At 51.8% G+C, this 57,671-nt stretch carries 52 protein-coding genes and 2 tRNA genes (1 of these 54 running past the window's edge); 28 read left to right on the top strand and 26 right to left on the bottom strand.

Features of this window, described 5'->3' with window-relative positions; all coding sequences use genetic code 11:
* A protein-coding gene (locus RDU59_08545) for a hypothetical protein (GenBank protein MDQ7838527.1) crosses the window boundary here: on the top strand, positions 1–691 show its 3' portion. It extends 182 nt beyond the left edge of the window; the window shows 691 of its 873 coding nt (coding positions 183–873); its start codon lies beyond the left edge, outside the window; the stop codon is at positions 689–691.
* A gap of 128 nt (positions 692–819) precedes the next feature.
* Here RDU59_08545 and RDU59_08540 read toward each other — a convergent pair whose 3' ends face one another.
* The 6 genes from RDU59_08540 to RDU59_08515 form a co-directional block, all read right to left on the bottom strand.
* Complete coding sequence (locus RDU59_08540) at positions 820–1,152, bottom strand: PilZ domain-containing protein (protein MDQ7838526.1); 333 nt, start codon at positions 1,150–1,152, stop codon at positions 820–822.
* Between the two features lie 412 nt (positions 1,153–1,564).
* On the bottom strand, positions 1,565–3,115 hold the full coding sequence (cobA, locus tag RDU59_08535; GenBank protein MDQ7838525.1) for a uroporphyrinogen-III C-methyltransferase: 1,551 nt from the start codon (positions 3,113–3,115) through the stop codon (positions 1,565–1,567).
* A gap of 199 nt (positions 3,116–3,314) precedes the next feature.
* Positions 3,315–4,259, bottom strand: a complete 945-nt coding sequence (gene hemC / locus RDU59_08530) for a hydroxymethylbilane synthase (protein MDQ7838524.1) — start codon at positions 4,257–4,259, stop codon at positions 3,315–3,317.
* Between the two features lie 85 nt (positions 4,260–4,344).
* Positions 4,345–4,563, bottom strand: a complete 219-nt coding sequence (locus RDU59_08525; GenBank protein MDQ7838523.1) for a zinc ribbon domain-containing protein — start codon at positions 4,561–4,563, stop codon at positions 4,345–4,347.
* 167 nt (positions 4,564–4,730) lie between these two features.
* Positions 4,731–5,684, bottom strand: a complete 954-nt coding sequence (locus RDU59_08520; GenBank protein ID MDQ7838522.1) for a hypothetical protein — start codon at positions 5,682–5,684, stop codon at positions 4,731–4,733.
* A 190-nt stretch (positions 5,685–5,874) separates the two neighbouring features.
* The gene (locus RDU59_08515) at positions 5,875–6,447 is read right to left on the bottom strand and encodes a D-sedoheptulose 7-phosphate isomerase (protein MDQ7838521.1); all 573 of its coding nucleotides are present in this window, start codon (positions 6,445–6,447) and stop codon (positions 5,875–5,877) included.
* Positions 6,448–6,798: 351 nt separating this feature from the next.
* Here RDU59_08515 and RDU59_08510 point away from each other — a divergent pair, with 351 nt between their 5' ends.
* The 14 genes from RDU59_08510 (at position 6,799) to RDU59_08445 (ending at position 21,954) form a co-directional block, all read left to right on the top strand.
* Positions 6,799–7,071, top strand: a complete 273-nt coding sequence (locus tag RDU59_08510; protein ID MDQ7838520.1) for an HU family DNA-binding protein — start codon at positions 6,799–6,801, stop codon at positions 7,069–7,071.
* A 113-nt stretch (positions 7,072–7,184) separates the two neighbouring features.
* Entirely contained in the window at positions 7,185–7,916 is a 732-nt protein-coding gene (gene rnc / locus RDU59_08505; GenBank protein MDQ7838519.1) for a ribonuclease III, read from the top strand.
* A complete protein-coding gene (locus RDU59_08500; GenBank protein MDQ7838518.1) occupies positions 7,913–8,926 on the top strand; it encodes a radical SAM protein in 1,014 nt (337 codons plus the stop codon). The genes rnc and RDU59_08500 overlap by 4 nt, the downstream gene beginning before the upstream one ends.
* The gene (era, locus tag RDU59_08495) at positions 8,910–9,812 is read left to right on the top strand and encodes a GTPase Era (GenBank protein MDQ7838517.1); all 903 of its coding nucleotides are present in this window, start codon (positions 8,910–8,912) and stop codon (positions 9,810–9,812) included. Before RDU59_08500 ends, era begins: the two co-directional genes overlap by 17 nt.
* Positions 9,813–9,823: 11 nt before the next feature.
* A complete protein-coding gene (locus RDU59_08490) occupies positions 9,824–10,393 on the top strand; it encodes a molybdenum cofactor guanylyltransferase (GenBank protein MDQ7838516.1) in 570 nt (189 codons plus the stop codon).
* A 236-nt stretch (positions 10,394–10,629) separates the two neighbouring features.
* On the top strand, positions 10,630–11,556 hold the full coding sequence (lpxC, locus tag RDU59_08485; GenBank protein ID MDQ7838515.1) for a UDP-3-O-acyl-N-acetylglucosamine deacetylase: 927 nt from the start codon (positions 10,630–10,632) through the stop codon (positions 11,554–11,556).
* 308 nt (positions 11,557–11,864) lie between these two features.
* Positions 11,865–12,242 carry a phosphoribosyl-AMP cyclohydrolase gene (hisI, locus tag RDU59_08480; protein ID MDQ7838514.1) on the top strand — a complete coding sequence of 126 codons (378 nt, stop codon included), beginning with the start codon at positions 11,865–11,867 and terminating at the stop codon, positions 12,240–12,242.
* Positions 12,239–13,111 (top strand): ATP phosphoribosyltransferase, encoded by an 873-nt coding sequence (hisG, locus tag RDU59_08475; protein ID MDQ7838513.1) that lies wholly within the window; start codon positions 12,239–12,241, stop codon positions 13,109–13,111. Before hisI ends, hisG begins: the two co-directional genes overlap by 4 nt.
* Positions 13,111–13,878: a tetratricopeptide repeat protein gene (locus tag RDU59_08470; GenBank protein ID MDQ7838512.1), complete on the top strand. Its 768-nt coding sequence runs from the start codon at positions 13,111–13,113 to the stop codon at positions 13,876–13,878. The genes hisG and RDU59_08470 overlap by 1 nt, the downstream gene beginning before the upstream one ends.
* 46 nt (positions 13,879–13,924) lie before the next feature.
* On the top strand, positions 13,925–14,524 hold the full coding sequence (gene yihA, locus RDU59_08465; protein ID MDQ7838511.1) for a ribosome biogenesis GTP-binding protein YihA/YsxC: 600 nt from the start codon (positions 13,925–13,927) through the stop codon (positions 14,522–14,524).
* Positions 14,525–14,728: 204 nt separating this feature from the next.
* Positions 14,729–17,713 (top strand): DEAD/DEAH box helicase family protein, encoded by a 2,985-nt coding sequence (locus tag RDU59_08460; protein ID MDQ7838510.1) that lies wholly within the window; start codon positions 14,729–14,731, stop codon positions 17,711–17,713.
* A complete protein-coding gene (locus RDU59_08455) occupies positions 17,710–18,546 on the top strand; it encodes a three-Cys-motif partner protein TcmP (protein MDQ7838509.1) in 837 nt (278 codons plus the stop codon). The genes RDU59_08460 and RDU59_08455 overlap by 4 nt, the downstream gene beginning before the upstream one ends.
* Positions 18,546–19,286: a phage Gp37/Gp68 family protein gene (locus RDU59_08450; protein ID MDQ7838508.1), complete on the top strand. Its 741-nt coding sequence runs from the start codon at positions 18,546–18,548 to the stop codon at positions 19,284–19,286. Before RDU59_08455 ends, RDU59_08450 begins: the two co-directional genes overlap by 1 nt.
* 13 nt (positions 19,287–19,299) lie before the next feature.
* A complete protein-coding gene (locus RDU59_08445) occupies positions 19,300–21,954 on the top strand; it encodes a site-specific DNA-methyltransferase (GenBank protein ID MDQ7838507.1) in 2,655 nt (884 codons plus the stop codon).
* Between the two features lie 29 nt (positions 21,955–21,983).
* Here RDU59_08445 and RDU59_08440 read toward each other — a convergent pair whose 3' ends face one another.
* From RDU59_08440 to RDU59_08390, 11 genes are all read right to left on the bottom strand, one after another.
* Entirely contained in the window at positions 21,984–22,205 is a 222-nt protein-coding gene (locus RDU59_08440) for a DUF2188 domain-containing protein (protein MDQ7838506.1), read from the bottom strand.
* A 31-nt stretch (positions 22,206–22,236) separates the two neighbouring features.
* Positions 22,237–22,869 carry an ImmA/IrrE family metallo-endopeptidase gene (locus RDU59_08435; protein ID MDQ7838505.1) on the bottom strand — a complete coding sequence of 211 codons (633 nt, stop codon included), beginning with the start codon at positions 22,867–22,869 and terminating at the stop codon, positions 22,237–22,239.
* Positions 22,870–22,872: 3 nt separating this feature from the next.
* Positions 22,873–23,235: a helix-turn-helix domain-containing protein gene (locus tag RDU59_08430; protein MDQ7838504.1), complete on the bottom strand. Its 363-nt coding sequence runs from the start codon at positions 23,233–23,235 to the stop codon at positions 22,873–22,875.
* 300 nt (positions 23,236–23,535) lie between these two features.
* Positions 23,536–23,844, bottom strand: a complete 309-nt coding sequence (locus tag RDU59_08425) for a hypothetical protein (GenBank protein ID MDQ7838503.1) — start codon at positions 23,842–23,844, stop codon at positions 23,536–23,538.
* 365 nt (positions 23,845–24,209) lie between these two features.
* Entirely contained in the window at positions 24,210–24,578 is a 369-nt protein-coding gene (locus RDU59_08420) for a hypothetical protein (protein ID MDQ7838502.1), read from the bottom strand.
* A gap of 486 nt (positions 24,579–25,064) precedes the next feature.
* Positions 25,065–25,784 carry an HAD-IA family hydrolase gene (locus RDU59_08415; GenBank protein ID MDQ7838501.1) on the bottom strand — a complete coding sequence of 240 codons (720 nt, stop codon included), beginning with the start codon at positions 25,782–25,784 and terminating at the stop codon, positions 25,065–25,067.
* 123 nt (positions 25,785–25,907) lie between these two features.
* A complete protein-coding gene (locus RDU59_08410; GenBank protein ID MDQ7838500.1) occupies positions 25,908–27,146 on the bottom strand; it encodes an MFS transporter in 1,239 nt (412 codons plus the stop codon).
* A gap of 50 nt (positions 27,147–27,196) precedes the next feature.
* A complete protein-coding gene (locus RDU59_08405) occupies positions 27,197–27,454 on the bottom strand; it encodes a zinc ribbon domain-containing protein (GenBank protein ID MDQ7838499.1) in 258 nt (85 codons plus the stop codon).
* Between the two features lie 5 nt (positions 27,455–27,459).
* On the bottom strand, positions 27,460–27,993 hold the full coding sequence (locus RDU59_08400) for a hypothetical protein (protein MDQ7838498.1): 534 nt from the start codon (positions 27,991–27,993) through the stop codon (positions 27,460–27,462).
* A gap of 174 nt (positions 27,994–28,167) precedes the next feature.
* On the bottom strand, positions 28,168–29,352 hold the full coding sequence (pheA, locus tag RDU59_08395) for a prephenate dehydratase (protein MDQ7838497.1): 1,185 nt from the start codon (positions 29,350–29,352) through the stop codon (positions 28,168–28,170).
* A tRNA-Leu gene (locus tag RDU59_08390) sits at positions 29,309–29,395 on the bottom strand. The genes pheA and RDU59_08390 overlap by 44 nt, the downstream gene beginning before the upstream one ends.
* A 90-nt stretch (positions 29,396–29,485) precedes the next feature.
* Here RDU59_08390 and RDU59_08385 point away from each other — a divergent pair.
* Positions 29,486–30,439, top strand: a complete 954-nt coding sequence (locus RDU59_08385; protein ID MDQ7838496.1) for a bifunctional riboflavin kinase/FAD synthetase — start codon at positions 29,486–29,488, stop codon at positions 30,437–30,439.
* 187 nt (positions 30,440–30,626) lie between these two features.
* Here RDU59_08385 and RDU59_08380 read toward each other — a convergent pair whose 3' ends face one another.
* The 7 genes from RDU59_08380 to RDU59_08350 all read right to left on the bottom strand — a co-directional run bounded on the left by RDU59_08380 (position 30,627) and on the right by RDU59_08350 (position 33,972).
* Entirely contained in the window at positions 30,627–31,112 is a 486-nt protein-coding gene (locus tag RDU59_08380) for a type I restriction enzyme HsdR N-terminal domain-containing protein (protein ID MDQ7838495.1), read from the bottom strand.
* Positions 31,113–31,222: 110 nt separating this feature from the next.
* Positions 31,223–31,501, bottom strand: coding sequence for a type II toxin-antitoxin system RelE/ParE family toxin (locus RDU59_08375; protein MDQ7838494.1), 279 nt, complete (start codon positions 31,499–31,501; stop codon positions 31,223–31,225).
* Between the two features lies 1 nt (position 31,502).
* Complete coding sequence (locus tag RDU59_08370; GenBank protein ID MDQ7838493.1) at positions 31,503–31,727, bottom strand: ribbon-helix-helix protein, CopG family; 225 nt, start codon at positions 31,725–31,727, stop codon at positions 31,503–31,505.
* Between the two features lie 346 nt (positions 31,728–32,073).
* Positions 32,074–32,328: a type II toxin-antitoxin system RelE/ParE family toxin gene (locus tag RDU59_08365; GenBank protein MDQ7838492.1), complete on the bottom strand. Its 255-nt coding sequence runs from the start codon at positions 32,326–32,328 to the stop codon at positions 32,074–32,076.
* Positions 32,325–32,525, bottom strand: a complete 201-nt coding sequence (locus tag RDU59_08360) for a hypothetical protein (GenBank protein ID MDQ7838491.1) — start codon at positions 32,523–32,525, stop codon at positions 32,325–32,327. Before RDU59_08360 ends, RDU59_08365 begins: the two co-directional genes overlap by 4 nt.
* Before the next feature lie 287 nt (positions 32,526–32,812).
* A complete protein-coding gene (locus tag RDU59_08355) occupies positions 32,813–33,808 on the bottom strand; it encodes a methyltransferase (GenBank protein MDQ7838490.1) in 996 nt (331 codons plus the stop codon).
* Positions 33,809–33,896: 88 nt separating this feature from the next.
* Positions 33,897–33,972, bottom strand: a tRNA-Arg gene (locus RDU59_08350).
* 606 nt (positions 33,973–34,578) lie between these two features.
* Between RDU59_08350 and RDU59_08345 the strand changes: the two genes are divergently transcribed.
* Together RDU59_08345 and RDU59_08340 are read left to right on the top strand one after the other, a co-directional pair.
* On the top strand, positions 34,579–34,917 hold the full coding sequence (locus RDU59_08345) for a hypothetical protein (GenBank protein ID MDQ7838489.1): 339 nt from the start codon (positions 34,579–34,581) through the stop codon (positions 34,915–34,917).
* On the top strand, positions 34,918–35,556 hold the full coding sequence (locus RDU59_08340) for an endonuclease III domain-containing protein (GenBank protein ID MDQ7838488.1): 639 nt from the start codon (positions 34,918–34,920) through the stop codon (positions 35,554–35,556).
* Here RDU59_08340 and RDU59_08335 read toward each other — a convergent pair.
* Entirely contained in the window at positions 35,529–36,830 is a 1,302-nt protein-coding gene (locus tag RDU59_08335) for an adenylosuccinate synthase (protein MDQ7838487.1), read from the bottom strand. The genes RDU59_08340 and RDU59_08335 overlap by 28 nt on opposite strands.
* Positions 36,831–37,013: 183 nt before the next feature.
* Between RDU59_08335 and tolQ the strand changes: the two genes are divergently transcribed.
* The 10 genes from tolQ (at position 37,014) to RDU59_08285 (ending at position 48,602) form a co-directional block, all read left to right on the top strand.
* Positions 37,014–37,769 (top strand): protein TolQ, encoded by a 756-nt coding sequence (gene tolQ, locus RDU59_08330; protein ID MDQ7838486.1) that lies wholly within the window; start codon positions 37,014–37,016, stop codon positions 37,767–37,769.
* Between the two features lie 4 nt (positions 37,770–37,773).
* Positions 37,774–38,187: a protein TolR gene (gene tolR, locus RDU59_08325; GenBank protein MDQ7838485.1), complete on the top strand. Its 414-nt coding sequence runs from the start codon at positions 37,774–37,776 to the stop codon at positions 38,185–38,187.
* Positions 38,184–39,005 (top strand): TonB family protein, encoded by an 822-nt coding sequence (locus tag RDU59_08320; protein MDQ7838484.1) that lies wholly within the window; start codon positions 38,184–38,186, stop codon positions 39,003–39,005. The genes tolR and RDU59_08320 overlap by 4 nt, the downstream gene beginning before the upstream one ends.
* Positions 39,006–39,010: 5 nt before the next feature.
* The gene (gene tolB / locus RDU59_08315; protein MDQ7838483.1) at positions 39,011–40,318 is read left to right on the top strand and encodes a Tol-Pal system beta propeller repeat protein TolB; all 1,308 of its coding nucleotides are present in this window, start codon (positions 39,011–39,013) and stop codon (positions 40,316–40,318) included.
* Positions 40,319–40,333: 15 nt separating this feature from the next.
* Entirely contained in the window at positions 40,334–41,236 is a 903-nt protein-coding gene (gene ybgF / locus RDU59_08310) for a tol-pal system protein YbgF (protein MDQ7838482.1), read from the top strand.
* Positions 41,237–41,398: 162 nt separating this feature from the next.
* The gene (gene dnaJ / locus RDU59_08305) at positions 41,399–42,487 is read left to right on the top strand and encodes a molecular chaperone DnaJ (GenBank protein ID MDQ7838481.1); all 1,089 of its coding nucleotides are present in this window, start codon (positions 41,399–41,401) and stop codon (positions 42,485–42,487) included.
* 3 nt (positions 42,488–42,490) lie between these two features.
* Positions 42,491–42,871 carry a MerR family transcriptional regulator gene (locus RDU59_08300; protein MDQ7838480.1) on the top strand — a complete coding sequence of 127 codons (381 nt, stop codon included), beginning with the start codon at positions 42,491–42,493 and terminating at the stop codon, positions 42,869–42,871.
* Entirely contained in the window at positions 42,868–45,348 is a 2,481-nt protein-coding gene (locus RDU59_08295; protein ID MDQ7838479.1) for a DNA internalization-related competence protein ComEC/Rec2, read from the top strand. Before RDU59_08300 ends, RDU59_08295 begins: the two co-directional genes overlap by 4 nt.
* A gap of 836 nt (positions 45,349–46,184) precedes the next feature.
* Positions 46,185–47,105 carry a hydrogenase small subunit gene (locus tag RDU59_08290; protein MDQ7838478.1) on the top strand — a complete coding sequence of 307 codons (921 nt, stop codon included), beginning with the start codon at positions 46,185–46,187 and terminating at the stop codon, positions 47,103–47,105.
* A gap of 15 nt (positions 47,106–47,120) precedes the next feature.
* A complete protein-coding gene (locus RDU59_08285) occupies positions 47,121–48,602 on the top strand; it encodes a nickel-dependent hydrogenase large subunit (protein ID MDQ7838477.1) in 1,482 nt (493 codons plus the stop codon).
* Positions 48,603–48,741: 139 nt separating this feature from the next.
* Here the strand turns inward: RDU59_08285 and RDU59_08280 are convergent, their stop codons facing one another.
* Positions 48,742–57,327 carry a glucoamylase family protein gene (locus tag RDU59_08280; GenBank protein ID MDQ7838476.1) on the bottom strand — a complete coding sequence of 2,862 codons (8,586 nt, stop codon included), beginning with the start codon at positions 57,325–57,327 and terminating at the stop codon, positions 48,742–48,744.
* Positions 57,328–57,671 lie beyond the last annotated feature (344 nt).

Genomic DNA, 57,671 nt, shown 5'->3' with positions numbered 1-57,671 from the left:
CAATCTGGCCTATGAAAAGCTCAACTGGGCAAAAGACCCTAATTTATTTCTTCTGCATAAAGAACGATATCTAAAGGCCCCACGGCGGGAAGAGAAAAAACTCCGGGACATGCAGGCTATTTTGGAAACGGTCATAGGCAAACAAAGAGAAATGGCCGATAGTTTCTGGCAATATCTCGGATATAGCGAAGAACAGGCCGCCCGAAGTGATGCCTGCTCATGCCTTAAGATGCCTGCAAGTATTACTCTCGGCATCATTGATGTAGCTATGAGGCAAAACGTGCGTTCAGAAGGCTGGGCGACTGGATTAGGGTATAAGGAAATAAGATTTGATGAAAACAGCCAGATGTATTACCGGCTTTCCCGTCAAAGGAAGTTCACAGCGGTCAACTTTATTAAACTCATCGGGACTATTGCTAAAGACAAGATAGACATCGACGCCCTCTTAGAAAAGAAGCCGCTCAAGGGGGTCTTATACATCCAAACCCAGACGCCGGTTAAACGGAGTAAAAGCAGCAAATATCTTGAGGTCCTGAACACCATACCTATTTCCGAATTCAAATGGCATTGTCTGCCTTTTCTAAGGCCGGATATAGTCGAAGGACGCTATCTCTTTTCCATCCACCGAAAGCCATCTGCCCTGGACAAGGTATTTCTGGAAGGTATTGTCAGCCGGATAAGTAAACCCTAGCTCGTATCCATCCGGAAACCATGCTCACCCCATTGTAGGAGCACCTTCCAGGTGCGAACAGATGCCCGTCGCAGCAGGATGCTGCTCCTACGGCGGCGGCAGGCTGTAAGGAGTATCCCGTGCCGGCTCTAATGAGCGGTAGATTTTGGTACGCGGTTCAGGAAGTTAGCCCAATCGGCTGCCGTATATACATCCATCCCTTTCAACTGAACGCCTATCCTGTACAGGTAATCATCTTTTTTTACCCAGGCCACCCTACCCTTTGCCTTTATTGGTACGTGCGCATCGATGGCCATATCCAGGGGCATGCCTATCTCACAGGGATCAATGCTTTTAATCAGCAGACCGCTCAGGCTGACGTCGTGGGCATACTCTTTGAAAAATTTTTTGCCGTCAGAGTAGGTAATAGGAAGAAAGGTTGGAATGCGTTCGTATTTTCTTCTTTCTTTTTCCGAATTCATGCGCGACACTCCTTTTGCTGTTGCGGCAGGGTCCTGGTATCCACTTCGTGGCGCCCTTGGTTGAGCGTCATATATTCTTATCGTACTTTTTCAGAATATATTCAATGGATTTTTACGTGGATAGAGATTGAAATAATAAGGCTACCCGGTCAAAGCGGCATCAATGAGTTAATACCGTTATCGACAGGATGCAGAAGAGAATTTAGCAGACGTGGCGGATTGAAACGCCGCCGCTGATTAGGGCGTCCATCGATGCCGGGGCAAGCATTCCCCGCCTGCGAATCCCGATAGGGTCACCGCGGAAGCCATGAAGCGAAGGAATGAAGGATTCCATTTCTGAAATGAAATATCCTAATAAAAATCAATATGTTAAATAAAATCCGTTAATATTTTTGGGGGAAGTCCAGGTTTCTTATCGATGCTTGTCGCGGTAAAACGCCTCGATACTCTGCACCATGCTGTCGATGGTGTATTCCTGAGGCATGACCTGGGTCTGAATACCAAATTTTTGTGCTGTCTCCGCGGTGACCGGCCCGATGCAGGCGATGTCAACTCCTTCCAAGAGGGAGACAATCCGGTCGCTTCCCAGCATCTCCACAAAATTGCTGACAGTAGATGAACTGGTAAAGGTCGCCATATCGATTTCTCCAGCTTTCAGGAGCTTGACCAAGGCCTCAGCCTCTTCCGCCTCCGGTTTGACCGTCTTGTAGGCCGGCACTACTTTAACCTTGGCGCCGGCTTCCGCTAACTTCTCCGGCAATATCTCTCTCGCAACCTCCGCCCGGGGGATAAGCACTTTTTTACCGGCTATACCCAGGGCCTTCAGACCTTCAATAATACCCTCAGCCCGGTATTCGGAAGGGACAAAATCCAGTTTAAGGTAGAGGTCTTCCAGCATCTCGGCTGTCCTGGGGCCGATAGCAGCCACCTTGCACGCGCTCAGAGAACGAAGGTCACCGCCGGTAGCCTTTAACCTCAGCAAAAAATTCTTGACGCCGTTAACGCTCGTAAAGATGACCCAGTCAAATTCTTTAATGTCCTTTATGGCCTTATCCAGCGGCTCCCAGCTATCGGGAGGGACAATGCGGATAGTGGGGAATTCCTCGCAGGCCGCCCCTAACTCTTCCAGCCTTCGCACCAAGTCACTGGCCTGTTCCCGCGTACGGGTAACCACGATACGTCTTCCAAAAAGTGGCTTGTTTTCAAACCAGGAAAGAGATTCCCGTAAACCTACCACCTCGCCCACTACGGTTATGGCCGGGGGTTTCAGGCCCTTTTCCTTAACCAACTGCACGATATCTAAAAGGCGTCCCACGACCGTCTCCTGTTTCAGAGTCGTACCCCAGCGGATGACTGCGCAGGGCGTCTCAGGAGACCTCCCATTCGCAACGAGATTTTCTACAATATGGGAGAGGTTTTTGACCCCCATAAAAAAAACGAGTGTCCCTATGCCGGTAGCAATCTTATCCCAGGCAATGCCGCTTCCCTCTTTGGTCGGGTCCTCATGCCCGGTAATGAAGGCCACGTTTGTGGTATAGCGGCGGTGGGTTAGCGGTATGCCCGCATAGGCAGCCGCAGCAATGCCCGAAGTCACGCCCGGGATCACCTCAAACGGCACCCCGGCCTCAAACAACTCCTCGGCCTCTTCTCCACCCCGGCCAAAGATAAAGGGATCTCCGCCCTTAAGACGCACCACCCGTTTCCCTTCTCTGGCACGCTCCACAATAAGTTGGTTAATGTCTCCCTGCGCCATAGTATGGCAGCCGCCCTTTTTCCCCACATAGATGCGCTCCGCCTCTTCCGGGACATAGTCAAGATGGCGTTTACTGGCCAGGTAGTCATATATGACCACCTCGGCCTCACCCAGGACCTCTCTGGCCTTGACCGTAATCAGGCCCGGATCGCCCGGCCCGGCCCCTACCAGAAATACCTTTCCGCTCTTCTTCATTTGAGTACAGGACATCGTTATTTTTCCATTAATTCTCAGAGTTCATCCGGAAACTACCGTCTTCGGATTCACGCATTCAGCCATCAGCATTTTTGCTATCCGTTAACCGTTAACCGTTGTCCGACATTTTCTTTCAGTAAACGGTCAACAGTCAACGGTGAACCGGCTTCATGCTGACTGCTCCGTCCGGAATTTTTGGATTTCCGGGTAAAAACTAATTCAGAGTTCGTTTATATACCTCTTCCAGCACCTGCCGTGCGCCCATATCCAAAATATCCTCGGCCAGGACCGTTCCCAGCCCTTCCGGATCACTTAGCGAGCCGATCATGTCCTTTTTAAAAAAGCGCACGCCTGAAGGGTCGGCCACGATACCGCGCAGGCTAAGCCGCCCATCCAGTATCTCTCCAAAGGCCCCGATCGGCACCTGACAGCCGCCCTCAAGCCTTTTTAGATACGCTCGTTCAGCCCGCACAGTTATTGCCGTTTCGATATGATTCAAGAAAGAAATGGCCTCCAGGAGGTCTTTATCTTCACGACGGAGTTCAATACCGAGCGCCCCCTGCCCAATAGCCGGCAGCATAATCTCAACCGGCAGATATTCAGTAATCACGTCTTTAATGCCCATACGATTGATACCAGCCGCGGCCACAATTACCGCGTGCAGGGACTCTGTCTTTAGTTTCCGTATACGCGTATCCAGGTTCCCCCGGAGTGAAATGATCTCAAAATCTCCCCGATGGGCCAGGAGTTGGGCGCTGCGTCGCAGGCTGCTCGTGCCGATCCGGGCCTTTAAAGGAAGGCCGTCGAGTTTTTCTCCCCCTTGAGTAATAAGCACGTCACGGGGGTCTTCCCTTTTTGTTGTGATGCCGATATGAAGTTCATCCGGCAAATCCGTAGGGACATCCTTCATACTGTGCACAGCCAGATCAATCTCGCCCCGTAAAAGGGCTTCTTCAATCTCCTTGACAAAAAGACCCTTTCCACCGACCTTGGCCAGAGGAACGTCCAATATTTTATCTCCCTGAGTGGTTATCTTAACCAGGGAGACCCGGGAATCCGGCAATCTGGCCTCGATCTCATTCTTAACCCATGTAGATTGGGTCATGGCCAGGGCGCTGCCCCGGGTTCCGATGCGTATGTTTTTCAGGTCAAAAGGCATATTCAAGGTCCTTATCTTAATCGGGCAAAAAACATAAAAAACCGGCAGTCCCCGCCTCAGGAAGGCTGCCGGAATATGTTCAATATTAATGACACGTGCTGCACGATTTGCTGGAGCAGCTTGTACAGCTGCTTGAGCCGGCCGTGCCGGTAAACTTGCTCCCGCTTTTAAAGGCGCAGGAGGACATCAGCTTCTCTAAATGGGCGCTATGACACTTGGGGCAATCAATCCGGTCTGATTTACTGAGCACTAAGGTCTCAAAGTCTTTTCCACAGTCCAGACAGTGAAATTCAAAGATAGGCATTCCTTACTCCTTCTAAAGATTATCAAACTTGATCAATTCGTAAAAAAGCCTTTTCACCGCTGAGCACGCAGAGTGCGCAGAGAAAAACTGTAAACTATTCAATATGTTATCTCAGCGTTCTCGGCGATCTCTGCGGTAAAATTTTACTTTTTACGAGTTCATCAAACTTAGCTTATCTGCAATTCTTCCAGTATGGCCGCAGCCAGGAGCGGCACCATAATCTCGTGGTGTCCGACCAGACAATAACCCTGGCCGCCATCCATTGTGGGCCGGGAAACCACATTAGTCATGGGCCGGTAATGGCGGATAAAGTCCATATTCACGGTTGTAAACTGTTTCACCTCGTGGCCGAGGTTCCGGGCCACACTAAGGGCCTTTAAAAAGACCTCCGGGAGGATTACCGCTGAACCGATATTAAAATATACCCCGCCATCCAGCATAGCCACTAAACTGCAAAAAACCCTAAAGTCATGGAGACTGGTCTTCCCTATAGCTGCGCCGTCGGCCTTTGGATGCATATGGATGATATCAGCGCCGATTGCCACGTGAACCGTCAGCGGGATATCCAGTCTGGCTGCTGTGGCCAGCAAACTCAGGTGGGCGTAAGGTAAGCCGCTTTCCAATATCCTTCTGCCCACTGCTTCACCAAGCCCCAGACCTTCCTCTGCCCCCCGGGTTATAGCCTCGTTTAGAAAACCAGCCGTTTCCTCAGCCATGCCAAAATCGCCGCCGCCCAGCGCCACAGCCACATCCTCGGAGGTCCGGCCTACCATGGCTATTTCTGTGTCGTGGATAATACAGGCCCCGTTTACGGCCAGACCGGAAACAACGCCCTTTTCCATAAGGGCGATCAGGATGGGATTCAGGCCCACCTTTATAACATGGGCGCCCATCCCAATAAGGACGGGTCTGCCGTTACGAACCGCCTCTGCCACCCTTTTTACAATGGCGCGCAAGTCACTGCCTGCCAAGATATCGGGCAATGACTGCAAAAAATCAGAGAACCGGGCCCCGGGAGGCAAGACCCGGCCAAAATGTTCCCGGGAAACCTTGCTCTCTCTTTCTTTGAGACTATAGGTCTTGATCTTTCCAGTGTCAATCGGCCTAATTTTTTGTTTCATACCTTAAGTCCGGCCCGATGTAGAGATGATAAAACGGCTAATTTATGCAGACGAACGTTGATGAATTCGTAAAGAAGCCTTTTCACCGCAGAGCACGCAGAGGCCGCAGAGAAAAAATATAAACTATTCGATATGTTATCTCCGCGTTCTCTGCGACCTCTGCGGTAATTTGTTACTTTTTACGAAGCCGTCAACGTTGGAAAAGGATATAATCCACCAGCTCACAGAGAATGTGCCCGAACAGACCATGCGCCTCCTGCACGCGCGGTACCCGGTCAGAAGAGACGACAAATGCCAGGTCAGACATCCCGGCTATCCTGCCGCCATCCTTCCCGGCCAGGGCCACGGTTTTAATCCCCATCTCTCCGGACACTTCCAGTCCCTTGACTACGTTGGGCGAATTACCGCTGGTGCTGATACCCAGGGCAATATCTCCTTTGCGACCAAGGGCCCTTACCTGCTTGGCAAATACCTCGCTATAGTCATAATCATTACTGATACTGGTCAAAATCGATGTATCGGTGGTTAAGGCTAAGGCGGGCAGGGGCGGTCTTTCGATCATAAAGCGGTTGACAAACTCTGCGGCTATATGCTGGGCATCAGCCGCACTGCCGCCATTGCCGAAGATAAGCAGTTTCCCGCCGCGGCCGAAGGCCTCTGCAATCCACACGGCCAATTCTTTAATTCGATCGGCATGGTCCAGGATAAATTTTTCCTTTATTCTCAGGGAATCCTGTAAACTCCGCCGGATAATATGATCCACCTGCTACCCCCTGTAAACCGGGATCAAGATAATATTTTTATCTATGCCTGTCAACGTTAATGTCCTGATTTCCAAGTAAAATGGCCTAGATACTTCAGCCGCCCCCTCTATTGCAGCCCGCTACTTTTAATATTAAATGCGCTGACCCATGACTGTGAAAAATAAAAAAGATTATCTTGCTGTTTTTTTTGTTGAAATCCTAATGTAGATGTGATATTTGTCCCAGCAATCTTTAATTATAAAGATATAGGCTGCTTTTTAGCGAATACTCCGGCTTAAGGTAAGTACACATAGGGCCACCAAGGTTAGCAGGCTAACCAAATTAATAATAATTAAGGGGGAGAATAAATTATGACCAAAGCGGAATTAGTTGCAAAAGTAGCCGAAGAAGTGGGGATAAAAAAGGTAGAAGCAGAAAAGGCCATTAATACTCTTCTTGGCGCCGTCAAAGAAGTCCTCAAAAAAGAAGGCAGAATGGCGCTTACCGGTTTCGGCACCTTTAGTGTCTCCAAACGTAAGGCCAGGACAGGGCGCAATCCTCAAACCGGTCAGCCGATCAAGATTAAGGCGTCCAAGGTGGTCAAGTTCAGGCCCGGGAAAGACCTGAAAGGCCATATAAAGTAATAAGATCCGTTATCAATAACTTGTATAAAAACCAGGCCATCCGCCTTAGGGATGGCCTGGTTTTTTATGGCCTTGACAATACAGGACAAGCGCAATAAGTATGTTTAATTGCCATGGAATCAATGCGGGAAAAAATTTTACACGGTCTCGAAAAGAAAATTTCCTATATTTTTAAAGATAAAATGCTCCTGAATCAGGCCCTTGTACATCGCTCATACAGCTATGAACAGACATCAAAACCGGCAAACAACGAATGTCTTGAATTTCTGGGGGATGCCGTACTGGGGTTGGCCGTCGGTCATCTCCTTTTTGTTAAATATCCGGATTACGAAGAAGGCACCCTGTCCCAGTTAAAGGCCAACATGGTCAGTGAAAACAGCCTCTCCCAATTGGCCAAAAAATTAAACCTGGGGAAGTTTCTGCTATTGGGCAAAGGCGAAGAATTATCCGGAGGTCGCGCTAAAAATTCCATATTGGCCGATACCTATGAGGCGCTCCTGGCTGCTATCTATCTTGACGGCGGACTGGAACCGGTACACAATCTGGTAAAAAAACATTTTCTGCCGTTTCTCCCCGCGTCAATCAGCAGAAGATCTCTGCTGGATTTTAAGAGCCAGCTGCAGGAATATACACAGGAGGAATTCAAGGCGATACCGGAATATGTCGTATTGAAAGAATCAGGGCCCGAACATCAGAAAAGGTTTGCCATAGGCGTTAAACTTAACGGGGGAATATTGGCCCGTGGAATGGGCAAAAATAAGAAAGCGGCCGAACAAAAGGCCGCCCAGAACGCCCTGAAAAAACTCGCAGCCGTCAAAATTAAAGATCTCGCAAAAAGTCAATGAATCCGTATATCATACCCATCTTCATCTCTCACCAGGGATGCCCCCAAAAATGCATCTTCTGTAATCAGCCCAACATAACCGGCCAGGATATCTCACCCATAACGGCAAAATGGGTGGCATCTACTATTGAAGAAGGGCTGAACAGGAAAAGAAAGGCGCAAAGGACAGAGACCCAGGTAGCCTTTTACGGCGGGACATTCACCGGCCTGGATACCGCCCTTCAAGAAGAAACCCTCTCTGTGGTGCTGCCTTTCTGGGAAGAAAAAAAAGTCCATTCTGTCCGCCTTTCCACAAGACCTGATTATATCAATACGGAAGAGATCACGCTGCTCAGGAAATACCCGGTAAAGACCGTGGAACTGGGCATCCAATCCATGAATGACGCCGTACTGGACAGGACGCGCCGCGGACACACCTCCCGGGACAATCTACGGGCCGTTCGAATGCTTAAGGAGGCTGGATTCCAGGTGGGGGCACAGATTATGATCGGCTTGCCCGGCGAAGACCGCAGGGAAATCCTCGGCGCCCTCGAACCACTCTTCGCTCATAAGCCGGACTTCATGCGTATCTATCCTACGCTGGTCTTAAGGGGGACGGTCTTAGCCGACCTTTACCAAAAAGGAGAATACCATCCGCTTACGCTCGAGGAAGCTGTAGAGATATGCCGGGATATATTCATCCTTGGCCGGGAAAGAGGCATTGCCGTCATCCGCATGGGTCTCCAGGCAGACGCCGGTCTGGAGAAGAATCTTATCGCCGGCCCTTATCATCCGGCATTCGGTCAGATAGTCAGGGCTGAAGTCTTTAAAAATGACTTGATGAAAAAATTAGAGCCTTTTCGCGGTTCGGATGAAGTCGGGATATGGATCGCGCCGTCTGACGTTTCCTTGTTGACCGGCTTTAAAAAACGCGTCCTTGCTGACCTGCAAAAAAAAAGCGCCATACGGTCATTGAAGGTATGGACCGATCAGAGTCTTGGCCGGGGGGATTTCCATGTCACACGAGGTTAAAGATTTCAAGTCCGGATATGTGGCCATTATTGGCGCCCCCAATGTAGGTAAATCCACGCTCCTTAACCGGTTTTTAGGGCAAAAGACGGCCATAGTCTCTCCCCGCCCCCAGACGACACGAAACAGGATATTAGGAATCCTGACCCAATCGGAATATCAGATTATCTTCCTGGATACACCGGGTATCCACAAGGCCAAAAATGTCCTGGGCGAATTCATGGTGAAGGCTGCCGTAGATACCTTGCGCGAGGTTGACGTCGTCCTCCTGACCGTAGATGCCGGTCTCCATCCATTTGGTAATGATACGGCGCTGGTTATCGAAAAGCTGCACAATATCCCTACCCCCGTCATCCTGGCTATCAACAAGATAGACCTGATAAAAAAGGAAACCCTTTTGCCGTTAATTGCGCAGTATAAAGATATTTATGACTTCAAGGCCATTGTTCCCGTATCCGCTCTGACCGGAGAGGGCGTGGATCTCCTGTTGACGGATATGCTTACACTCATACCGGCCGGAGTTCCTTATTATCCGGCGGACATGATTACCGATCAGCCGGAACGCTTTATTGCCGCTGAGATTATCCGCGAAAAAATATTTCTCTTGACCGGCCAGGAAATTCCCTATGCCACGGCAGTAATTATTGATGAATTCAAGGAAAATGCCGAAAAACAGATCACATCCATCTCCGCTACAATTTATGTGGAGAAGGATTCACAGAAAGGTATCGTGATCGGTAAGGGCGGCAGCCTGCTTAAGAAAATTGGTGAGTCCGCCCGCAGGGAGATAGAGGTTATGGTCGGCACAAAGGTCTTCCTCAGGCTGTGGGTCAAGATACGCAAAGGCTGGGCAAAGAGTCCGGAGATTATCAAGCAACTAGGATACTAATGGTCCAAAAAATGACTGCCATAATACTGGCCGGCGGGAAAAGTGAGCGGATGAAAGAAAATAAGGCCCTGCTGGCGCTGGAAGGCAGGCCTATTATAGGTCACATCTGTGAGGTTCTGAAAGACATATTCGATGAGTTAATCGTGGTGACCAACCACCCATGCGCTTATTCCTTTCTAGGCGTTAAGGTAGTAACCGACCTCATAAAAGGAAAAGGCCCTTTGGGCGGACTTTACACCGGTCTTTTTTATGCCGCCTCGTCCCATGCCTTTGTTGTGGCCTGTGACATGCCCTTTTTGAAGAAAGAGGTCATTGATTACATCCTGAAGCAGACAAGTCCAAAACGGGATGTCATTGTACCGCTTATCTCCGGTGGTTATGAGCCGCTCCATGCCGTATATGCCCGAAGATGTCTCGATTACATTCATGAAGACCTTATCGCCGACCAGCTTAAGACTACCGGTTTTTATAACCGGGTTAGAATAAAAACCATAACCGGGGCGGAGTTATCTGAAATCGATCCGGAGATGCGTTCCTGTATTAATATTAATACACCTGAAGACTGGGTAAAAGCACAATGAGGCGCCTTATGGCAACTTGTTATAAAAAGTACATAACCTACGCGCCTGTCGTGTCCTTTTCGACACAGGTGGCCGTAACCAGAAGAACAGTTTTATGGAAGCTATAGAAAAAACACCCGGAAAGCTATCACATAACAATTTGAAATAACGGCAAATAATTATCAGGGGCCATCTTAACTAACATAGGCACGAGTATTGCATATACACTGAGTAACTTTTATTAGAAAGGGTTTACTTTGTCACCTTATCAGCATACCATAACTCAAGAAGTAAGATGTTCAGGAATAGGCCTGCATAACGGATTAGAGGTTAATCTAATCATTAAACCTGCTCCGGCTAATACCGGGATTATCTTCAGACGCACCGACCTGCCGGGCAAGCCATCAGTTCCCGCTCATTACAAGCATATAACAGACACAACCCTGGCCACTACATTGGGCGTGGGAGATGCCAGTGTGGCTACTGTGGAACACCTTATGGCGGCCTTTATGGGTATGGGAATAGATAATGCGCTCGTCGAGATAGACGGCCCGGAGGTTCCCAGTCTGGATGGAAGCGCCGCGCCATTTGTCCTTATGCTGAATAAGGCCAGGCCGGTCAAACAAAGAGAAAAAAGGGTATATATTAAGATAACCGAACCTATCCAGGTTCGTTGTGAAGATAAAACTCTATCTATATATCCGGACGACTCCCTGAAGATCACATACAGCATTGATTTTAATCATCCCCTTATACAACAGCAATCTTATAGCATGGCCTTCTCAGAAGAGACGTTCTGCCAGGAAATTGCAAATGCCCGGACCTTCGGTTTCCTGTACGAAGTCCAAAATCTTAAGGAAAACGGCTTTGCCTTAGGAGGCTCTCTCGACAATGCTATCGTCATGGACGACTCTTCTATTCTCAACGAAGGCGGCCTGAGATTTGAGAACGAGTTTGTCCGTCACAAGATCCTGGACTTACTTGGAGATATAGCGCTCCTCGGCAAGCCGATCCTGGGACACATTGTAGTCCATAAATCCGGACATGCGCTACACCACCGCCTGCTTCAGAAAATAGCCATGCAAACGGGACGCTGGGTCGAGTGTGCGGGGTTTCTTGGGCAACACAATCCGCAACCCGGTGTGGGGTATGTCAATGTAGTCGCCCCTGCGGCCCCATTCTAGTCTGTCCGACTAAGCAAGCACTCTCCGTAAATCATCGGTAAATAACCCTCGGGAATAGGTACGCGCTTACTCCAGGGCAGTTTTTGGTTGACAATCGCCTGCTTACCCTTTAATTAGTGTTCATCCGGAAACGCGAGATTTCCGGATGGAGCGGTCAGCAGTCAGCTATCAGCTTTCAGCTTAAGACGTTGTTTGTCTTATTTTTTGCTGACGGCTGAACGCTGATCGCTGAAAGCTTTCATTCGGAAACGATAGTTTCCGGATGAAAACTAATCAGTCACCGATGTGGAAAACAGAAAGGTTCAGACGTGGTTAAGCTCAATTTTGCCAAGGGCAACGGGTTATTGCCCGCTATTGCCCAGGATTACAAGACGGGCGAAGTTCTGATGCTCGCCTATATGAATGAAGATGCCTGGCAAAAGACCCTGGAGACCGGAAAGGTCCATTACTTCAGCCGCACCCGTCAGGAGCTGTGGCTTAAGGGCAAAAGCTCCGGTCATGTCCAGGCAGTAAAAGAAATCTATGTTGACTGTGACGAGGATACCATACTGGTCAAGGTGGATCAGCTTGGCGGCGCGGCCTGCCACACCGGGTACAGGAGCTGTTTCTATCGGAAGGTAGAAGACAACGAATTGAAGATAGCAGGAGAAAAGGTATTTGATCCCAAGGAGGTTTATAAGTCTTGAAAAAACTAAGGCTGGGCATACCCAAGGGCAGCCTGGAAAAGGCCACCCTTGAATTATTCGCCAGGTCCGGGTGGAAGATCTCGCTTAATTCCCGCAGCTATTTCCCGGAGATAGATGATGAACACATTGAATGTCACATCTGCCGGGCGCAGGAGATGTCCCGTTACGTGGAAAACGGCACCCTGGACGCCGGCCTTACCGGCAAGGACTGGATACTGGAAAATGGTTCGCAGATTACGGTGGTAGATGATCTGGTCTATTCCAAGGTAAGCAACCGCCCTACCCGCTGGGTCCTGGCAGTGCCGGTAAACTCGCCCATTAAGAAACTGGAGGACCTCGCCGGCAAGAAAATAGCTACAGAATTGGTCAACTTTACGAAACGCTATTTTGCGGAAAGGGATATCCCCGTCCAGGTTGAATTCTCCTGGGGAGCTACCGAGGCCAAGGTGGTGTCGGGATTAGCTGACGCTATCGTAGAGGTTACCGAGACCGGCAGCACCATAAAGGCGCATGGCCTCCACATCATCCACGAATTCATGCAGTCCAATACCCAACTTATCGCCAATAACGAATCCTGGCAGGACGAATGGAAAAGGGAAAAGATACAGCAGATCGCCTTGCTGTTAAAAGGCGCCCTGCTGGCCTACAAAATGGTCGGCATTAAGATGAATGTCCCTGAAGAAAAATTAGAAGTGGTCATTGGCTTACTCCCCAGTCTCAACGCGCCGACGATAGCCCATCTTTACCAATCTCAGTGGTATTCGGTGGAGACCGTCGTTGAAGAGAAAACGGTCAGAGACCTTATCCCCAAACTCCTCAGGGCCGGAGCGGAAGGGATTATAGAATACTCCCTGAATAAGGTGATATAATGGCTATGCCCCGGCAAAGAATAGGGCTGCGGTTTTCTTTACTCATCCTGCTTACCCTGACGTTCGTATCCTGCGCTGAAGACATGGCTATACGCCAGAAAAAGACCATGATACACCTGAGGCTGAGCGATACCTACCTGAGCGAGGGAAATCTTCCGGCCGCCCTGGGAGAGGCATTAACCGCTTACAATCTGGACCAGGAAAACCCGGCCGTACATAATATACTTGGGCGCGTCCACACTACACGCGCCGATTATGACAAGGCTATTGAGCACTTTAATCAGGCCATAAAGCTAAAACCAGACTTCTCAGAGGCTTACAATAACCTGGGGACCGTTTATCTGACGCTGGAAGACTGGGATAAGGCTATTCAGCAGTTCAACCTGGCCTTATCCAACCCTCTCTATCTTACCCCTCAATTCGCATATAACAACATGGGCTGGGCGTACTATCGTAAAAAGGAATACGACAAGGCCATCCATAATTACAACCTGGCGCTTCGGTTTTCCCCGCGCTACGAGAGCGCCTTTAATAACCTTGGCATAGTCTATATGGAGCAAGATGATCTGGAAAAGGCCATAGACGCCTTTCAACAGGCCGTAAATTATTTCCCTTCGTATGCCGAGGCCCATTATCACCTGGGCGAGGCCTATCTACGTCAACATAAGGAAATACAGGCCCTGGCCGCCTTTGAAGAGGTGGTCCGGTTATCCCCGGACAGCGCATGGGGCAGGCAGGCGCGCAAGACCATGGCAGAGTTAAAATAGGCCCTCATCCCAATAAATAGCCAAGGCTTAGTCACCCGGTATCATTATGCATGTCCATTCTGTTGATTTTCTGAAAAGTGTCTATAAGTTACCCCAGCTACCGGACGCGGACCGCCCTGAGGTGGCCTTCGCGGGACGGTCTAACGTCGGCAAATCCTCATTTATAAACACCCTGGTAGGCCGGAAAAAACTGGCCCAGACCAGCAAGGACCCCGGCCGCACACAATCCATCAACTTTTATCTTCTGAACAACGCCTTTTATTTTGTTGACTTACCCGGTTATGGCTACGCCCAGGTACCTATCTCTGTAAGGAAAAATTGGAGGGGCTTAATCGAGGGGTATCTTACGGAAAGGGCAACTCTGAAGGCAGTGGTAGTCATCTTCGATATCCGGAGGCTGCCCAATGAGGAAGACCTCTCTCTGCTTTCCTGGTTTGAATCGCACCGCATCCCCTATCTCATCGTCCTATCCAAGGCCGACAAGCTCTCCGGCAATAAAAAGCGGGAACAAATCTCCCGCATCGGGCAATTATTATCTGTAAAAGCTGAAGATATGATCCCCTTCTCCTCATTAACCGGGGCAGGAAAAGAGGCTACCTGGGAGAGATTGGATGAGCTTCTATCTCCGGTGCCGCTAAGCGTCTGAACGCTGAACGCATAGAATTCAAGACCAAACCAGACCTGGCCTCCTACCAATAAAGATGCCAATCCTGATGTTTTCTTTGGCCAAGCTGTCTTGAAATCCTCCCTACCCATACTATTTCATCTTGGAATATCGATCAATTCCTGATATAAAATCAAACAATAGGATTGAGGGAACAATGAAAGCGCAAGTAAGGAACGTGACCGTATGAGCCAGGTCGTCATCGAGAACCCGATCATCAACTCGCCCTTCAACGAGCCCACCCGCTACTTCAGGTTTACTGACGAGGGAATCACAAACGAGGTCGTGGATGGCCGCCGGATCAGCTCCTACTTCGTGCCGATCGCCCGTCCCAAGAAGAAGGGCAGGCAGAAGTCGCTCTTTGAGACCGAGTGGACGCAAGACCGCATCGAAGAGAACAAGCTCGTCAACGACATCCGTCGCCGCGTCGCCATGTGGCGCAAGGGTGGCTACCTCGGCGTGACGTCCACCACCGCGCGATTGATTGCCTACTGGACCGATCCCAACCGCGAGAAGAAACTCTTCTTCTGCCAGAACGAAGCCCTCGAAACCGCCATCTACATCACCGAGGTGGCAAAGAAATACGGCGATACTTGGATAGAGAACGCGATTCGCGAGGCGAACGACACATTGAACCCCGGCCTGCCGCGCACGGCCTTCAAGATGGCCACCGGATCCGGCAAGACCGTGGTCATGGCCATGCTCATTGCCTGGCACACGCTCAACAAGCGCGCCAATCCGCAGGATGCCCGCTTCTCCGATGCCTTCCTGATCGTCACGCCCGGCATCACCATCCGCGACCGGCTGCGCGTGCTACTGCCGAATGACCCCGATAACTACTACCGCCAGCGCGACGTCGTTCCGGCCCAGCTAAAGGACCAACTCGGGCAGGCCAAAATCCTCATCACCAACTTCCACGCCTTTGGGCTACGCGAGAAGGTCGCCGCCGGCAAGATCACGAAGTCGATTCTCGCCGATGGGCAGCCTAGCCCGTTCACCGAAACCCCCGACCAGATGGTCCGGCGCGTCTGCCGCGAACTGGGCAACAAGAAGAACATCATCGTCCTGAATGACGAGGCGCATCACTGCTACCGCCGCAAACCGGACGTCGAGGATGAAAAGCTCACTGGCGATGATCGCCTCGAAGCCAAGCAACGCGACGAAGAGGCCCGCGTCTGGATTTCCGGCATTGAGGCCGTGAAGGCCAAGATCGGTGTGAAGGCCATCTACGATCTTTCGGCCACGCCTTTCTTCCTGCGCGGTTCGGGCTACCCCGAAGGCACGCTCTTTCCGTGGGTGGTTTCCGACTTCTCACTAATCGACTCTATCGAGGCCGGTATCGTCAAGGTGCCTCGCGTGCCCGTCGCCGATGACTCGATGACCGGCGATCAGCCCACCTACCGCGATCTGTGGCTGCGCATCCGCGAACACCTGCCCAGAAAAGGACGCAAAATCGATGCGGTGGGCGGCGAACCGAAGCTCCCCGTCGAACTGCAAGGCGCGCTGCACAGCCTCTATGGCAACTACGAAAAATATTACCGCCTCTGGGAGCAGAACGCCGAGGCGCGTGCCCGCGGCATTACTCCGCCCGTCTTCATCGTCGTCTGCAACAACTGCAACGTCTCCAAATTAGTCTTCGATTTTATTGTCGGATGGGAAAAACAGATTGGCGAGCAGGCCATCGTTCAGGCCGGGCAACTGTCCATCTTCCGCAACGACGATGGCAACGGCGCCTGGCTGGACAGCCCGAACACCATTCTGGTAGACAGCCGGCAACTCGAATCCGGCGAGGCAATGAGTGCCGACTTCAAGAAGATCGCCGCCCGCGAGATCGACGAGTTCAAAGCCGAGTACCGCGCCCGCTTCCCCGGCCGCGATGCCGAGAACCTCACCGACGAAGACCTGCTCCGCGAAGTGATGAACACCGTCGGCAAGGCCGGCAAACTCGGCGAACACGTCAAGTGCGTGGTCAGCGTCTCGATGCTGACCGAGGGGTGGGACGCCAACACCGTCACCCACATCCTGGGCGTGCGCGCCTTCGGCACGCAACTGTTGTGCGAGCAGGTGGTCGGCCGCGCCCTGCGCCGCATGAGTTACGCCGCCAACAAGAGCGGCCATTTTGACCCCGAATACGCCGAGGTCTACGGCGTGCCGTTTTCCTTCATTCCGTGCAGCGGCGCAACCAAGGAACCCAAGCCCGGCCCGTTGCCCACGCGCGTCCGCGCCATCGAAAGCCGCATAGCCTGCGAGATCAACTTTCCCCGCCTGCTCGGCTACCGCTACGACGTGGCTGGCGAAAGGCTCACGGCGACCTTCACCGCCGAATCGCACCTGGCACTATCCACCGCGGATATCCCGACCAAGGTGCAGCTCGACCCCATCGTCGGCGAATCCAGCACCCATACCCTCGATGACCTCAAGCGCCACCGCCCCAACGAAGTCGCCTTCCTGCTGGCCAAACTGACGCTGGAGAAATACTTCCGCGACGACGAAGGCAACGACAAGCCCTGGCTCTTCCCGCAACTACTCGGCATCGCCAAACGCTGGCTTGCCGAATGCGTTACGCTCAAAGACAACACCTTCCCGCAACTGCTGCTTTTGATCCAGTTCGCGCACGACGCCGCCGACCGCATCTACAAGGCCATTGTCGCCTCGACCGACGGCACGGCCGCGCTCAAGCCCATCCTGCGCCCGTATGACACCCTCGGCTCCACCCGTTACGTGGATTTCGACACCACCCGGCCCGTCTTCGCCACCCGCGACGACAAATGCCACATCTCCCACGTCGTGGCCGATACCGACTCGTGGGAGCAGAAGATGGCCGAAGCCCTCGAAAACATGCCCGAGGTCATCCGCTACGTCAAGAACCACAACCTCAGCTTCACCATCCCCTACACGCTGAACGGCGAAGAAAAGAACTACATCCCCGACTTCATCGCCTGCATCAATGACGGCCACGGAACGGATGACCTCTTGAACCTGATCGTCGAAGTTACCGGCGAGAAGAAAAAAGACAAGGCCGCCAAGGTCGCCACGGCACGCACGCTGTGGGTGCCGGCCATCAATAACCACGGTGGTTTCGGGCGCTGGGCGTTTGTGGAAATTGCTGACCCGTGGGATGCGCAGAACGTGATTCGGGCCTCGTGCCGCATTCGAGAGTTGGTAGCATGAAATCCTTCAAGCGCGATGAAATCGGCTACTGGTCGGAAGTGAAACTCGACATTGTTCGCAAGTATGCAAGTGCTTACTCGACGATTATGAATAAACAGCGTTCAATCATCAGGAACCACATCTATATAGACGCTTTTGCTGGGGCTGGGCGACACGTATCGAAGCGAACCGGCGAGTTTGTCGCAGGCAGCCCTCTCAATGCGCTCGCTGTTACGCCTCCTTTTAACGAGTTTCACCTGATCGACCTGCACGGCGGCAAGGCCGAGGAACTTCGCAGGTCGGTTGGCGACCGAGAGGACGTATTCGTTTACGAAGAAGACGCCAATAAATGTCTTCTTGAACAGGTCTTCCCCCGTTGCCGGTATGAGGACTACAGCAGAGCGTTATGCCTCCTTGACCCATACAAGCTAAATGTTGATTGGCAAATTCTCCAGACGGCCGGCCAGATGAGATCGATTGAGATCTTTTACAACTTCATGATTATGGATGCGAACATGAACGTCTTCTGGCGTAACTCAGAAAAAGTAGCCGCCAGTCAGATCGAGCGCATGGATAAAGTCTGGGGAGATCGGTCTTGGCGAGAAGCGGCATACCGCATGACACCGACACTGTTTGGCGACATAGAGGAGAAGGCGGATAATGAGGCGGTTGCGGAGGCTTTTCGGAAGCGCCTTCAGGAAGTCGCTGGATTCAAGTACGTTCCGAACCCGATGCCGATGCGAAACGAGAAAGGCGCGGTTGTGTACTACCTTTTCTTCGCTTCCCAAAATCAGACTGGAGCACGTATAGTTAAAAATATCTTCGACAAATACCGCGCCAGAGGGATGAGGTAATGGCAGTTAAGTCATCCATCGAGTGGACCGAATCAACCTGGAATCCGCTGACGGGCTGCACCAAGATCAGCCCGGGGTGCAAGCACTGCTATGCCGAACGCATGGCGCGGCGCTTGCAGGCAATGGGTCAGCCCAATTACGTCAACGGTTTCGAGCTGACCCTGCACGAAGATGCGCTGGAAATGCCGCTGCATTGGAAAAGGCCGCAGCGCATTTTCGTCAATTCCATGAGTGACCTTTTTCATGAGGATGTTCCCGATGTGTTTATTTTCAGGGCGTTTGACGTGATGCGCCGAGCTTTCTGGCATCAATTCCAAGTCCTCACCAAACGATCGGATCGATTATTGGACATCAGTCCGCATTTGCCCTGGGCGGACAACATCTGGATGGGCGTCAGCGTTGAGAACCAAAAGTACACATATCGCATTGAGCACCTGCGCCAGGCAGGGGCCAAAATCAAGTTTCTATCTCTCGAACCGTTGCTTGGCCCACTGCGCCATCTGCGTCTCGAAGGCATTGACTGGGTTATCGTTGGCGGCGAATCCGGTCCGAAAGCGCGACCGATGCAGCCGGCATGGGTGATCGAGATCCGTGACCAGTGCCTTGAAGCAGGCGTTACCTTTTTCTTCAAGCAATGGGGCGGCGTCCGCAAGAAAAATACGGGGCGGGAGCTAGAAGGACGGACATGGGATGAGATGCCACAACAGGGACAGCTAACGCCTGCAGCGCACGCTTATTGACAGGACGACGAATATGGCAAGAACAAAAAAACACTCCCCGACGAAAGTCGAATCCATCCGCCACAAGGACAAACGCAAGAACATCCCTACCGAGGAACTGCGCGACTTCGTGGCCGACGAAGAACGCTCCCCCAAGACCATGCTCTACCCGCGCGATCCGTCGCTCGATCCGCAACTGGTCTGGAAGGGCAAGGACGAGCAGGACCGCGAAAACCTCGCCGTCCCCGTCGTGCCGATCTACATCCAGGAAAAGATTCACCCCCAGGCCATCATCGACGCGCTGCCGCGCATCGAACGGTCCGGCGACAAGCAGATAAACCTCTTCGCCGACTTCAACGGCGGGCCGGCCGACTTCGACAAGAAAGTCGACTTCTACCACCACGAGCAGAACTGGTCCAACCGTCTCATTCTCGGCGATTCGCTGTTGGTGATGACCTCACTGGCCGAGAAGGAAGGGCTCAAGGGCAAGGTGCAGACCATCTACCTCGACCCGCCCTACGGCATCAAGTTCGGCTCCAACTGGCAGGTGAGCACCCGCAAGCGCGATGTGAAGGACGGCAAGGCCGAGGACGCCACCCGCCAGCCCGAACAGGTACGCGCCTTCCGCGACACCTGGAAACTCGGCATCCACTCCTATCTGGCCTACCTGCGCGACCGGCTGGTCGTGGCCCGCGACCTGCTCACCGAAACGGGCAGCGTCTTTGTGCAGATTGGCGATGAGAACGTCCACTTGGTGCGCTGTGTGATGGATGAGGTGTTTGGGAGTGAGAACTTCGTCGTGAGCTTCATCGTAAAAAAGAAGGGCGGCACGACGCCCACCGATCCCGTGAATGATTACCTGCTCTGGGCGTGCAAAAGTCGTGAATCGGTGAAGGTCCGCCTTACCTACGAACGTAGAAAGACGCCGGGAGATGGATCGAAGTTCACAACGTTGCTACTCCCAGATGGAACCCGGCGCTCGACATCGGAACTGTCAGAAGAAGACATCGAAACTCTATGTAAAGCTGGTGCGCGGTTTGCACGCGTAGATTGGCCGCTCGTTAGCCAAGATCCATCTGAACGAAGTCGTGATTTTGATTGGGGAGGCGAGTCATATCCGTGCGCGGCAGGCCGACATTGGACTTACGACCCAGACGAACAAATGCTGAGACTCGCGATGGCGAACCGACTGAACCTTGAAACGAAACGTGTTTCTGGAATCGTTTTTTGGGATGATTGGCCCTACGAAGTCCGGTCAAACTTGTGGGACGACACAGGGGCACAGCAAGGACTAGTGTATGTCGTTCAAACGCCAACGAAAGTCATCGAGCGGTGCCTCCTGATGACCACCGACCCCGGCGACTTGGTGCTCGATCCGACCTGCGGCAGTGGCACCACCGCCTACGTCGCCGAGCAGTGGGGACGCCGCTGGATCACCTGCGACACAAGCCGCGTCGCCCTGGCCCTGGCGCGCACCCGCCTCATGTCCGCCAAGTATCCCTACTACCTGCTGGCCGACTCGCCCGAGGGGATCAATAAGGAAACGGAACTGACCGGCAAGAGGCCCCCCGATTACAAGACGGAAGGCGACATCAAGAAGGGCTTCGTTTACAAGCGCGTGCCCCACGTCACGCTTAAGTCCATCGCCAACAACCCGGACATCAAGGAAGGAATGACGCGGCAGCAGATCGACGCCGCCATCGCCCGCTACGCCGACACGGAAACGCTCTACGACCAGCCCTACGAGGACAACAAGCGGGTACGGGTGTGCGGCCCGTTCTCGGTGGAGAGCCTGTCGCCGCATCGCGTGCTGTCCACCGCCGACGAGAATCAGGACGGCACGGTGACCGAGCAGGAAGCCCGCAAGCAGCAGGACTTCGCCACCATGATCCTGGACAACCTCAAGAAGGCGGGCGTGCAGAACACCCGCAAGGGAGAACGGCTGAGTTTCGACCGGCTCGACCCCTACGCTGGAGCCTGGCTGCACGCCGCGGGCGAATACACCGAGGCCGACGGCAAGACCCGGCGCGTGGCCGTCTCCATTGGCCCCGAGCACGGCACCGTCGGCCCGCAGCAGGTGAAGGAAGCCGCCAAGGCAGCGGTGCAGGGCGTGGGCTACGACATGCTCGTTGTCTGCGGTTTCGCCTTCGACCCGCACGTCGCCGAAGAGGTGAAGCGCTACGGCAAGCTGACCGTGCTGCCCACCAAGATGAACCCCGACCTGGCGATGGGCGACGAACTGCTCAAGAAGACCGGCGCGGGCAACCTGTTCATGGTCTTCGGCGAACCGGACGTGAAAATCACGAAGCAGAAGGACGGGCAGATCGTCGCTGAGATCAAGGGCGTGGATGTTTACGACCCGACTACCGGGCAGATTCGCAGCGGACGGGCGATCGACGAGAAGACGGGCAAGATTCTACACGACTCGCGCGATGACGTAGCCTGCTGGTTCATCGACACGGACTACAACGGCGAGAGCTTCTTCGTGCGTCACGCCTACTTCACCGGCGCCGAAGAACCCTATGACAAACTCAAGCGCGCGCTGCGAGCGGACATCGATGAAGCCGCTTGGACCAGTCTCTACAGCACAGTAAGCCGGCCGTTCGCGAAACCGCAGACAGGCAAGATCGCCGTGAAGGTCATTAACCACTATGGCGATGAGGTGCTGAAGGTGTTTGAGGTGGGTTAACAAACCTCAAATAATTCTCTATCGGGAAATTAACCTTTCGGAGGAAATGGATCGTTTCCGTAACTATTCCTTTCCCTGATTCTTCCGTTGCCACCATGAATGAGTAACTCACTTCGCTGGTTAATTGCTATTTCTCTCCCTACATCAATTGCTTCTCTCTGGGTGTTGGATACCTTGGTAAGTCGAGAATTTCCTTCGCCTTTAACTCCCCATTTATTTCCTACGGGCACGACATGCTGATTTTTTGGCATTTATATCACCTCCTTTTTCCCATAAAAGATTTTACACTTCCGGGGGCCATAATCCTTCCCTTTTTACCCTTTTTTCTATGACATCCGTGGAAACGCCAAAAGCTTTACATAATGTTGGAGAAACTCTTGATAAAACCGCATCAGAATCATTCTCTAGAAACCCGGCAAGATTATTTACTCTGATAATTCCAAAAACTTTTTCCACTTCTGCGACAAGTTCTGCATGGGGTACCAATAACCTACCTGCAAATTCATTCGCTTGCCATTCAAAGTTGCGATATTCATTTTCAGGTATATTAATGATAAAGTTTTTCCAATCTTTGGCTGAAACAAAGCCTGCTCTGGAATAGTAGTCTTTATGAAGGAAATAATGGCCAAGTTCATGGGCAAATGAAAAACGAATACGATTAGCAAACTTTTCGTTCATGTAGAAATCATGGTCAACGACAATGCCTGTCAAATCCATTTTTAAGTATGCGTCCATATCGACTATGGAAAAAAGATTATGTTTTGGTTCAATATCCAGCTTCAATCTTAGTTCAACAATTTTTTCTGTATCAACCGGCAATATTCCTTCCGGCCAATATTTGCTTCTAACCTCATCTGCAATTTTCCAGAGATCATTTTTATCAATCCATTTACACTTGAACTCGGAAGGTTCCAAATATTAACCCTCCTTCTTGACCATGTCGATCAACTTATCCAGTTCCTCAGATGAAGGTTTATCGCTTCTGAGTGTACGGAAGAACATAGATAGTGATTTTAATACTCTCTCATCTGAACGAATATCCTCTGGAATAATACCAGCATCAATATTGGCCATATCTTTCATTTCTTTCCATTGTTCTGAACCAACCTCTATTTCAAGAATCAGTCCTATTCGTTTTAATTTTTCTAAATCTTGGGGAGGGGGGAGTATGCCGCGTTCGACCTTGCTCCAGTTACTTGCATCAACTTCAATAAGTTTGCTAAATTCCCGAAGACTGATGCCTTTATTAATCCTGTATTCCTTAATAAACTCTCCAAACATATCTTTTCTCCTTTTTTTTGATATAAACTTCGTTAGGTTGGAGATTGTGTGGTTGTATTTATACCATGTGGTAAAATTAATACCACAGCATAAAAAAGTCAAGAAAATTATTAAGAAAAAGTAGGCAAATAGGGTCGGGACAGAATCGCAGTGCGCGCAACTTTAGGCAGAGAGTTTCCGATCCGCACCTTTTCGGTTGTGCGGCGGGTTCTGATACAGACAATATATGCATAAGATGCTTAGAGGTACAAAAAATCGGGCGCAGGAGCGTCAGCCCGCTGCGCCCTATCGGGTTATTTTTTATTCTTTCCCACACGGAAAATTAAATTGATTCCGAATTTTCTGCTCGATTTCACGCCTGCCTGCCTGTTGCAGGGGAGGCGTATAAAGTACGGCCACCATCAGGGTGCTGGAGCAGTTCCTCTTCCAGCAATTCTGCCTTTCATGGTTTTCGACCCTCGATTTTACCGTCGCGGATTCACCCACATCGACCGGATAGTATTTCCCGTTGCTTTGGCAGAGAATCATATACACGCCCGACGCATCCTTTAAGTTGTTCTCTGATGTATGTGGCCCTTCAAACGTATAATTGCTAATTTGTATGCTCATAATGTTATCCTTTCTTTTGTTTAATTAATATCGGTTAACATTTAATGCGATGATCGGTGGGCCACTTACCGGGTCACCGCTCCTAAATCCGTTTCCATTACACTGCCCTATCTTGCGCAGTATCTAGCTAACATATCAGAAAATAGACAACCCCCTTCCGTCGGCCAAATTTAAGGGTTGACGAGGAGGTCCAATGCTGATAATGTGTAATTGGGTTCACATACCAGCGGCCCGGCATCGGGTCCCTCGTCTGCGATGGCCCGGCGGACGGAGCCGTCGCACCCCTTTGAGCCGCTTGGTTCTGACCAACCTTGCGGCTCAATTTGTTTTTGTTGCAAGCATCACAAAAAACAAGCCTAAGACCATCAGTCTGATCGTCCCTTCTGTTTCAGGTCTATCACATGCAGTTTGCTCTGCTCATCATACGTTAGATCGTACCGTTGCGTTTCCTTAAAATCAATCTTATAATTCTTCAGAAAAGCACGCGCAGAGAATGATGCTCCAGCAGCCTTTCTAATAACCAATTTCATGGCCCCCTTGCTTTTTTCGTCGTTGGTAAATACAAAACCAACTCTTGTGGTATCTATATCATAAAACAGAACGACATATTTGTAGTTATTTATATTGTACTCCTCTACAGCACTCTGGTTGAAGGCGATTTGCCCACGTGACCAGATAGCCGCTTTGGGAGTATCTATCCTTTTTCTTATCTCAGTAAACCGTTCAAACGGCATATCATCACCTCCTTTTGACAAAGAATATACCAAGTTGCGAGTGTTTTGTCAAGAGTTTTTACACAGTACAGCATTATCAGTTGCATTTCAATAATCAGTTATTGAATCTATAAGTTCCCATAGACCGTTAACTTTAAATACCTGCGTTGCCAAATATATGCGGTGGGGGGCAATGTGGACGTCCTTCAATAATTGAAGCTCCCCGCAGCAAGCTGCGGGGAATCTCCGTATGTAAGGTAAAATCGCATCCTATGCGCTCGCTATGCATGTTCAATAACTCAACCGATCAATTGATAATCATTCTTTTTGGCCAGGTTCTGCTCTCTGGCAACGGTATAACTGTCGGTAGATTCGCCGGAGGAGAAATAGCGGAAAGACTCAGCTGCAAAGCTCTGGCTAAGTAGGAAATAGGGGTACGTCCCATCCAGGAAGAATAAGGCCGGGCCAGGGGCCGTGGATTTTATCGATATACGGCAGGGATTGCTCTTACCACAGCAGTTCCCTGAAATCGGTTATCGCCGGGAAATGCCTTGATACAGAGGGCTCTTTCCTTGAATTCGCCCCGGCCTTATAGACTACGTATCCTATCCCGAATTCTTTGGCCGTCTTAAGTATCCGTTCCGTGTCGTCAATAAACAGGGTGTCCTGCTTATCAAAGGCCAATTTTTCATACAACCGGTACCAGAATCTCAGATCTTCCTTGGGGTATCCTATCTCAAAAGAGGTGATGCAGGCATCAAAATATCCGCCCAACCTGGTCTTTTTCATCTTTAAATCCAGCACCTTGTAGTGGGCATCGGTAACCAGAAAGACCTTTTTCTCACAGCCTTTTAGCTTCCTGAGAAAGACCTCTACATGGGGATGGACCTCGATGAGATGCTTGATCTGTTCTTTCAGCGCCGGGATGTCCAGGTCGAGCTCTTCCGACCAGAAGTCCACGTCCGCCCAGTTGAGCGTACCCTTATGATGCCCGTATCTCTTCATCAGTTTATCCACGGCCCGGCCAAAGGTTATGCCATGTCTTTCCGCATATTTCTCGGGCACCAGATGCCCCCAGAAGTAGTCGTCAAAATATAAATCCAGCAACGTCCCATCCATGTCCAGGAGGACATACTTTATGCGCCTCCCTGCCAGCAGCCCCTTTTCCAAAACCAGCCCTTCTAAAGATTCCATACAGGCCTCCGCCGGATAAGTCGTGCCCTTCATACGTTATCCCTTTTCATCATATCGTATTGCCAAAACCTGACCACGCAGTTATTCCGCCCCACATTTCACTCCCGGATAAGTCAGTTGCCGCCATGGCGGACCACCGGAAGGGCCTGTCCTGTTTTAGCCCTTCTCTGTCTTTCTTTCCCGAACCATCGGCAAGACCCAGGGCAACAGGAAAAAGGCCGGGCAGGCGGCAAAAAAGGTCAGGAGAAAAAACGGGGCATAACCAAGGTGCGCGGCGCCAAAACCGCTCAATGCCCCGGCTATCACCCGGCTGAAGCTGAATATGGTGCTGAAAAAGGCGTAATGGGTGGCGCTGAATTTTTTGTCGCAAAGCCTCATTAAGAAGGCCAGAAAGGCCGCCGTGCCCAGCCCGCCGGTAAAACTCTCCACCAGTGACGCCCCATAGACGGCAAACTTGCTGCCGGTGGCCAGGGCCGCATAGGCATACCCCAGGTTGGAAACGGCCTGTAATGCCCCGAGCACCCAGATGGCCCGGCCGATCCCCCACAGGGTAGTCAGCCACCCACCCATAATCGCACCAACTATGCTGGCAATAGGCGCTAAGGTCCCGGAAATAAGTCCGATCTCTATCCGGGTGAACCCCCGGTCCACCCAGAAAGGGCTGATCATCGGCCCCATCATGGCGTCTCCGACCTTAAAGAGCAGGATAAAAAGCGCCAGCATGAAAAAATTTGGCCTTTTTAAGATACCCCGTAAGGGCGAGGTCCAGGAATCGATTATCCCTGCCTGCCCGTCCGGACGCGCCCTTTCACGTTCCTGATGACAACCGGGCCAGAAAAAGACTAAAGCCGCTACCGCCGCCATAATTATGAAAAGGCCGATAAACGCCCCATCCCAGCCGATAAAGGCGCTCAAGGCCACGACACCGCCGCCGGAGAGGATAAGCGCAACACGATAGGCGCCGCTCCGGATACCATTGGCGACCCCCAGTTCCCCTTCTTCCAGGATGTCAATGGTATAAGCATCTATGGCTATGTCTTGCGTGGACGCGGCCAGGGCCATAACCCCCATAACCGCCCACAGAAAGATGCCGGGTTGAGCGGGGTCAATCTGCCGGAGGGCCAGGACAGCGAGACCAATAGTCAGCTGGGCGGGCACCATCCAGTAGTGTCTCTTTCCGAAACGATCCACCAGGGGGGCCCACAGGAGCTTCAGACTCCAGGCCAGGCCTACCAGGCTGAGCAGTCCGATACTCTCCAGGCTCATTTGGTTGGAACGAAAATAGACCGAGAGGGCGTTATTGATAAGGCCGAAAGGGACGCCCTCGGCAAAATAAAGGAGGCTGATTACCGCCAGTTTACGGCCGGATATGCCTATGATGTCTTGCAGCCGCATCTCAAATCCGAAATTGATCGGGGAGTAGAAAGGCAAACCCCGTTGCCTTTCTACTCCTTTGCCGGAGAGGGCTTGTCTGAGGAAGGCTTATCAGATGTATTTTCCTTGGGACTTGCATTGCCGGCATTATGCCCGGCATAGTCAGTTGCATACCAACCGCTTCCCTTTAAATGGAAGGAGCTGCAGGAGATCACCTTCTTTAGCCGGCCGGAGCAATGGGGGCAGACAGCCAGGGAAGCATCGGAAAGTTTCTGCCAGGCCTCGGTGACCTTACCACAGGATTGGCATTGATACTCGTAAATAGGCACTCTGTTCACACCTCCTTAACATCGTGTGCTATACAATGATTTTGATAACATTTTAAAACCGGTTCCAGCCCGGATATACGTACCTTTCTCAAAATATCAAACGTAATCTGATGCACCCTCTTTTCTTCACCCGCCTTCTCTTCTCCCGAGGCATAAAAACTGTGCAGGAAACGCCTGAAACGGGCGATATGCACCAGTTCGTGGGTGACGACATAGAGGACTAAAGGGAAAAGGGCGACCGCTTTCTCCCTATCCAGGGCATTGAGTATCTCATGATCGTGCAGACAAATCTTGTAATACTCATACCACCCTATCCCGGAAGGAGACCTGGAGGGGTCCTGCCGGTACCGCATCACCTGGGCGAAGACACCGGAAACTATCTCTTCCTCTGCCAGGTCCTTGCGTGTCCTGACATCATAAGGGGCCGCCTTCCAGTCCGTGGTGGAGAACTTAAAAAAATCACTGGCTATATCTTCAGCCAGGCTGACGGCCTCATCCACGACATGTAAATGGCTCTGACTAAAATAGACCGGTTTCATGCAATTATATTAATTAGTGTTCATCCGGAAACTACTGTTTCCGGCCTCACGCTGTCAGCAATCAGCCATCAGCCGTCAGAAAAAACCTAAGATAAGACAAACAACACATTAAGCTGAATGCTGATAGCTGAGCGCTGACAGCTCATCCGGAATTTTTGGGCTTCCGGATAAAAATTAACTACTGATCGATCCCTTGTCAATCTTTCCGGCGTCACGCCCTCTGGGATAAGAACCCAGCCATTTGAAATAAGAACATTCCCGGGACATTTTTTCCATCGCCTTTTGTACCGGTTCGTCACTATAGTGGCCCCCCAGGTCAACAAAGAAGAGATACTGCCATGGTTCTCCCTTCTTGGGACGGGACTCTATCTTACTCATATTTATATTGCGTTCAGATAATACGCGTAAAATCTCCACGAGTGAGCCCGGCCGGTCCGACACGCCAAAGAGGACCGAGGTCTTATCCCGGCCTGACGGCGGCATACTCTGCCTGGAAAGGACCACAAAGCGCGTGGTATTGCCCACATAGTCTTCAATCCGCCGGGCCGCTGTCTGCAGTTTGTACAGCCTGGCCGCTATATCCGGGGCGATGGCCGCCGCGTCACGATCTTCAGCCGCCTGTTGGGCCGCCGCCGCCGTGCTGGAAACCTCCTTAAGAGGGATCGACGGCATATTATCGCGCAACCACTGCCGGCATTGAGCCAAAGGCTGGGGATGCGAATATATAACTTTTATATCGGCAATCTGTCCGGACTGGTTGACCAGATCAAGCTGAACCTCCTGATAGACCTCGCCGCAGATCCTCAGGTCATACTTATACAGGGCATCCAATGTCAGGTTAACCGTGCCCTCGGTCGAATTTTCAATAGGCACGATACCATACTGGCACCTGTCTCTGGCCACTTCTGTAAAAACTTCTTCAATGGACATGGCGGGGTGGAAACGATGCTCTTTGCCGAAATACTTCAAGGCCGCCAGATAACTGAAAGTGCCCCGTGGCCCCAGATAAGCTACCGTTTCCTTTTGCTGAACGGAACGGCAGGCAAAAAAGATCTCTTGAAAGATGGAAACCAGGCTCTTCTCCGGAAACGTGCCGTTATTTAGCCCGGTAACCCGCTCTAAAATATCCTGCTCGCGCTTCGAGTCGTAGAAGTTGAGAGACTCTTTTAATTTTAAACGACCTATTTGAAAGGCGAGCCTGGCCCTTTTACCAAGCAGATCGACAATCCTGGAGTCAAGCTTGTCGATTTCTGCCCTGATATCCTCTATGGTCTTTTGCTTCTTGATAGGTCTTTCCCTGGCGGAGAATGAAAAATGGTGCCGAAGCGGGGACTCGAACCCCGACGGGCGTACACCCACTAGACCCTGAACCTAGCGCGTCTACCAGTTCCGCCACTTCGGCACCGGATTAATGATTGCCTTTTACACGTGCTTTATTTATATTTAAAAGCTCCTGTTGTCAAGTCTTATCGAGGCGAAGGCGAAAGCAAATATGGAAGCAATCAGGGGTATAGATAACATAACCCGCCGCTTTGTCAATCCGGCGGTCACCATCGGCAATTTCGACGGGGTTCATCTGGGGCATCAACTCCTCTTTAAGAAGGTAAAAGAGCAGGCCGAGGCCACGGGCGGGGAAAGCGTGGTAATCACCTTTGACCCGCATCCGTTTGCCGTCCTCCGGCCACAGATCGGCCTAAAGTTGATCTCTAAGTGCAGCAAAAAGCTGGAACTGATAGAAAAGGCCGGGGTGGACGTGCTTATATGCATCAAATTTACACGCGATTTTGCCGACACCACGGCAGAGGAGTTTGTAGATGATATTCTGTGGAAAAAGATAGGCGTAAAGAATCTCATGGTTGGATATGACTACTCCTTTGGCCGGAATCGCCAGGGTAATATCGAGTTCCTCAGGGAAAAAGGCAGGCAACTGGGTTTCTCGGTAAACGTGGTCGAGCCCCTCTACGTCGATGATGTCATCGTAAGCAGTACCAAGGTGCGTGAGTTGATTGTTGCCGGCGATATGGTGCAGGTACGGAGACTTCTCGGCCGGCCGTATCAGATGACCGGCAAGGTCCTGGTGGGCAAACGCAGGGGCGGGCCGGTCCTTGGTTTTCCCACTGCCAATATCGAACTGGCGGAAGACGAACTATGCCCCAGGCTGGGTGTCTATGCCACCCAGGTCATCTATAAGGGCAAGGCCCATGACGGCGTGATGAACATCGGTTATAACCCTACCTTTGGCGATGAGCATATCTCGGCTGAGGTGCACGTCTTTGACTTTTCGGAAGATATCTACGGACAGGAAATAGAAGTGAACCTGATGGAACGCCTGCGGGATGAGAAAAAATTCGCCAACCCTGAGGAGCTTATCGCCCAGATCAAAAAAGACATAGAAAAGGCCAACGAAATCTTAAAACAAGAAAAGCGTAACACATTAGGTGGTTAAAACCGTCCTACACTCAGAAAAGGCTATTAATCTGGAACTCACGAACTCATGAAAGAACAGAGCAACCAAAAGCCGAACTGCTGAAAATCAATTTCTCAAAAATACTTTCCTGATTTCCTGATTTGACATGTTTCTTTGCACTTTTTATCGTGTATTTTCGAAACGCTGAATTGTTACGGAAAATCTATTAATACTCACAAACTACCGGGCACTTGATGAGATCGGAGGCCAGGAGAACCCGTTTGGCCTGCTCCACTTTCTTTTCCGGGAGCGGCTTAAAATCTACCCTTTCCAGCCATTCCAGGGCCTGAGCCTTGGAAGGAATGGCCTCCAGCCCCTTGCCGACCACCTTTCCCGTAACCGTATCCAGCAGTTCACCTTCCTCGCCATTGGTCGCCACAGAAAACGGTATCTGATAGCTGTCCAGGAGCCTGGCCATAGATAATACCTCCATCTCCCGTGAGACTACAGAGCCGGGGGAACATTTGATGGCTATAAGCCTCTTATCCCGGAGACGAATCACAATGTCCAGGACCGGCGCCACCCTTTTCTCTCCGATAACCACCTCCACGATCTGCCCCAATTCCAGGTCGTCCCGGGCGTAACCCTTCTCATCGCGCAGGAACCTCTCTACCTTCTCACGGATGTTATCTCTGGCTTCCTCAGGAATCATATCTCGTTATCCCGCAAGACTTGAGACCTGACAAGGCTTACCGCTACAATTATCCATGCCCTTCCCTTAAAAATCCACAGAAAACAGATTCCTCCCTCCCCTGAACGGCATCAGGACGTCCTTCTTTCTACCTTTTTATAAACTTCTTTCCGGTGGATGATTCCGAATACCCAGACTTCGTTATTCACTATTTTAAAGACTACCCTGTAATCTCCTATCCTGAGTTTCCAGTAGCCTTTAAGAGTTTTCCTTAAAGGCTCCCCGTATTCATGGGGAGCAGTCATAAGGCGGGCTTCTATGGCGTTTTTAATGCGTTTTCTTAACCTTTCCTTCAGAGCGGGGATATCGATCTCTTTGACGTCAGGATGGTATCGGAGTTCAAAGAGCAACCTACCAGACCTCCTCGTGCTTCAGAGATTTCTCTTTTACAAAGGTCTCTTCCCTGGCTTGTACAAAATGCGCTAAAGCGATATCCTCCTCGATCTCCAGGGCCTCCTTTATCAAATCACGCACTTTCATGGATAATGAAACGCCGTCTCTCTTCGCCAGGCGTTCAATGTTATGATAAAGGGGCTTTTCGAGAGCGACGTTGATCCTTGGATTTTTTGTGGGCATAATTTTCGCCTCCGGTAAATAATGGTGTTTCACTTATAATACACCGATTAAATATGTTTTTCAAAGAAAAAACGGGAACCTCTCGCGGGATTAAGGCTGCCCCTCCAGGTCCGTCTTGGTCATTGTGAAACAGATTCCCCAAAGTGGTTCATTTTGGGCTTTCCGGGGGGGACAACTGAAGGGGTAATTTCCTGCCTTTCTCCTGCTGATGTGAAACAAGATATGACATCTTGTTTCATTACGGCAAATTCATTATGGATTTATTGAAATGCAGGGTTTGGGAGAAGAATCGGATGATGACGCAAGGTAAGTTATTGCTCAGGATAATAAGATGGCTACCAGCCTTTTATCTTTTATAGATATCCCTTCTGTGGCCCACCCTCAGGATTACAATCTTGTCATCATCAAGGTCAAAGATGACCCTATAATGTCCGATCCTGAATCTATACGTACCAAGTCTGGATTCTGTAAGGTTTGTCGCATATTTTAAAGGATCTTCTGCATATCGAAGAAGGGTCTTACCGATACGCTGCCTAATTTGGGTCTCGAGCCTCTCGACATCTTTGACCGCCCTGCTGGTATAAAGGAGCCTGTATTTCACCCGCCAAAGACCTCAGCATGAGTCTTCACCCGTCCAGCCTTGTAATCGGCTCTGGCCTCTTTGATACTTTCCAGATATTCAGGAGATGTAGCAGCCAGAAGATCTTCAAGAAAGGCATCCCTCTCCCCTTTTTTCATCCTCCTTACGGCCTGAATAACCTCTTCTGGCTTGACCTCCATCTTTATACCCGTCCGCATATTGTCACCTCTATCTCCTGACTTCTGATATGGATGATTACTTCTTTTTGACGTTTATCCCCTTAATAAGTATCCTTACGACTTCACACTCATATTAATCTTACGGCTTCTGAAACCAGAATTCAATGATAATCATGAGCGCTGGGCTGGTTTCCACAGTAGGCTCATAGGCACATTTTGACCTTGAAATCGATGTTCGTTGAAATCAGGCCGGCTCATCCATAGCGGCCGGGACGTGATATATTGACATCTGCCTCATCACTTCAGCCCGGACAGGCTATACTTGTTCAAACTATCCCGGTAATAACCCCGGAATCGTTCGGGCCCTGGAAAGCAGTGCGCCGGATTTCCCTCACACCGGCCCCGGCCAGCATATCCATGATCTGTTTTTCCGAATAAGACTGCCCCCGGGCCGTGCCCAGAAGCATGTTTAGAGAAAAAAGCGCCGGGAAAAGCGGCCCGTCCATAGTATTGTTTAAAATGAAATCGTGAATGATAATCATGCCGCCCGGCTCCAGGACGGAAACAGCCTTCCGGATAGTCCGCCCCGCGTCTTCCGGCCCTTCCCCGTGGAGAATATGAGAAAGCCAGGCCACATCATAGACCCCTTCGACACCTTCTTCCAGATAGTCGCCGTTCATAAAGTCTATACGGTCGCTCAGGCCGAATCTTTCAATAGTCTTTTCTGCAAACGGTCTGGTAGTAGGGAGGTCATAAACCGTGGCCTTGAGCCGGGGATTGTTGAGGCAAAAATGGATGGCATAGGTCCCGGGCCCGCCGCCCAGATCAAGGAGGTGCCTGCGGCCGGAGATATCTATCTCAGTGACCAGCCTGGGGGCCAGATTCATGGCTAAGTTGAACATACCCATAAGGAAGCTCTCCCGCCATTCCTCATTACTGTAGGACGCCCTTTTTCGCACCGGCTTACCGGTCTTAACGGCCTGGTCCAACTGAAACCAGGAATCCACCAGATGGTGATGGTGCATAATCATGTGGCCGATATACTCAGGAGAAGTCTTGGAAAGAAAAGACAGGCCGGCGGGCGTGTTAGAATACTTATCATCTGCTCTTATCAGCAGATTCATGGCAACAAGGGCATTGAGGAGCATGGTTACTCCTCTTTCATCCCCGTTCAGCTTCCGGGCGACTTCTCCGCCGCCAAGCCGTTCAGCGCCTATCACGGTAAACACGCCGAGCTTGACCGCGGCATGAAGGGTACAGGTCTTCCAGTAACTTCCGGATACTTCCAGCAGCTTGCCCGGATTCCATTCCGGCCTGTCCATATCAGGCCCCCCTTCTGTCTTTTGGTCTCTATCAACCAGCCAATTAAAAAGGGGCTTGCAAAATTATGCAAGCCCCTTTTTCTCTCATTGGTGCGCCCAGCAGGAATCGAACCTGCGACCTACGGATTCGTAGTCCGTCGCTCTATCCGCTGAGCCATGGGCGCAAGTTATCGGGTGGGATGTATTCTTAACCTCTTTGCCCTGTTTTGTCAAAGACAAATTACCCCCGTTCCGGCAAACAGGTAGATGTGGATTCAGTTAGAGCCGCCTGTTTTTTTCTTATCGCATTGATCCTCAATACGGCATGATTGGCTCATTCAGGTCTTGATGCCAAACCTGGGTAGAATCCACTTATTCAAGGCAAACCAGACAAAGATTATCAACAGAACCGTCAAAAAGAATCTCATAATGTACCCCGCAACTTTAATAAAATCTCCCCTGACCGCTCTTTGCCAAAGAGGGAAAACAATGTTCCCTCCTTCTCACAAAAGAGGCTGGGGGTATTTAGTTTCCATCCGAAAACTCCGGTTTTCTGGATTGGAGCGGTCAGTAGTCAGCTATCAACTTAAGATGTTGTTTGTCTTATTTTTTTGCTGACGGCTGAAAGCTGATCGCTGAGAGCTTTCATTCGGAAACGGTGGTTTCCAGATGAAAACAATTTAGCATCTATTTTATTATAAAGCTACACCGATGGACAAATTCATAGCCCATTTTATGGCATGTCATGAAAATCTTCCTCTCTGTCGATAAGTATAAAAGCGATCGGCCAAATGGAGATAAACAAAATGGACTGGGGATTTTTACAACCATTAAAAGAACTCTGGCCTCAGCAATTGCCCGATTTTCTGGACAAAATTGACTGGCAGGCGCTATTCCATAATCCTTATCTTATCGGCCTGGCGGTCATCGTCTTGGCATATGCACTGTACAAACGAATGTATAAATTTCTGGCCTTGGTCTTTTGCAGCGGAGTCTTCTATTATGCCTCACGTTATGTCGCAACCGGCGGCGAAGACGCTGTCCCTCTAAAAAATATTATTTCCTTTATCGGCCTGTCTATTGTTATAATAGCCGTCGCCGTCTATTTTTTCTTTATCCGCCCCGAATAAATGAATAAAAAACTTGATGATATCTTCCGAAGGATGTTTGCGGCCTTCGGCCCGCAGCACTGGTGGCCGGGCGAAGGCCCTTTTGAAGTGATGGTCGGCGCCGTTCTGACGCAAAACACCAATTGGGGAAATGTCGAGCGGGCCATAGGCCGTCTAAAGCAGGAAGGGATTCTCTCACCCCGGGCTATCTACGAAATCCCTCTATCGCTGTTATCTTCGTATATCCAGTCTGCCGGCTATTACAACATCAAGGCCGGACGCCTGAAAAACCTCATCTCTTTTTTTGTGGAGGAATACGAGGCAGACACAGAAAAGATGTTTGCAGAAGATACGGAGAGCTTAAGACAAAAACTGCTGGCCATAAAAGGCATCGGCCCGGAAACGGCTGACAGCATACTCCTTTACGCCGGACACAAGCCCACGTTCGTGGTAGATGCCTACACCCAAAGGGTGATGTCCCGCCATCTGTTAATAGCGGAAGATGCTGATTATGAGGAGATTCGGGCCTTTTTTATGGATCGCCTCCCCCCCGACGCCGCCCTTTTCAACGAATTTCACGCCCTCTTTGTAAAAATGGGCAAGACTTACTGCAAAAAGAATATCCCTCTCTGTCAGGACTGCCCCTTAAATGGGTTATGAAGCAGAATCGTTTCATCCCGTCCGGGCCCCAAGGAGACGATCATAATCCTGGTCCCCGTCAGTTCTTCTATACGGCTCAGGTAACCTTTAGTGGCTTTAGGCAGATCTTCGAGACGGCGGATTCCTGTCAGTTCTTCCGGCCAACCCTTAAGCTCTTCATACACAGGCTGGACGTTTTCCATAAGGTCGATGCGTGACGGACGGTACCTTATGGGTTGCCCCTCGCTCAGGTAATGCGTGGCTATCTTTAACGCGGGGATACCGGTCAGGACATCGAGTTTGGTAATAGCCAGGCCGCTCAGGCCGCTCAACCGGACCGAGTCGGAGACCAGCACCGCATCCAGCCAGCCACATCGCCGCTTTCGCCCGGTAGTAGCCCCAAACTCCGCGCCCCTCTGCTGAATCCGGTCTCCTGTCGCATCCTCCAGTTCAGTAGGGAATGGGCCGCTTCCGACGCGGGTGGTATATGCCTTGCAGATGCCGATAACCGCATCGATGCGCGTCGGCCCGATGCCGGCGCCGCAACAGGCCCCGCCCGCTATGGTGTTGGAAGAAGTGACAAAGGGATACGTGCCGTGGTCAATATCCAGGTGCGCCCCCTGTGCCCCTTCAAAAAGGATATGTTTTTTAGCCTTTACCGCCTCGTCCAGGATAATGGAAACATTGGCCGCATAGGGGGCCAGCCTCCCGGCATAAGTCATATATTCATTATATATGTCTTCAACATCCATGGACCTAAGGCCGAGGTACTTCTCCATATAAAAATTCTTCTCTTTCAGAATCTCCGAGAGCTTAGTCCGAAAACTTGGGCCGTGCAGGATGTCCCCCACCTTGATCCCGCGCCGGGCGATCTTGTCTTCATAACAGGGGCCTATACCCCGGCCGGTTGTGCCTATCTTTTTGCCGCCGGTAAGGCCTTCCCGGCCCTGATCGATAGCCCGGTGATAAGGCATAATAAGATGAGCGGTTTCGCTGACTAAAAGGCGGCCCGGCTTGATCGGGTGTCCTTTGGTATGCAAACTATCCAGCTCGGCCAGGAGGACGGCCGGATCAATCACAACGCCGTTGCCGATAAGGCACTTTTTTTGGGGATGAAGAATCCCCGACGGGATAAGGTGAAAAATAAATTTCTCGTCTCCCACTACGATGGTATGGCCGGCATTATTACCCCCCTGAAAGCGCACAATAATATCCGCATATTCGGTGAGGAGATCGACGATCTTCCCCTTGCCTTCGTCTCCCCATTGTGTGCCGACAACAATAACATTAGCCATGCAAATCCCCCATATCCGATCTGAAGAGTATTTAAAGCAAACCGGGTTAGGACTGTAATTTACAGAAGGGAAAATGTCAATTTGTAATTATGGCTTTATGCGGGCCGGAGGCGGTTGACTTTTTCATGACAGACGTTTAATATCCGTCAATACGTATAATGTTTTTAAAAGGGGTAATTCTCTATGCCTGATGGGAGTATCATCCAGATAATCCGCGATGCCGGCCTGATGGTAAAGTTTATTTTGTTGTTGCTGTGCGCCATGTCCGTTGTTACCTGGGCAATTGTCTATAAAAAATTTCTCCTCCTGCGCCGCACCAGGCAGGAATCAAATACTTTTCTGGAAACGTTCTGGAAAAGTCGCACGCTGGCAGATGCCTATATTAATACCAAGAATCTTAAAAATTCGTCTATCGCCGAGGTTTTTCGTATCGGATATGGGGAGTTACTGAAATTTGGAAGGCCGGGCAGTGACCCTGAGGTAAAGAACCTGGAAATAAAAAAAATCGGCTCTGGGGGAAACATAGCCTGCATGGAAAACATAGAGCGCGCCCTTCATAAGGCTATCAGTAATGAAGTGAGCAGACTCAGCAAGGTTCTTTCTTTTCTGGCGACTACCGGCAGCACGGCCCCTTTTATCGGTCTGTTCGGCACGGTATGGGGAATTATGTCTGCCTTCCGCAGCATAGGATTGCGCGGCTCCGCCAATCTGGCTACCGTTGCCCCCGGAATCTCCGAAGCCCTGATTGCTACGGCCGCCGGCCTGGCCGCAGCCATACCGGCTGTTATAGCCTTTAACTATTACGTTAATATCATCCGTAAGATAGAATCGGATATGCAAGGTTTTGCCAATGACTTTTCAAATCTTGTAGAAAGGGAATACATACACCGCCCGGCGGGCAGGAGCGGATCTGCCAAGGGCTCTAAAAAGGAGGATTAATAGTATGGAGCTAGGCGGTAACGACAAAAGACTCCTTTCCGAAATTAACGTAACCCCTTTTGTAGATGTAATGCTTGTACTCCTGATAATTTTTATGGTAACCGCGCCTATGATGATTCAGGGCATGGACGTGGAATTGCCGAAGACTACCGCCCGGGCCATAGACAATAAAGAGGAAAACATAGTTATAACCATCGATAGACATAAAGATATCTTTGTTAATAATGCCCGGATACCGCAGCCTCAAATTAAGAAGTACATGCAGCATCTTAAGGAGACGGCAACAGGCCGCGAGGTCCTGCTCAGGGCCGACCGGTCTGTCCCCTATGGCCTCGTGGTGGAGATTATGGCCCAGATAAGGGCGGCGGGCATTGAAAAACTGGGTATGGTGACAGAGCCTTTAGAAGAAAAAAAATGAATCCCTGGTCAATATGTGACGATAAAACCTCGCCGAGGGAATGGACTTACCCGCTGATCTTCTCTCTGGTCTTGCATCTCCTTATTTTCCTGCTGGCCGTGCTTCCTCTAACTCTTTTCCCGCGACGTTACCATCTGACGCCTGTTTACAGCGTACGCCTGGTTGGCGCTCCCTTGCCGGCCAGGTATCCCGTTCCGTCTAAATCCGTGAACGCCAAGGATACAGGCATTGAGGCTGCGGGGAAAAAGGTTGTCAATAAAAAGATATTAACTGACGAGAATTTATCGCGACAATATGAAGAAAAGATAAAGTCCCTGGCCTTGCAACGCGAAAGCGGGCAAAGAAAAGAGAAACAACGCGAAGAATATCTTAAAACCGCCCTGGACAGGTTAAGAAAACAGGCCGGGCAGCAGGGCTCTCCGGATATGAAAAAAGCGCTGGCCGGTATTCGGGAAAAGATCGGCCGGGAGGGCGGGGCCATTGAGGCGCGTACGCCCGTCGCCGGCGGCAGTGAGCAGGCCGGGTCATCCATTTTGAATATATACCTGGGACTGGTTTGGGATAAAATAAGCAGCAACTGGGTGATTCCGCCAAATCTGTTAAGATATAAAAATCTGGAGACGATCGTCGTGGTGCGTATTTATAAGAACGGGGGCATCGGAAGCGTCTGGCTGGAGAAGAGTTCCGGGAATACCTACGTGGATAATTCTGCTATTCGTGCAGTGCGCCTCTCCAGTCCGTTTTCACCTTTACCGCCGGAGATAGGAGAATCGGTTCTGGAGATAGGCATCCGGTTTCGTCCAAGTGATCGGGGATAATCTGCATGGCGCATAAACTTAAATATCTTATAGCCCTTATGCTCGCCGGATGGTTGTTGGCCGCGGGCCATGCCTGCGCGAGGGTTTACATAGACATCACCTCGGGTCAAACCCGGAAAATCTCTATCGCAGTCCCTTATTTTCGTCCGCTGGCCGGGGCGACGGGCAGCCTGGAGGCAGGTAAAAAATTCTCCGATACCCTTACGCATGCCCTTGTCTTTCACGGCATTTTTACCGCCATTGATCCGGACATTTACGGCGGCGGTGATGCCTCCGATTGGAGCGCCCTGGGGGCCGAGTTTGTTATTAAGGGCAACTTTAAAAGTGCCGGTGACCGGCTGGTGCTTGAAATGGTGCTGATCGATGTGGCAGAAGGCAAGATAGCCCTTGGTCGTCGCTACGAAGGGGAAATGATAAATTATCGGGCCATGCTTCATCGCTTCTGTGATCTGGTCATTCAGGTCCTGACCGGCGAACCCGGCATAAGCCAGTCTAAAATAGCCTTTGTATGGGCTAGGGATGGCCATAAAGAAATATATGTAGCCGACTTTGATGGAGAAAATGCGCGCCGCATCACCTCGGAACGTTCTATCGTCCTTTCTCCAAGGTTTTCTCCCGATGGGGAGGAGATAGTTTACACCTCTTACCGGGAGGGAAGACCTATCCTTTACATTAAAAATATCTATACCGGGAAAAGCCGGAGACTGGCAGACTTTAAAGGTATCAATGTCTCGCCGGCCTGGTCTCCGGATGGTAAATTCCTGGCAGTTGCGCTGACCAAGGACGGGAGCAATTCGCAGCTTTATCTTATCGATCGCCAGGGCAGTATTATCCGGCGACTGACCAATAACTGGGGAATAAACGTCTCACCCGCCTGGTCACCGGATGGTAAACAATTGGCCTATGTCTCTGATTCCTCCGGCGCGCCGCAGATCTACATCCTTGACTTGCAAAATATGCATACGCGCCGCCTGACCTTTGCTGGGTCTTATAACACGGCTCCGGACTGGTCGCCCCGCAGTGATTGTATCGTTTACAACGGCATGAAAGGCCGGCATTTTGACATCTATACTATTGATGTCAAAAGCGGTAAGGTAACACAATTGACCGATGCCTCCGGGAACAACGAATGTCCCTCCTGGTCGCCGGACAGCCGGCAGATAGTCTTCAGTTCTACCCGGGGCGGGGAGACGCAGCTTTTTGTCATGTTTTCCGACGGCAGCGGCCAGCGCAGGATTATAAACAGTGCACGCCCGGGCGCATCTGCGACCGGCGCGCAGACACAACCTTGCTGGTCACGCCGGCTTAACTGAAAGGGGTACAACATTATGAAATGGTTCGCTTTTATTTTTATGGGTATGGTGATGATCCTGAGCGCCTGCGCCGTGCAGGAAGATGTCCTCATATTAAATGATAAAATCAATGTCTTGAGCAGGCAGACAGGCGAAGTCTATAAAGAGATCAGCGGCCTGCAAGAGCAGGTCTCTAAGATGAAAGAAGGGCTGAGAAGCATGGACACAGTTAAGTCTGTGGAAGTTATAAGCAAAAAACAGGCCGCTATGGGGATACAGCTTGAGGATATCAAAGCGGAGATGATGCGCCTGCAGGACAGGATAGAGCGGCAGGAAAATCGCTGGCAGGAGTTAACAGGCCGGAGCGAGGCGGAAGATAAGGTCTTAGCCGAAAAGATGCAAAAACTCTCTGACCAGATAAACAGTCTTCAGGCCAGGATAAGCGTTCTGGAGAAAAATGTTTCACATGAGGATAAGTCTGCCGGTAAAGAGGTAAAAAGCGATACACCGGCAGTGACCGGGCAGGCGGTTACCATAGAAAAGACAAAGATAAAGGCCCGGAAATCGGCAAAGGAAGATTATGATGAGGCCTACAAGCTTTATAAAGAAAATGCATACAGGCAGGCTATAGAGAAATTCAGGACTTTTTTAAAGGAATACCCTGATTCTGAATTGGCCGGCAATGCCGGGTACTGGCTTGGAGAATGTTATTACCAGCAGGAGCGCTACGAAGAGGCCATCCTGGAATATGAAAAGGTCGTCCGTGAACATAAAGGGACTAAGGTTCCCTCCGCCCTGCTGAAACAAGGGCTGGCCTTTCATCATCTCGGGGACACAAAAACGGCCAGGTTCCTTATGGAAAAATTGCTCGAAGAATATCCCAAGAGTGAGCAGGCCGAGGCAGCGCGCGCGAATCTAAAAAAGTGGGGTAAGAAGTAAGGTAACTACTCAGGTTGTCAGGTTCACGGTTCACGGTTGGCTACTTTTCGCTTCTCCTATCAATTTTCATCGTTCTCTAACCTTGAACTGTGAACCTTGGAACTTTGAACCTGAATAGTTATAAAGTAACTATTCTTGGAGGCTGGAAAAGTCCCATAACCCATGATCCAAAAAGACCTGTACGACATCCTGGGGGTAAAACCCGAGGCCACGGATGAAGAGATCAAAAAGGCCTACCGCAAGCTGGCGCGAAAGTACCACCCGGATGTCAACCCCGGTGATAAAGAGGCAGAGGCAAAATTTAAAGAAATCAGCGAGGCCTACGACATCCTCGGCCGTCCGGAAAAAAAGGCCGAATATGACCGTCTGAGAAGCGCCGCTTCTTCCTATAGCTATACCTATCCGGGCGGAGAGAGGGTATTTGATTTCGGCCGGTTTACCTCGGAGTCCGGAGGGGGTTTCAGTTCTATCTTTGAAAATCTCTTTGGAGAAAAGGCCTCTTATCGCCCCCAACCAATGCGGGGGGATGATCTTTATACTGTTCTGGAAGTGGAATTCCGCGACGCAGTTTTTGGGACAAAAACCCAGGTTAGCCTGGCTCAAGAGGAGCCATGCAAGAAATGCGCAGGGAACGGCATTGATCCCTATAGCGGCGAGACATGTCCTGATTGCAAAGGGAGCGGGCAAAAAGCGAGCCGGAAAGGAGCGGTGCATGTAGTTACGACCTGCGGCCGTTGCGGCGGCAGCGGGCGTATCGGCACAAAAGGTTGCCCGGTTTGTCATGGGTTGGGCATGGTGAGGACAGAGAAGCGCTTTGACGTGCACATACCTCAAGGAGTGGATAACGGCTCCAGGATCAGGCTGGCCGGTAAGGGATATCCCGGATATAATGGCGGCCCGCCAGGCGATCTTTACATTGAAATCAAGGTTAGACTTGATCCTGTATTCCGCCGTGAAGGGAATAATATCCAGGTTAAGACTACGGTTGATCTTTTCACGGCTGTCCTCGGAGGAAAGGTCTCTGTGGATACACTCTATGGGCGGGTAGAGATGACCGTGCCGCCTGGGACGCAAAACGGGCAGAGATTTCGGCTCAAAGGAAAGGGCGTGCCTGCGCTCAAAGGAGGAGCACGGGGGGATCAATTTGTCGAGATCGAGGTGGCTATCCCCCGCCACCTGGATAGCCGTTCAGAGGCCCTGTTCCGCGAGCTTAAAGAGAACATGGCGGTCAAAAAAGGGGGCGGCAGATAAGAAATGCGTATTTATACTATAACCGAGGTAGCGAGGCGGCTGGGGATTCGCACCCGGACCATACGTCTTTATGTGTGTGAAGGGCTCCTGCAGCCCGGGAAGGAGTCCGGCCGTTTCGTTTTTACAGAGAAAGATATGGAAGAATTGGCCAGGATTGTGCGCCTGCGTCAGGACCTGGATGTAAATACGGCCGGGATTGAGGTAATTCTTGAGATGCGGAGAAAGATACTATCCTTGCAAAAACAGATAGAACACCTGACTGAAGGAATAGAAAAGGAGATACAGTCCAGACTTAAGGACTACTTGGCAGAATCCGCTAAACTACCTGCCCGGCCGTTTAGAAAAGATATAACCAAGATCACAGTGCAAGAAGAAAGTGATTGAACAGACTACTCCCCATCCTGCTCACCGCCTTTGTCACCGGTCTGGTCTTAAACCATCATCTGCCGTTTAAGGGTGGAATAAACTTTGCTCTGGGGGCCGTTTCAGCCCTTATGGCCGGCCTGTTTTATTCGAGTTATCTCGCTCCGGATAAGAGACAGGGAAAGGGCGGTCTCTTACTGTCCTGGCTGCTTTTTGTGTGTCTGGGTTATCTCCATGCCGGGGCTTTTTCACCGGAGCAAAATACGCCCCGGGACCTTTTGTCCCTGGCTGACGGACGTAGTGTACGCCTGGCCGGTGTCCTGGAAAAGATGCCGGTCTTTTTACCAGACAGAACAGAATTGTTGATCAGGGCCGAACAATATCTTGGTCAGGAAGAAATACGGTCCGTAAGCGGCCGCATTCTTGTGCGTCTAAAAGACAGACCGCCGGCCCGGCTTGCTTGCGGCGATCGACTCTTATGGATGGGCAGTCTGCGCCCGGTAATTAACTTTAAGAATCCGGGGGGGTTTGATTTTGAGAAGCACATGGCCCTCAGAGACGTTTACGTTACCGCCTGGGTCTCTGACCCGCATCTTCTGACGGTTATCGGCAAGAGCGGCCTTTTCGAAGATGCGCCTTGGCGTGCCCTCTCCAGCCTTATTGAAGACGCCCGTTCTCATATCCAGGGCTTTCTGGATAACCATGCCACCCCGTTAGCGGCCTCTTTATACAAGGCCCTTCTTATCGGCGAGAGGGGCAGTATCCCCAGACCCGTACAGGAGGCGTTTACCCGGGCCGGGGTGACTCACATTCTGGCCATTTCCGGCCTGCACATGGGTATGGTGGCCTGGGGTGCTTATGCCCTTGGCCTGTGGCTGATAAAACGCTCCTCTTACCTGCTCCTGAGATTTTCGGCCTTCAAAATAGCCGCCTTGTTTTCTATCCCCATAGTCCTGTTCTATGGGGCCATGGCCGGCCTGTCTCACCCTTCTATCCGGGCCATGATCATGGTCTCCGTGTTTCTCACCGCTGTCCTACTGGGCCGGCAGTGGGATATTTACAATAACCTGGCCATGGCTATGTGGGCCATATTGCTTTTTTCGCCCGCGGCGCTTTATGCCCCGTCTTTTCAGCTATCGTTTATGGCCGTATTCTCCATAATCTTCTTCTACCCCCGCTGGCAGGATTGGCTTGGCAGAAAAAGGGAGAACCCTTTGGCCAGGCTGCGTCCGCGGCCTTCCCCGTTTGTGGATAAGTTATGGGGCCTGTTTTTGATATCGGCCATCGCTACCCTGGGTACGGCGCCGATCGTGGCCTATCACTTTCACCGGCTGTCTGTGGTCGGCCTCTTATCCAACGTTATTGTGGTCCCTTTGGTAGGTATGCTGGTATTGCCTCTGGGACTTGTTTCCGTTGCCCTGTCACCCCTTTCCCTGAAACTGGCGGACATATTTCTGCAGGCAGGATCTCTGAGCCTTACCGCGATGGTGAAGATTATTGATTCTTTTGCGGCCTGGCCGTTTTCTTCTCTATGGGTAACACCGCCCTACTTGTTTGAAATACTCCTTTTTTATGCGGGGGTCCTGCTCATTACTATGGCCTCCCGCCGCAAGGCATTCAGATGGTGCGGCCTGACCTGTCTATTTATCATTCTCGTGGCAAGAATGGTTGGCGCTTATCAGCAAAGCCATTTTGATATGCTCAGGACCACCTTTCTGGATGTCGGTCAGGGGAATGCCGCGCTCGTGCAATTCCCCGGTGGAAAGAACATGATTATCGATGGAGGCGGGACTCTGAGCGGCCGGTTTGATATTGGGGAGCGGGTGATAGCGCCTTTTTTGAGGGCGAAAGGAATTAGGACTATAGACTACCTGGTGCTTACCCATCCTCATCCTGATCACATAGGCGGTCTTATCTTTTTGCTGGATAACTTTAAGGTCAAAGAGGTCTGGGCGAATGGAGACCGGGTAGAGACAGAGGCCTTTGTCCGCTGGCAACAAGCGGTCTCGCATAAAGGCATCCCTCACCGGGAATTTAAGATGGACAGCCGCTACCCTTTTAATATCAACGGCGTTATGGTCGATGTCTATGGCCCGTCCGGTGATATGGCGGCGACGGGCGGGCAGGACGTCCTTCTTAACCGCCGTTCTCTGGTCCTCAGAATCAGCTATGGCCGCAGACACCTTCTTTTTCCCGGTGATATCGACGCATGCAGGGAGAATGAGCTGTTGCAAGGGGGGTATGTCCTTAAATCCGATGTCCTTCTTGCCCCCCATCATGGCAGTAATACATCGAATACCTCCGGTTTTATAAGGGCGGTAGCCCCTGATACGGTTATTTTCTCAGTGGGGAGGCTTAATCGTTTCTCTTTTCCCCATAGGAATGTGCTGGAAAGATATGTGGATCAGGGTTGTTCTATCTACCGGACAGACCGGGACGGGGCGGTCACCTGCCTCACGGATGGCCATAATCTCCAAATAGAACCTTTTCCCCGCTAAGGAACCTTTCTAATCAGCCTTCGTCTGGAAACCCAAAATTCCGGATGAGCTGTCATCTCGTCACAATACCGGCGAATTTTTGACACTCAGCTATCAGCTTAACATGCTGTTTGTCTTGATTTCTTGCTGAAAGCTGATAGCTGGCGGCTGAAAGCGTGAATCTGGAAACGACAGTTTTCGGATGAACACTGATTAAAGTCCTGTCCCCACTTTCCCGATAAGAAAGTTAAGGAAAGTTGTGGAATAAGTTATTACTCCGGCAACAAAATACCCGAATACTGTCATTCCCGCGAAAGCGGGAATCCAGCAAGGAACTGGATGCCGGATCAAGCCCGTCCTCAACTTGATTGGGGATCCGACATGACATTTTTTATGTATTTACCTGCCGGAGTAATAGGCTACCTTAAAGGGGCATGGCCTTTGGGGCTCAGGGGAAATGAAACAGGATTTGGTAAAGGATGCAGGAACATACAGACGCGGCCAAAAATTTTTGGGTATGCTTGTGAACTTGTGCACATAATTACCCCACAGGTATCTCAAATGACTGGCTGGGTCGGCATCCTTTAAGATGCCGGGTGATTTAAGTCGGTTGACGATAAGGTGCGTGACTGAATTAAAAAGAAGTGGAGCTGAATTGCGACAAGGAATAAGCAGGTTAGCTCAATTTAGAGAAAAATGGTTTGACATGCTAAATTAGATTGTGATAGTGAATACTAGCACAATTGATGCCTTACTCCATCCAAAAGGAGGTGAAGGATAGAGAGATACTAGCGTAATTACCTGGGAAGTAAAAAGAAGATGTTGTCCTACAACTGCCTTGAAAGGAGGAGATGTGAATGAAAATTACAAGGCGTAACTTCTTAAAGGTATGCGGGGGTACCGCCGCAGCATGCGGGCTTTCCAATCTAGGTATCCCGAATGTGGCGCAGGCCCTGGAAAAGGCCCTGGCAGGTAATCCTCCGGTGATATGGCTTCAGGGCTCAGGTTGTACCGGATGCTCTGTCTCCCTCCTCAATTCCGTCGAACCAGATATTGCCACCGTCCTGCTCAAGATAATCAGTTTAAAATTTCATTCCACAGTAATGGCTGCCCAAGGTGAACCGGCCATGGAGAAGATGTATAAAGTGGCAGAGGATTATGCCGGAAAGTTTTATCTGGTAGTCGAGGGTTCTATACCCACCAAGGAAGACGGACGGTTCTGTATGGTTGGCGAACGTCGAGGACATGAGATTACTATGTTAGATGCTACCATTGATATGGGTAAAAAGGCCGCGGCAACCCTGGCCTTTGGCACCTGCGCCTCTTTTGGCGGTATCCCGGCGGCCAAACCCAATCCCACCGGAGCAAAACCGGTCACCGCTATCTTCGAGGAGAACGGGATAAAAACGCCGGTGGTTAATGTCCCTGGTTGTCCTCCCCATCCGGATTGGATGGTAGGGACTATTGCCTATGCACTGACCAAGGGCCTTCCGCCTGTGGATGAATATAGGCGACCCACGCTGTTCTTTGGCAACACAATCCATGATAACTGTCCCTATCGTAAGTATTATGAAGAGGGAAAGTTTGCCAGGTCCTATGGCGAAGAAGGTTGCCGCCTGAAACTCGGCTGTAAGGGAATGGAAACCTATGCCGATTGCTGGCAGCGTCAGTGGAACAACAAGGTCAACTGGTGTGTGCGGAACGCCATCTGTATCGGCTGCGTACAGCCGAATTTCTGGGATGAGATGGCTCCGCTCTATGAACAGACCACAGGATGAAGGGAGGGATAAGACATGGGAAAAAAGATAGTAATTGACCCGGTAACGCGGATTGAGGGTCACTTAAAGATAGAGGTCGAGGTCAAGGACGGAAAGGTAGTTGATGCCCACAGCACCGGCGCCCTCTTCCGGGGATTTGAGATAATCTTAAAAGACAGAGACCCGCGTGATGCCTCTCAGATCACACAGCGCATATGCGGCGTCTGTCCTACTTCTCATGCCAGCGCCTCGGTCAGGACCCTGGATTCTGCCTTTAAGGTGAAACCCCCAAAGAACGGCCGGGTGTTGCGCAATATTATCCTTGGCTCTGACTACGCATGGGATCATGTCCTTCATTTTTATCATCTGGCCGCCCTCGATTATGTCAAGGGGCCGGGAACCGAACCTTTTGTCCCCCGTTATGACGGGGATTACCGGCTCGATGAAAAAACAAACCAGGTGGCGGTTAACCAGTATCTTGAGGCCCTTAAGATAAGAGCCCTCGGCCATGAACTGACCGCCATGTGGGGTGGCAAAGGGCCCATCGTCCAGGGCATGGTCGTGGGTGGAGCCACGGCTATACCCACCAGGGAAGAGATCGCCGGGTACAAGGAACGAGCCGGGAAGGTTATAGATTTCATTGCCAATACTTATCTGCCCACGGTCTATCTGATAGGCGGGGCATACAAAGATTTGTTTAACGTTGGCGCGGGTTGCAAAAACTTCCTGTCTTATGGGGTCTTTCCCTTAGACGACGGGGAAAACGCCTTTCTCTTAAAGCGTGGCGTCTATACCAATGGTAAGGATTACCCGTTAGACGTAGAAAAAATCAAGGAGTTTGTGTCCCATTCCTGGTATGATGATCGCACCACCGGGAAGAACCCTGCGGAAGGAGAAACCATACCACTACCCGGCAAAAAGGGCGCTTACTCCTATATCAAGGCAGCCCGGTATAAGGGACTTCCGCATGAGGTCGGGCCGCTGGCCAGGATGTGGATAACCAACCCGGCGCTGAGCAAACAGGCCAACAGATTCCTCGGCATTGATGAAACAAGGGATGTGCGTATGCGGGATCTTGGTGAAAAGGCCTTTTCCATCATGGGGCGGCACGTGGCCCGGGCCGAAGAATGCTATCTGGTGACCAAGGCCCTTGGCCAGTGGTTGGATGAATTGACTCCAGGCGAGTCAGGTGTTATCATGAAACCCGTTCCCAAGTCCGGTCAGGGATTTGGTCTAAGTGAAGCGCCCAGGGGATCGGTTGGCCACTGGATCAAGATTGATAATAGCAAGATAGCCAAATATCAGGTGATTGCGCCTACTACCTGGAATGCCTCGCCCCGTGACGATAAAGGACAAAGGGGGCCGATTGAAGAGGCCCTTATCGGGACTCCGGTACCGGATCCGGAAAATCCGTTTAACGTGGTGCGGGTCATACGTTCTTTTGACCCGTGACTGGGTTGTGCCGTGCACGTGTTGCACGTCGATACCAAGAAGGCTTACGAGATCAGGGTCAGCTAATACCCTGCTCACTTGCAGGCATGGAAATGGCTGCCGGCGACAAACCGAACCGCCGGCAGCCGTCTTTTTATTAGGTCATGTTTTTATGCGATTTGTCACCTCACAAGGCCATTTTTCTACTCCAAAAAGGTAGTTCTTATCAATCAATTCCGTCGGCGGGTATTCTCACCTCGACTGCGTGTTCCTGATGGTCGTCAATAAGGGTAATCGTTGTATCCTGTTGCGGGACGCCGTCGACGGTCACACTCGTTGCGCCATCGCCAACCTGCCTGCGCAGAACGGCGATGTGGTAGACCGTTTCCCGATAACGGTAATGCACCTTGAACATCTCCCAATCCGCAGGGAGGCACGGCGCGAAACGCAGTTTGTCTACTTCAAGCCTTAGCCCCAGAAGTGATTCCACAATAAGCCGATACATCCAGCCGGCTGATCCCGTGTACCATGTCCATCCACCGCGGCCACTGTGTGGTGAGACCGCATATACGTCGGCTGCGACAACGTATGGTTCTACTTTGTAGGTTTCAATTTTCTCCGGAGATTTCCCATGGTTCACCGGGTTGATTATTGCCAGCAGTTCCCACGCGCGCCGGCTGTCGCCCAATGCAGCGAATGCCATCGCTGTCCAGATCGCCCCATGAGTGTATTGTCCGCCATTTTCCCTGACGCCAGGGACGTACCCTTTTATATAGCCGGGATTCAAATGCGACTTATCGAAGGGCGGGTCCAGGAGCTGGATCAGCGCATGGTCCCTGTGAACGAGGCGCTTATCCACAGCTTCCATTGCCTTGCGCGAGCGCTCGGCATCCCCGGCGCCGGATAAAACAGACCAGCTTTGCGCAATGGAATCAATTTGGCATTCGGGATTACCCGCCGAACCGAGCGGCGAGCCGTCGTCGAAGTAAGCGCGGCGATACCATTCACCATCCCAGCCATTCTGCTCGATATTCAGGCGCAGTTGGGCCGCCTCCCTCTCGCAGCGTTCGGCGAAGGGCAGGTCACTATGCAGGCGTGCAACCTCGGTGAACCGCATGAGCACTTCATAAAGGAAGAATCCCAACCAAACGCTTTCGCCTTTGCCGTGTTCGCCGACCATGTTCATGCCGTCGTTCCAATCACCCGAGCCGATAAACGGCAGACCGTGCTCGCCAAGGCTGATGCCCCTCATGATGGCCCGCACACAGTGGTCGTACAAACTGGCCGCTTGTTCAGACCGTCTGGGAAGATCGTAATACGAGTCCTCGTCCGTATTCACCGGGCGGCCCTCGATGAAGTGGACAGGTTCATCCAACACCCCGGTGTCACCGGTGTTCAGAACGTAACGGCACGTAGCCAACGGCAACCAGAGGAAATCGTCCGAACAGTGCGTACGCACGCCCCGGCCTGACGGAGGATGCCACCAATGCTGGACATCTCCCTCCTGGAACTGACGGGCAGCACAGAGGAGAAGGTGCTCGCGTACGAGACGCGGTTCAGTATGGATAAGCGCCATCACGTCCTGCAACTGGTCGCGGAAGCCGAAGGCGCCCCCCGACTGGTAGTATCCGCTGCGCGCCCAAAGGCGGCACGCTGTAGTTTGGTATAAGAGCCAGCCGTTGGTCAGGACATTTACAGTCTGGTCGGGTGTTTCCACATTCACTGCTCCGAGCGTGTGGTTCCAGTACTGCCAGACCGTTTCAAGCGCACTGCCCGCGGCAGCAGATCCACGAAAGCGGCGCAGCAGGTTGCTGGCGTCATCGGCATCTTGCCCTACGCCTAGCCTGAAGATGATCTCACGCTCTTGTCCGTCGGCTAACTCAAATGGGACTTGTATAGCGGCGCAGGGATCCAAAGCAGCACCTACCTTCCCGGAAAGCCGGGACCGCCTCATCGCGGCCGGACTCCGAAACGTGCCGTTGCGCCCAAGGAACTCAGTCCGGTCGCCGCTTAAGCTCCGGTTCATGTCGTCTACATCGAAAAAAGCAGTCCGGTTTCGAAACTCCGTGTTATATGGGTTGCGTGCGAAGAGCGCGCCGCTATTCGGATCAATTTCGGTGACCACGTGCATGGCCGATTTCGGTCGCAGGTCTCCAAGTACCCATTCAGCGTATCCGGTAACTGAGAGTCGCCGTAATCGCCCCGACTCGTTTCGCACTTTAAGAACCGTGAACTTGATCGGTGCGTCCAGGGCCACGTAAACCCATACCTCTGAGTGGATGCCTCGTTCCGTGTGCTCGAAGACGCTATAGCCAAATCCATGCCGGGTGACGTAAGGCGTCACTCCGCGGCTGGGCAGCGGCGTGGGGGACCAGAAGTGACCACGCTCTTCATCACGGAGGTAAAATGCCTCTCCGCTCGAATCGCTCACGGGATCGTTCCCCCAGGGAGTGAGGCGGAACTCATGGGCATTCTCGCTCCAGGTGTAAGCAAGCCCGCTTTCTGAAATGACGGACCCAAAGTGTGGGTTTGCCAGCACATTCACCCACGGCGCCGGCGTCACCTGGCCGTGAGCAGTCGTAATGACGTACTCGCGCCCATCCGGGGTAAATCCGCCCAGCCCATTAAAAAACATCAGGTCGTGGCGAGGCCTTGCAGCAACCGCAAGGGGTTCAGAGCGGTGCGTTCGGGTCGGTGTAAGGAGCGGCACTGGTACTTCCACGAAACTGCGCCGGTTGATCTGCTCAGCCAGCGCCCCCCGGCGGTCGGTGATGATAACGCGGGCGACCGTTTGGATAAGGATGCGGTCCTCCTCCGATATCTGGTCAGCAGGTCTTACAAAGATACCCCCGGGTCGATCGGTCACATTGGCTTCGATGCCTGCCGCAATGAGCCCCATGATCTGGTCGTGCAGAAGTTGCCGGTAACCGGCGTGATCTTCGTTCCAGATCACCAGGTCCACCGCCAGTCCCTTCAAGCGCCAGTACGTATGGGCCTGCACGAGTTGTCGCACCAGGTCTATATTGGCCGGATCTTCAATCTGCAGCAGCACGATCGGTAAATCACCGGATATAGCATAGCCCCATAAACCGGATTGCCCCCGGCGGTTCTTGACGAGGACCCCAGGTTCAGCACGCAGAGAGGAATTGGCAAAGATCACCGAACTGGCAAGGTGTCCGTAGAGCTGCGCGTCAGCTTCAGTTGCGTTGATCTGCCGCAGCAGTACCTGGCTGTGTGTCCATGCCAGGTCAAAGACGCGGTCCGCGAGTCGTCGGTCCTGATATTTCTCGACAAGGCTCAGACAGCCGTCGCGAGTATCCCCGATGCCGGAGACAATATTTATCGTTACCGTTTCTTCCGGATCAAGCATTATTCGATAACGAACAGCGACAATCGGATCGAGCACTGAGCCCTCACTGTCCGAGAGCGCTCCCGTAAAAAAATCAGCTACCCCGCTCATAGCTTGCGGTTTTTCAACGGTGTTTCCGCGGCCGATAAACTGCATGCGATCGGTCTCATAGGAGACTTCCCCGGTCTCCGCCCCATGCACAACCATCATGTGAAACATCCAGGGCGCCTTCTCGTCGTGGGAGCGGGGCCTGCGGGTGCAGAGGATCGCCCGCTGCTTGCGGATGATCTCGGTCTGAACAAAAAGATTGCTGAACGCAGGATGCAGTGCATCCGCAGCAGGAGGTGCAAGAACCACTTCCGCATAACTCGTAACATCGATCGTTCTGCGCGTCCGGGAACGGTTGATGATACGCACCCGGCGCAGTTCGATGTCATCCTCGGGTGAAACAGCGATCTCAGAATGGGTATCAAAATCATGGTCCCGGCAGCGAAACTCGGCTCGCCCTTCCGAGAAAATCGCTTCATACTTCTCCGTCCGTTTGAGTGTTGGTTGATATGCGGTTGACCAGACTGCTCCGCTCGTCACGTCGCGAAGGTAACAGAACGTGCCCCAGTTGTCGCAGGTACTGTCTTCGCGCCAGCGGGTGACTGCAATATCCTTCCAATGACTGTAACCGCCGCCCGCATTCGTAATCATCACGTGGTATCTGCCGTTCGACAACAACTGCACTTCTGGAACCGGCGTATCCGGGCTGCTAAAAACACGCACCGGCGCTCTCTCCTCACTATCGAAAGCCACATGCAAGTCGGAGGGCTCGGCGGTGTGCGAATAGAAAGCCGTGGCCTTTGGGATTCGCTCCTGGAGCAACAATATAGTCGCCTGGAACAAGGGATTCGACTCGAATCTCTTCTGCATTGGGCAATTTAGGAGCAGAGAGGCAAGAGAGAGAAAGCTCATGCCTTCGTGATGTGCCATGAAGGACCGGACCACCACAGTCGATTGTCCGCGCGGCAGACGCGAAGGAGTGTAATCGATCGCTTCATAAAAGCCATACTTCCCTTCAAATCCTTCGGCAGCAAGTCGTTGCATATTCAGGCAAGCCTCCCCGGGATCTATCATCAGCGCAAGCGCAGAGGCATAGGGTGCAATTACCAGATCCTCGGCGAGTCCGCGGTTGAGCCCCAAGCCGGGCACGCCAAACGCGCGGTACTGGTAGTTGAGATGGACATCGATCATGTTATAGCCGGATTCCGAAATGCCCCACGGCACTCCCCGCTTCTTTCCATACTCGATTTGCCTGTCCACAGCTGCCTTATATGTCTGGTCGAGAAGCGTGTGTTCGTACGTTGGCATCACCAGCAATGGCATGAGGTACTCGAACATCGATCCGCTCCACGAAAGGAGAATCGGCTCTCCGCCGGCGGTAGTTAGCAGACGCCCCAGGGCGAACCAGCTCTCCTGCGGTAGTTGTCCCTGTGCAATCGCCACAAAACTGCATAACCTCGCCTCTGAAGCCAGCAGATCGTAGTAACTCGAGTCCCGCCTGCGCTCACTGAGGTTGTACCCGATGGCCAGGAGATGACTTGCCTTATCGAACAGAAAATCATACTCCATGCGTGATAGTTCGCCGGTTTGCAGCGCAAGGCGTTCGATGGCCGCAATTCTCTCAATGGCGCGTTGGTTGCCAAGTTCTGCCAGTTCGCGCAGCGTCGGTATCTCATCAATGCCGCTGACTGTCGGCGGGTTAAAAAACATCAGCTCATCGATGGCATCCTGACATTGCCGGGCGAAGGCGAGTGCCCACCACATTACCGTACTCTCACGATCAGAATCATTGGAATCTAATTTGGCGACAATTCCTGCAGAGGAAGCTGCAAGTTTATCAAGGCACAGCCATGCCGCTGCGAGTGTGGTTGGAGGGTTATCAGATGCAGACTCCATATCTTGCTGAAGTTCAACAATTTCAGCCGATGAAGATACTTCCATAGTGTCCGTGAGGATATTTAATGTGTCGTTAAGCCCATTAAAAAAACGCGCTCCCAGGATTCTTTGATCGGGAAGTGCGAGCAGCCCCGGCCGCAATGTCAGCAGATGGGCAGCAAGGTTCCCGCTGTCTACAGTCGAAATGTACATAGGTTGGAGCGGTTTCAGAGACTGCGTGTCATACCAGTTGTAGAAGTGGCCCCGGTGCCTTTCCAGTGTTTCCATCGTCTTGAGTGCATTCGAAGTGCGCTTGATGAGCTGTCCGGCCGAGATGTAGCCGAAGTCATAGGCGGACAAATTTGCGAGCAGCGCAACCCCCATGTTGGTCGGTGACGTGCTATGTGCGACCCCGGAAACGGGATGCTCCTGATAGTTATCAGGCGGCAACCAATGGTCTTCAGGGCCCACAAATGTCTCGAAGAACGCCCAGGTTTTCCGGGAAAGCTTCCTGAGAAAGATGATCTGGTCATTTGTCAGCCTTGCTCTGCGGCGGGCGAGCGGCCGGCTGATCCACCAAGCGATAGCAGGGGAGGCAAACCAGAGGCCCAGTATAGGCAAGGCCACAGCTAAAGCAGACGGCCTTGAAAGCGTCAGATAGATCACCGCGACAAGGGCAATAATGGGGGCGATCCACATCGTTCGGCAGGAGGCGGTGAGACCCGTGCGATTCCGATCCGGCCCGCCCGACGGACTCCATTCCAGAAGTCGCCTGTGTGTGACCAGCATCCGCCACGTGGTGCGTATAATCGCATCCAGGCTGAAAAATGCCTCATAAGGCATACACAGGAGCGTAAATGCGGCTTGACTAAAATGCCTGCCGGTGGAACGCACAGCAGCAGCGAGGTGCTGCCCCATAAGCACATCGCCCGGCTTCTGAAACATCTCCAGAATAGAGGTAATCAAAGAAGGAATCAGGATGATTCCGATCACAGACAAAGTCCAGAGCCAGGGCGATGACAAGACCGTCCAGCCCAGCAACAACATTAGTGTCAACGCCGCTGGCACGAGACTGCGCCGAAGATTGTCAAGGAGCTTCCACAGGGAAAGCCCCGAGAGCAGATTCTTCCGACGGCGACCTCCAAGGCCGGACCTAAGAATAGGAAGATATGGCAACAGCCACCGCGCAAGCTGCCAATCCCCGCGAATCCAGCGGTGCCGGCGGGCCACGTCCGCACTGTAGCTGGACGGGTATTCTTCGTACAACTGCACATCGCTCAACAGCCCCGCCCGCGCGTAGCACCCTTCCAGAAGATCGTGGCTGAGAATACGGTTATCGGGGAAACGTCCGCTGAGCGCCAGATCGAATGCATCGACATCATAGATACCCTTGCCGATGAACGAGCCTTCACCGAACAGGTCCTGGTAAACATCGGAGACAGCGCGCGTATAAGGATCGATGCCAGGATCACTCCCGCACATTCGCGCATACCGCGACCGGTTTGTGCCAGGAAGGCTGACGGCGACTCGTGGCTGGAGGATGCCGTACCCCTCACAGACGCGCTGCTTATCTTCGTCGTACCGCGCGCGATTCAGCGGGTGCGCCATGGCTCCCACAAACTGCCACGCCGAATCGCGTGGTAGCTGTGTATCCGTGTCAAGGGTGATCACATACTTCACATTTGATAGGACTGCAGTGTTACCAACGACGAGCGAGAAGCGATCTCTTGAGCCTCCACGCAGAAGCGAATTCAAATCCGCAAGCTTCCCTCTCTTACGCTCGTAACCCATCCAAACCCGCTCCCGAGGATTCCATCGGCGCGGGCGATGAAAAAGGAAGAAAGTATCGCCTTTTGTTCGCCTGTACTTTTCATTCAGCTCTTCGATTTTTTGCCGGGCGAGCCGCAACAGCGGTTCGTCCTCCGGAATGGTTTCCTCGGCCGCGTCTCGAAAATCAGTCAACAGGCCGAAGTACAGGTTTTCATCTCTATTTGCCAGGAACCGGACTTCAAGTGCCTCGATCAGATCCTCTATGTTCTGAGTGCTTATAAGCATAGTCGGGACCACGGCCAGCGTGCTTGATTCCGGCGGGATCCCTTTGGAGAAGTCCATTCGAGGCAGCGGATGCGGTGTCGCCAGCAACGTCGCCAGCCAGTTTACAAGCGCTACCGCCAGGTGACTTGCACACAGAAGCGAGAGGCTCCCAATCAGCGCGAGTGGCCAACCCTGCACCCCATCAGCATGAGCTTCGGCCAGCAAACTCCCGGTGAAGATTACCGTCATCAGCATGATTGTGCCTAGATAGAGGAACAAAGGAAACCGGCGGCCCATTCTCTGAAGAGCTTCAAGGGTAGAAAGGCGCACCTCCGCCGTTCGTTCGAGTTGTGAAAATCCCCTGTCAATCAGGTAGAAGCCGACATGTGCTGCTCGATCGTCACCGCCTTTCTCGGCAGCGGCCTCGTGCGCAAGCTGGATCGCTTTGCGCGCCACCTCGCCTTCGGACAACCGGCTGTTCTTCGCTATCTTCTCCACAACGTGACGGTAGCGATCACGGGTCGCAAAATCCATCTTGCCGTAGACTCCGCCGGAGTCCTCACGCAGAGTCTGTTCAACTACGCTCATCTTCTCGACGAACTCGCGCCAGTCCATTGCTCCAAGAAATCGGAGACTGGCGATGCTATTGCTTATGGAAACCTGGTCGGCGGCCTGTTGCTGGTTCTCTGTCTGTACCAACTGTTCAATCGTCAGGCTACACTCGGCGAGCCGCTGCTCAATCCAGGTGAGAGGCATTGCCAACGCGGGGCTTTGTCCCTGCAGCCGGCGCGCAAATTCTGCAACAAACGAACTCACCATCGGCGGGTTCGAGCGTGCCATGTCCGCAATCGCCAAAATCAGGCTTTTCGGGTCCTTCCCGGCGATATCCGTCATCTTATCCGCCCAATAGTCGGCGCGGTTTCGGTCTATTCTGTCGGCGGCGATACGGGTTCCAATGCGTCGGAGATTTTCGACCAACGCCAGGCGCAGCATAATAGGGATTGCCCACAATTCGCCTAACTTCAGTGCGGTGATTGTCTGGTAGGCTGTAACGAAACTGCTGAGACTTTCCGGGTCCACCCTTCCATCGCCGTGTGAGATCGTTTCCAGGGCGATGTCATACACGCGCGGAAGCCCGGCTGATGGACCGCCCAGCAAGCGAGGCAGCTCACGGCTGTAACCCTTTGGCAAGTGTCTCCTGGCTGTGCGAATCTGCTCTTCGATCAAATAGAAGTTATCGAGCAGCCATTCACCGGCCGGAGTAATCCGGCGGTTCGTTTTAACCGCATCCGTCAACAGGTTGCGGGCTCCGGTCAGGATGCTTTCATTCTCAGCCAGCCGCTTCAGAAGCTGGTCCGGTGCACTTTCCAGACCCAACTTGTGCAAGCCTGCAAGGGTTTTGCCATGCTGTTCCATCTGGTCGCTGCTGAACAGTTCCGATCGCAGCGGTGGCTCGTTGTCGGCGCACTTTTGTGTCTGGCTGTTTCTGCGGAGTCTCGCCCGCAACTGGGACAGGTTCTCAAAAATGGTCTTGTTGATGAATTTCACTTTTCAAACCTCGTATTGAAAAGAAGTATCGCCAAACCAGTCGCAACGGTGGTAGCCGACTTTTATCATTCCTTGACGCAATATGATCTTACCGTAGCAAAGAATCTCGGCGAATCCGATAACGACTGGAATCACTCCCCATGAAACCGGCAGATTGGCATATCTACCCCTGAAACTTGTACCACACTTAATGGTAAAGTTCCGGCATTTTTTATTATTTGGGACTGGAACAACTCCCAGCTTCCCACCCCAGTTGCCTCATAATTAAATGTTACCGAAGGGGTTATATGTGGGATTAACAT

It is taken from the genome of Thermodesulfobacteriota bacterium, assembly GCA_031082315.1.
GTDB lineage: Bacteria > Desulfobacterota > QYQD01 > QYQD01 > QYQD01 > QYQD01.
This window is presented reverse-complemented; position numbering and strand designations above follow the sequence as displayed.

What these genes read in the sequence shown, in the direction of transcription:
- RDU59_08425 (MDQ7838503.1), bottom strand. Translation starts at nt 23,844, where the DNA reads ATGAGCATACAAATTAGCAATTATACGTTTGAAGGGCCACATACATCA.
- RDU59_08345 (MDQ7838489.1), top strand. Translation starts at nt 34,579, where the DNA reads ATGGAGATAAACAAAATGGACTGGGGATTTTTACAACCATTAAAAGAA.
- RDU59_08470 (MDQ7838512.1), top strand. Translation starts at nt 13,111, where the DNA reads ATGGCTATGCCCCGGCAAAGAATAGGGCTGCGGTTTTCTTTACTCATC.
- RDU59_08410 (MDQ7838500.1), bottom strand. Translation starts at nt 27,146, where the DNA reads ATGCGGCTGCAAGACATCATAGGCATATCCGGCCGTAAACTGGCGGTA.
- RDU59_08445 (MDQ7838507.1), top strand. Translation starts at nt 19,300, where the DNA reads ATGGCAAGAACAAAAAAACACTCCCCGACGAAAGTCGAATCCATCCGC.
- RDU59_08440 (MDQ7838506.1), bottom strand. Translation starts at nt 22,205, where the DNA reads ATGCCAAAAAATCAGCATGTCGTGCCCGTAGGAAATAAATGGGGAGTT.
- RDU59_08540 (MDQ7838526.1), bottom strand. Translation starts at nt 1,152, where the DNA reads ATGAATTCGGAAAAAGAAAGAAGAAAATACGAACGCATTCCAACCTTT.
- yihA (MDQ7838511.1), top strand. Translation starts at nt 13,925, where the DNA reads ATGCATGTCCATTCTGTTGATTTTCTGAAAAGTGTCTATAAGTTACCC.
- ybgF (MDQ7838482.1), top strand. Translation starts at nt 40,334, where the DNA reads ATGAAATGGTTCGCTTTTATTTTTATGGGTATGGTGATGATCCTGAGC.
- RDU59_08430 (MDQ7838504.1), bottom strand. Translation starts at nt 23,235, where the DNA reads ATGTTTGGAGAGTTTATTAAGGAATACAGGATTAATAAAGGCATCAGT.
- RDU59_08460 (MDQ7838510.1), top strand. Translation starts at nt 14,729, where the DNA reads ATGAGCCAGGTCGTCATCGAGAACCCGATCATCAACTCGCCCTTCAAC.
- RDU59_08520 (MDQ7838522.1), bottom strand. Translation starts at nt 5,684, where the DNA reads ATGAAACAAAAAATTAGGCCGATTGACACTGGAAAGATCAAGACCTAT.
- tolB (MDQ7838483.1), top strand. Translation starts at nt 39,011, where the DNA reads ATGGCGCATAAACTTAAATATCTTATAGCCCTTATGCTCGCCGGATGG.
- dnaJ (MDQ7838481.1), top strand. Translation starts at nt 41,399, where the DNA reads ATGATCCAAAAAGACCTGTACGACATCCTGGGGGTAAAACCCGAGGCC.
- RDU59_08320 (MDQ7838484.1), top strand. Translation starts at nt 38,184, where the DNA reads ATGAATCCCTGGTCAATATGTGACGATAAAACCTCGCCGAGGGAATGG.
- RDU59_08415 (MDQ7838501.1), bottom strand. Translation starts at nt 25,784, where the DNA reads ATGAAGGGCACGACTTATCCGGCGGAGGCCTGTATGGAATCTTTAGAA.
- hemC (MDQ7838524.1), bottom strand. Translation starts at nt 4,259, where the DNA reads ATGCCTTTTGACCTGAAAAACATACGCATCGGAACCCGGGGCAGCGCC.
- RDU59_08335 (MDQ7838487.1), bottom strand. Translation starts at nt 36,830, where the DNA reads ATGGCTAATGTTATTGTTGTCGGCACACAATGGGGAGACGAAGGCAAG.
- tolR (MDQ7838485.1), top strand. Translation starts at nt 37,774, where the DNA reads ATGGAGCTAGGCGGTAACGACAAAAGACTCCTTTCCGAAATTAACGTA.
- RDU59_08385 (MDQ7838496.1), top strand. Translation starts at nt 29,486, where the DNA reads ATGGAAGCAATCAGGGGTATAGATAACATAACCCGCCGCTTTGTCAAT.
- RDU59_08525 (MDQ7838523.1), bottom strand. Translation starts at nt 4,563, where the DNA reads ATGCCTATCTTTGAATTTCACTGTCTGGACTGTGGAAAAGACTTTGAG.
- RDU59_08490 (MDQ7838516.1), top strand. Translation starts at nt 9,824, where the DNA reads ATGACTGCCATAATACTGGCCGGCGGGAAAAGTGAGCGGATGAAAGAA.
- tolQ (MDQ7838486.1), top strand. Translation starts at nt 37,014, where the DNA reads ATGCCTGATGGGAGTATCATCCAGATAATCCGCGATGCCGGCCTGATG.
- RDU59_08500 (MDQ7838518.1), top strand. Translation starts at nt 7,913, where the DNA reads ATGAATCCGTATATCATACCCATCTTCATCTCTCACCAGGGATGCCCC.
- RDU59_08455 (MDQ7838509.1), top strand. Translation starts at nt 17,710, where the DNA reads ATGAAATCCTTCAAGCGCGATGAAATCGGCTACTGGTCGGAAGTGAAA.
- cobA (MDQ7838525.1), bottom strand. Translation starts at nt 3,115, where the DNA reads ATGTCCTGTACTCAAATGAAGAAGAGCGGAAAGGTATTTCTGGTAGGG.
- RDU59_08510 (MDQ7838520.1), top strand. Translation starts at nt 6,799, where the DNA reads ATGACCAAAGCGGAATTAGTTGCAAAAGTAGCCGAAGAAGTGGGGATA.
- RDU59_08450 (MDQ7838508.1), top strand. Translation starts at nt 18,546, where the DNA reads ATGGCAGTTAAGTCATCCATCGAGTGGACCGAATCAACCTGGAATCCG.
- RDU59_08370 (MDQ7838493.1), bottom strand. Translation starts at nt 31,727, where the DNA reads ATGCCCACAAAAAATCCAAGGATCAACGTCGCTCTCGAAAAGCCCCTT.
- RDU59_08300 (MDQ7838480.1), top strand. Translation starts at nt 42,491, where the DNA reads ATGCGTATTTATACTATAACCGAGGTAGCGAGGCGGCTGGGGATTCGC.
- RDU59_08355 (MDQ7838490.1), bottom strand. Translation starts at nt 33,808, where the DNA reads ATGGACAGGCCGGAATGGAATCCGGGCAAGCTGCTGGAAGTATCCGGA.
- RDU59_08400 (MDQ7838498.1), bottom strand. Translation starts at nt 27,993, where the DNA reads ATGAAACCGGTCTATTTTAGTCAGAGCCATTTACATGTCGTGGATGAG.
- RDU59_08420 (MDQ7838502.1), bottom strand. Translation starts at nt 24,578, where the DNA reads ATGCCGTTTGAACGGTTTACTGAGATAAGAAAAAGGATAGATACTCCC.
- rnc (MDQ7838519.1), top strand. Translation starts at nt 7,185, where the DNA reads ATGGAATCAATGCGGGAAAAAATTTTACACGGTCTCGAAAAGAAAATT.
- RDU59_08380 (MDQ7838495.1), bottom strand. Translation starts at nt 31,112, where the DNA reads ATGATTCCTGAGGAAGCCAGAGATAACATCCGTGAGAAGGTAGAGAGG.
- RDU59_08360 (MDQ7838491.1), bottom strand. Translation starts at nt 32,525, where the DNA reads ATGCGGACGGGTATAAAGATGGAGGTCAAGCCAGAAGAGGTTATTCAG.
- RDU59_08290 (MDQ7838478.1), top strand. Translation starts at nt 46,185, where the DNA reads ATGAAAATTACAAGGCGTAACTTCTTAAAGGTATGCGGGGGTACCGCC.
- era (MDQ7838517.1), top strand. Translation starts at nt 8,910, where the DNA reads ATGTCACACGAGGTTAAAGATTTCAAGTCCGGATATGTGGCCATTATT.
- RDU59_08340 (MDQ7838488.1), top strand. Translation starts at nt 34,918, where the DNA reads ATGAATAAAAAACTTGATGATATCTTCCGAAGGATGTTTGCGGCCTTC.